The 57,671-nt window shown below is 63.0% G+C and carries 34 protein-coding genes (2 of these 34 cut by a window edge); 20 read left to right on the top strand and 14 right to left on the bottom strand.

What is annotated here, in order from left to right:
- The 4 genes from OJ996_RS15265 to OJ996_RS15250 form a co-directional block, all read left to right on the top strand.
- A protein-coding gene (locus tag OJ996_RS15265) for a hypothetical protein (RefSeq protein ID WP_264514485.1) crosses the window boundary here: on the top strand, positions 1-667 show its 3' portion. The gene continues 893 nt to the left of window position 1, outside the view; the window shows 667 of its 1,560 coding nt (coding positions 894-1,560); its start codon lies off the left edge, out of view; it ends in the stop codon at positions 665-667.
- Between the two features lie 223 nt (positions 668-890).
- A complete protein-coding gene (locus OJ996_RS15260; RefSeq protein ID WP_264514484.1) occupies positions 891-1,901 on the top strand; it encodes a hypothetical protein in 1,011 nt (336 codons plus the stop codon).
- Between the two features lie 79 nt (positions 1,902-1,980).
- Complete coding sequence (locus OJ996_RS15255; RefSeq protein ID WP_264514483.1) at positions 1,981-2,823, top strand: endonuclease/exonuclease/phosphatase family protein; 843 nt, start codon at positions 1,981-1,983, stop codon at positions 2,821-2,823.
- A gap of 65 nt (positions 2,824-2,888) precedes the next feature.
- A complete protein-coding gene (locus OJ996_RS15250) occupies positions 2,889-4,193 on the top strand; it encodes a DUF3472 domain-containing protein (protein ID WP_264514482.1) in 1,305 nt (434 codons plus the stop codon).
- A gap of 4 nt (positions 4,194-4,197) precedes the next feature.
- Here the strand turns inward: OJ996_RS15250 and OJ996_RS15245 are convergent, their stop codons facing one another.
- On the bottom strand, positions 4,198-4,833 hold the full coding sequence (locus OJ996_RS15245; protein WP_264514481.1) for an HAD family hydrolase: 636 nt from the start codon (positions 4,831-4,833) through the stop codon (positions 4,198-4,200).
- A 126-nt stretch (positions 4,834-4,959) separates the two neighbouring features.
- Between OJ996_RS15245 and OJ996_RS15240 the strand changes: the two genes are divergently transcribed.
- Positions 4,960-5,691: a suppressor of fused domain protein gene (locus OJ996_RS15240; RefSeq protein ID WP_264514480.1), complete on the top strand. Its 732-nt coding sequence runs from the start codon at positions 4,960-4,962 to the stop codon at positions 5,689-5,691.
- A gap of 154 nt (positions 5,692-5,845) precedes the next feature.
- Here the strand turns inward: OJ996_RS15240 and OJ996_RS15235 are convergent, their stop codons facing one another.
- Complete coding sequence (locus OJ996_RS15235; RefSeq protein WP_264514479.1) at positions 5,846-7,624, bottom strand: S49 family peptidase; 1,779 nt, start codon at positions 7,622-7,624, stop codon at positions 5,846-5,848.
- Between the two features lie 111 nt (positions 7,625-7,735).
- On the opposite strand from OJ996_RS15235, the gene OJ996_RS15230 reads away from it, so the two are divergent.
- The 6 genes from OJ996_RS15230 to OJ996_RS15205 all read left to right on the top strand — a co-directional run bounded on the left by OJ996_RS15230 (position 7,736) and on the right by OJ996_RS15205 (position 21,770).
- Positions 7,736-8,302 (top strand): thioredoxin family protein, encoded by a 567-nt coding sequence (locus tag OJ996_RS15230; protein WP_264514478.1) that lies wholly within the window; start codon positions 7,736-7,738, stop codon positions 8,300-8,302.
- A 195-nt stretch (positions 8,303-8,497) separates the two neighbouring features.
- Entirely contained in the window at positions 8,498-11,806 is a 3,309-nt protein-coding gene (carB, locus tag OJ996_RS15225) for a carbamoyl-phosphate synthase large subunit (protein ID WP_264514477.1), read from the top strand.
- A 119-nt stretch (positions 11,807-11,925) separates the two neighbouring features.
- The gene (locus OJ996_RS15220) at positions 11,926-13,755 is read left to right on the top strand and encodes a sulfatase family protein (protein WP_264514476.1); all 1,830 of its coding nucleotides are present in this window, start codon (positions 11,926-11,928) and stop codon (positions 13,753-13,755) included.
- A gap of 73 nt (positions 13,756-13,828) precedes the next feature.
- Entirely contained in the window at positions 13,829-15,220 is a 1,392-nt protein-coding gene (locus OJ996_RS15215; protein WP_264514475.1) for a DUF58 domain-containing protein, read from the top strand.
- A gap of 50 nt (positions 15,221-15,270) precedes the next feature.
- Positions 15,271-17,427 carry a transglutaminase-like domain-containing protein gene (locus OJ996_RS15210; RefSeq protein WP_264514474.1) on the top strand — a complete coding sequence of 719 codons (2,157 nt, stop codon included), beginning with the start codon at positions 15,271-15,273 and terminating at the stop codon, positions 17,425-17,427.
- Positions 17,428-17,705: 278 nt separating this feature from the next.
- A complete protein-coding gene (locus OJ996_RS15205) occupies positions 17,706-21,770 on the top strand; it encodes a LamG-like jellyroll fold domain-containing protein (protein ID WP_264514473.1) in 4,065 nt (1,354 codons plus the stop codon).
- A 61-nt stretch (positions 21,771-21,831) separates the two neighbouring features.
- Here the strand turns inward: OJ996_RS15205 and OJ996_RS15200 are convergent, their stop codons facing one another.
- On the bottom strand, positions 21,832-22,476 hold the full coding sequence (locus tag OJ996_RS15200; protein ID WP_264514472.1) for a hypothetical protein: 645 nt from the start codon (positions 22,474-22,476) through the stop codon (positions 21,832-21,834).
- Between the two features lie 209 nt (positions 22,477-22,685).
- On the opposite strand from OJ996_RS15200, the gene OJ996_RS15195 reads away from it, so the two are divergent.
- Positions 22,686-27,101, top strand: a complete 4,416-nt coding sequence (locus OJ996_RS15195) for a DUF7133 domain-containing protein (protein ID WP_264514471.1) — start codon at positions 22,686-22,688, stop codon at positions 27,099-27,101.
- Between the two features lie 173 nt (positions 27,102-27,274).
- Here the strand turns inward: OJ996_RS15195 and OJ996_RS15190 are convergent, their stop codons facing one another.
- On the bottom strand, positions 27,275-27,640 hold the full coding sequence (locus tag OJ996_RS15190) for a YkvA family protein (RefSeq protein WP_264514470.1): 366 nt from the start codon (positions 27,638-27,640) through the stop codon (positions 27,275-27,277).
- A gap of 46 nt (positions 27,641-27,686) precedes the next feature.
- Positions 27,687-28,430 carry a PspA/IM30 family protein gene (locus OJ996_RS15185; protein ID WP_264514469.1) on the bottom strand — a complete coding sequence of 248 codons (744 nt, stop codon included), beginning with the start codon at positions 28,428-28,430 and terminating at the stop codon, positions 27,687-27,689.
- A 135-nt stretch (positions 28,431-28,565) separates the two neighbouring features.
- Between OJ996_RS15185 and OJ996_RS15180 the strand changes: the two genes are divergently transcribed.
- The gene (locus OJ996_RS15180; protein ID WP_264514468.1) at positions 28,566-29,444 is read left to right on the top strand and encodes a uracil-DNA glycosylase; all 879 of its coding nucleotides are present in this window, start codon (positions 28,566-28,568) and stop codon (positions 29,442-29,444) included.
- Between the two features lie 14 nt (positions 29,445-29,458).
- Positions 29,459-29,938: an asparaginase domain-containing protein gene (locus OJ996_RS15175; RefSeq protein ID WP_264514467.1), complete on the top strand. Its 480-nt coding sequence runs from the start codon at positions 29,459-29,461 to the stop codon at positions 29,936-29,938.
- A gap of 1 nt (position 29,939) precedes the next feature.
- Here OJ996_RS15175 and OJ996_RS15170 read toward each other — a convergent pair whose 3' ends face one another.
- From OJ996_RS15170 to OJ996_RS15160, 3 genes are all read right to left on the bottom strand, one after another.
- Positions 29,940-32,093, bottom strand: a complete 2,154-nt coding sequence (locus OJ996_RS15170) for a PQQ-dependent sugar dehydrogenase (protein ID WP_264514466.1) — start codon at positions 32,091-32,093, stop codon at positions 29,940-29,942.
- A gap of 61 nt (positions 32,094-32,154) precedes the next feature.
- Positions 32,155-35,169: a hypothetical protein gene (locus OJ996_RS15165; RefSeq protein ID WP_264514465.1), complete on the bottom strand. Its 3,015-nt coding sequence runs from the start codon at positions 35,167-35,169 to the stop codon at positions 32,155-32,157.
- Positions 35,170-35,180: 11 nt separating this feature from the next.
- The gene (locus tag OJ996_RS15160) at positions 35,181-39,431 is read right to left on the bottom strand and encodes an alpha-amylase family glycosyl hydrolase (RefSeq protein ID WP_264514464.1); all 4,251 of its coding nucleotides are present in this window, start codon (positions 39,429-39,431) and stop codon (positions 35,181-35,183) included.
- Positions 39,432-39,687: 256 nt separating this feature from the next.
- Here OJ996_RS15160 and OJ996_RS15155 point away from each other — a divergent pair, with 256 nt between their 5' ends.
- Both OJ996_RS15155 and OJ996_RS15150 read left to right on the top strand, forming a co-directional pair.
- Complete coding sequence (locus OJ996_RS15155; protein WP_264514463.1) at positions 39,688-41,985, top strand: c-type cytochrome; 2,298 nt, start codon at positions 39,688-39,690, stop codon at positions 41,983-41,985.
- Between the two features lie 66 nt (positions 41,986-42,051).
- Positions 42,052-42,540, top strand: a complete 489-nt coding sequence (locus OJ996_RS15150) for a hypothetical protein (protein ID WP_264514462.1) — start codon at positions 42,052-42,054, stop codon at positions 42,538-42,540.
- A gap of 53 nt (positions 42,541-42,593) precedes the next feature.
- Here OJ996_RS15150 and pabB read toward each other — a convergent pair whose 3' ends face one another.
- On the bottom strand, positions 42,594-43,877 hold the full coding sequence (gene pabB, locus OJ996_RS15145) for an aminodeoxychorismate synthase component I (RefSeq protein ID WP_264514461.1): 1,284 nt from the start codon (positions 43,875-43,877) through the stop codon (positions 42,594-42,596).
- A gap of 95 nt (positions 43,878-43,972) precedes the next feature.
- On the opposite strand from pabB, the gene OJ996_RS15140 reads away from it, so the two are divergent.
- Both OJ996_RS15140 and OJ996_RS15135 read left to right on the top strand, forming a co-directional pair.
- Positions 43,973-45,136 (top strand): hypothetical protein, encoded by a 1,164-nt coding sequence (locus OJ996_RS15140; RefSeq protein ID WP_264514460.1) that lies wholly within the window; start codon positions 43,973-43,975, stop codon positions 45,134-45,136.
- Between the two features lie 3 nt (positions 45,137-45,139).
- The gene (locus OJ996_RS15135) at positions 45,140-46,633 is read left to right on the top strand and encodes an SUMF1/EgtB/PvdO family nonheme iron enzyme (RefSeq protein WP_264514459.1); all 1,494 of its coding nucleotides are present in this window, start codon (positions 45,140-45,142) and stop codon (positions 46,631-46,633) included.
- Positions 46,634-47,090: 457 nt separating this feature from the next.
- Here OJ996_RS15135 and OJ996_RS15130 read toward each other — a convergent pair whose 3' ends face one another.
- The 3 genes from OJ996_RS15130 to OJ996_RS15120 all read right to left on the bottom strand — a co-directional run bounded on the left by OJ996_RS15130 (position 47,091) and on the right by OJ996_RS15120 (position 54,348).
- Complete coding sequence (locus OJ996_RS15130; protein WP_264514458.1) at positions 47,091-48,470, bottom strand: FAD-binding oxidoreductase; 1,380 nt, start codon at positions 48,468-48,470, stop codon at positions 47,091-47,093.
- Positions 48,471-48,582: 112 nt separating this feature from the next.
- Positions 48,583-51,444, bottom strand: a complete 2,862-nt coding sequence (locus OJ996_RS15125; protein WP_264514457.1) for an aconitate hydratase — start codon at positions 51,442-51,444, stop codon at positions 48,583-48,585.
- Between the two features lie 129 nt (positions 51,445-51,573).
- On the bottom strand, positions 51,574-54,348 hold the full coding sequence (locus OJ996_RS15120; RefSeq protein WP_264514456.1) for a bifunctional aconitate hydratase 2/2-methylisocitrate dehydratase: 2,775 nt from the start codon (positions 54,346-54,348) through the stop codon (positions 51,574-51,576).
- 251 nt (positions 54,349-54,599) lie between these two features.
- Between OJ996_RS15120 and OJ996_RS15115 the strand changes: the two genes are divergently transcribed.
- The gene (locus OJ996_RS15115) at positions 54,600-54,932 is read left to right on the top strand and encodes a hypothetical protein (protein ID WP_264514455.1); all 333 of its coding nucleotides are present in this window, start codon (positions 54,600-54,602) and stop codon (positions 54,930-54,932) included.
- A 7-nt stretch (positions 54,933-54,939) separates the two neighbouring features.
- On the opposite strand, the gene OJ996_RS15110 is transcribed toward OJ996_RS15115, so the two are convergent.
- A complete protein-coding gene (locus tag OJ996_RS15110) occupies positions 54,940-55,575 on the bottom strand; it encodes a gluconate 2-dehydrogenase subunit 3 family protein (protein WP_264514454.1) in 636 nt (211 codons plus the stop codon).
- Positions 55,576-55,588: 13 nt separating this feature from the next.
- Positions 55,589-57,373 carry a GMC oxidoreductase gene (locus OJ996_RS15105; protein ID WP_264514453.1) on the bottom strand — a complete coding sequence of 595 codons (1,785 nt, stop codon included), beginning with the start codon at positions 57,371-57,373 and terminating at the stop codon, positions 55,589-55,591.
- A 186-nt stretch (positions 57,374-57,559) separates the two neighbouring features.
- Here OJ996_RS15105 and OJ996_RS15100 point away from each other — a divergent pair, with 186 nt between their 5' ends.
- Positions 57,560-57,671, top strand: partial view of a LysE family translocator gene (locus tag OJ996_RS15100; RefSeq protein WP_264514452.1) — the 5' portion only. The gene runs 512 nt beyond the window's last position; only the first 112 of its 624 coding nucleotides appear in the window; it begins with the start codon at positions 57,560-57,562; its stop codon lies beyond the right edge, outside the window.

Below are 57,671 nucleotides of genomic sequence, written 5' to 3'. Positions count from 1 at the left end.
GTTTCTCTATGGGGAGGATGGAGTGCTGACCTTGGCCAGCCGCGAGGAGTATCTGAAGTATGTGGAAACGGCGGCAATGAAGCTGGGCCAGTGGAAGGAGTATACCGCGGCGACCGATCATTTCCCGGCGAAGGGCAATTTGCTGGTCTACGCTTCTCCCCAGATTCCGACGGCGATCCGCTGGGTGCTGAGCAAGTCCGCGAAGCAGATCAACGAGGAAGGCGCGCCGATGATCATCAAGGCTGCGGAGATGCTGGAGGCGAAGCCGTGGTCGCTGTGTGTGGCCAATGAGGCGGACGGGATCTCCACGACTTCCGAGATGCCGATCGCGGCGGATGTGGACATGGCTTCGAGCCTGCCGGTGCTGACCGGCACCAGTATCCTTTTCATCGGAGCGCGGGCTTGGAAGAAGGGTTCGGACCGGGCGGCCTGCATCATGAATACCCGCAACATGCAGCAGGCGGTGCGGGGCTATCAGAACATACACAAACTGAAGCCCGGCGATCCGATTCCTTGGGAGAAGATTCACCGCGAATACGTGAAGAAGCCGGTGTGCACCGGAGGCCGCTACACCTTCGCGAAGACGATTCCGAAGGTGGGATCGCTCGCCTGCGAGTGCGATAACAAGGAGCATCACGCGGAGCCGGGAAAGACGAAGGATTGGTGAGAGTGCGGGGAGCGGCGGCTCCCCCGGCGCTACCCGAAAGCGGGAGATATGACCGATTTTGCGGTCTGTTAGGTGCTCGCCTCTTGTCTTCCGGTGGCCGGGTTGCTACCGCGGTGCGCGGTCCTTTAGCCCGTTTCATCTTCTGCGGATGAATGTCCCGAGAGTGGACATATCGCGGGGGAATCGGAGCGAGTGCGGAAGGGCCGGATGATAGCGCCGGCGAATGACGAATGAACTGCTGATTCTGATCACGGAGGCGATCGCCGTCTACTTCCTCGTGTTGTGGGCGCACTCGCTCCGGACCAAGCTGGGCTTGGCGCACTTCTACGCGCTGATCGGCAGCCTGACCGCGGTGATGGTGTGGGTGACGGATGCGGGCGTGAAGGTGGAGATCCCCGGGGTGTCCTTCATGGTGGGCTCCACGGTATTCTATACCGCACTACTGTTAGGCGTGTTCGTCGTCTATGTCTTCGACGGGCCGCGGGCGACGCGGATCGCGATCTCCACGATCATCGGGGTCTCGATCATGGTGCCGGTGATCACGATGGTGCTGCACTGGCAGCTCAAGCTTTCGAGTCCGGACACGACGAACTACTTCCCCCCGCAGAGCCTGAGGATTTACTCGGCGTCGATCTTCGCGGCGTTTGCGGACCTGATCTTCCTGGCGATCGCGTGGGAGTTTCTGGGCAAGCCGCAGCTCAATGTGCGGCTGTGGCTGCGGTCCTTCCTGACGCTGCTGGGGGTGCTGTGGTTGGATGTGGTGCTCTTCGCGACCGGGGCATTTGCCGGGACGCCGGACTACCTCCACATCATGGCGGGGACCTTCACCAGCCGGCTGGTGATCGGGGTCTTCGCGTTCCCCTTCCTCTACTGGTATCTGGCGTGGCAGAACGGGAAGAACGGGATGGAGATCGAGAACCGGCCGGTGCTGGCGATCCTGAAGGAGGTGACCAAGGTGCGGCTGGAGCTGAGCATCGCGCAGCGTGAGATCGAGCGGCGGAAGGAGGTGGAGCGGGAGAACATGAAGTTGATCGGGTCGCTGCACCAAGCGCTGGCGGAGGTGAAGAGCCTGCGGGGGATTCTGCCGACCTGTTCCTACTGCAAGAACATCCGGGACAAAGACGGGAGCTGGCACCAGCTGGAGGCCTACATCCAGCGGCATAGCGAGGCGAAGTTCAGCCACGGGGTGTGCGACGTGTGCATGGCGAAGCACCACCCGGAGATTGGGAACTGAGCGGACGGGCGCGACGGGATCGTCACATCGGGAGGCTCGGGCGGGGCCTTGGAGGGATCTTGGATCGGCGATCCGATCCATGCGCCGCCTTCTCTTTTCCGTTATCCTAGCTTGGCTTTTCCTGTGTTCTGCGGAGGGGAAGGAGTTCAAGGTGATCTCGTGGAATGTCCTGTATGGCTTCAACCACGGGAAGGAGATCGCAGCGGGGAGCGAGTGGCTGTGGAAGCAGGCGCCGGATGTGGTGGCGCTGCAGGAGCTGAACGGCTTCGACGAGGTGAAGCTCGCGGAGGCGGCGAAGGCGTGGGGGCATCCGTATAGCGCGATTTTGAAGAAGGATGGTTTCCCGGTGGGACTGACTTCAAAGACGCCGATCGAGGTGGTGGCAAAGATCCGGGAGGGGCTGTGGCATGGCTGCCTGCATGCACGGACGGCGGATACGGACTTCATGGTGATCCACCTGTGTCCGCACACGCGGGCGACGCGGGAGCAGGAGATGAAGATCCTGGCACCGCTGGCGGCGAAGCTCCTGAGCGAGAAGCGGCGGCTCTATTCACTGGGAGACTTCAACGACAAGTCGCCGCGTGACATCCGGTACGCGAATGCGCAGAGAATCCTGATCAAGCGGGCGAAGCCGACGAACCTGCTGAACGGGGTGTTCGATGCCGGGGTGGTGGCCGGCTTCATGGATGTGGGGCTGGTGGACTCGGCGGCACCGCTGCCGGCGAATTTCTCCGTGCCGACGCGGATGAAGCCGCATGCGGATACCCCGGTGGAGCAGGCGAAGTTCATGCAACGGATCGACCTGATCCTGACCGATCCGGCCACGGCGGCGTCAGTCCGGACCGTGTATGTGAGCCAGGATGAGGTGCTGGATAGCGTTTCGGATCACTACCCGGTGATTCACTCCAGCGAGCGGAACTAGAGTGAATCTGCATAGTGGGTCATTTTTAATGCAAAAAAGAGCGAATTGGTTTCGTTTCTCCGGGCATGCTGATGCTTGGAGATTGCCGCGGATGGGTGGGCTTGTGGTTTGCAGGTGTGCTGGGTTTGTCCCCGCTCTGCGGTGAAGCGGCCGTGCGGACTTGGGAGGTGCCGCTGGGGGGCAATTCTTATGTCACCAAGGGTGAGGATGGCGGGCGGGGAAGGCCTCGCTGGACGAGTCCGGAAACGGTGCGCTCGGTGTATTTCCGGGTGGACCGGGCGGCGGAGCTGAAGCTCGGTCTGAAGGCGAAGCTAGCCGAAGGGGAGTCGCGGATCCGGGTTTCGATCGATGGGAAATCCCGGGAGCTGGAGTTGAAGGGTGGGGAAGCCGGGTCGCTGGAGATCGGGAGCTTTCCGGTGAAGGAGGCGGGCTATGTGCGGATCGACCTTCAAGGGCTCAAGAAGAGCGGGGAGGTTTTCGGGGATCTGGAAGCGATCACGGTCGAGGCTCCGGATGAGGCGGTGCTGAACTACGTGAAGGACAACGAGGGGAACCGCTTTTACTGGGGGCGGCGCGGGCCATCGGTGCACCTTGGATATCCGCTGCCCCACGGCGAGCCCACGGAATGGTTTTACAACGAGGTGACGGTGCCGGAGGGGCAGGATCCGATCGGCTCCTACTTCATGTCGAACGGCTTCGGCGAAGGTTACTTCGGGTTCCAGGTGAACTCACCCACCGAGCGCCGGGTGTTGTTCTCGGTGTGGAGTCCCTTCTCGACGGATAATCCGCAGGAGATTCCGGAGGACCAGCGCATCACCCTTCTGAAGAAGGGTGATGGCGTGCATGGCGGAGAGTTCGGTGGCGAGGGCTCGGGCGGCCAGAGCTACTGGAACTATCCTTGGAAAACGGGAGAGACTTATCGCTTCCTGAACCGGGTGAAGCCGGATGGCAAGGGCTCGACCGACTACAGCGCGTGGTTCTACCTGCCGGACAAGCGGGAGTGGAAACTCATCGCGAGCTTCAAGCGGCCGAAGACCGACAAGCATCTAACAGGCGCACATTCCTTCCTCGAAAACTTCGCGGATCGCCAAGGCTATGTGAGCCGCGGCGCGCTCTACGGGAACCAGTGGGCCTGCGACGTGACGGGCAAGTGGCAGGAGATCACCGAGGCCCGCTTCACCGGGGATGACATCGCGCAGCGCGGCTACCGCCTCGATTTCGCGGGGGGATCGAAGGGGAAGGAGTTCTTCATGCGAAACGGCGGCTTCTTCGCAGAGAGCGTGAAGCTCGGGAGCAAGTTCACGCGCGAGTCCACGGCAGGGAAGAAACCGTCGATCGACTTCAAGAAGCTGGACGGGGCTGAGCTGTGAGCGCTCAGAGCGTGACGGCTTCCAGCGAAGGGATCACCGAATCTGCCAGCGAGAAATCGAGGCAGGCGGTGGTCCGGTTCGGCACGGCCCAGACGTTCAACCCGGCGGCCTTGGCGGACTTCACGCCGTTGAGCGAATCCTCGATGGCGAGGCATTCGCCGGCGGGAAGGCCGAGGCGGCGGATGGCCTCCAGCCAGAGGTCGGGGGCGGGCTTGATACGCGGGGCATCACCGCGACAGACCACGGTATCGAAGTACGGCATGAGCCGTAGTTTCTCCAGCCAGCCATCGACCCAGAAGTGGGAGGAACTGGAGACGACGGCGAGAGGGGTGCCGGCGGCTTTCAGTTTTTCGAGGAGAGCCACCACGCCGGGCATGGGGCCGGCTTGTTCGAGATCGCGGCGGATCTCGATCTGGCGGGCTTCATCGAGCTGGTGCCAATCGAAGCTACGGCCGGTGAGTTGTTCGAGGTGGGTTTTGGGCGACCAGGTATCGAAGTCCGAACCGATGCATTGCGTGTAGGTCTCCAGCGGGAGCGGGTGGCCGTTGCCTTGGAAGGTGCGGTGCCACGCCTCGTAGATCGCCCATTCGGTATCGACCAGCACGCCATCGAAATCAAAGAGCACCGCGGAGAAACGCATGCGCAGGGATGGAGCGGGAGGAGACGGCGGGCAAGGCTGAATGCATGGCGGATCCGTCCGGTGAAAAGCCGGTGAAGCGTGCGCTCAAGCTGGACGCCGCGCGGGAAGCGGAGAAGATAGGAAAGCATGGAAGAATCCGAATCCGGCCAACCGATCTACCGTTACGGCGAGCGCAAGAAGGACTTCGAGTTCGCCACGGGCGATTCGGAGAACATCGACCGCATCTCGGATCACATCGAGACTCACCTCGGGCCGATCAAGACGGTGTATCACGAGCTGATTTCGGACCTCGTGCACATCGACGTGCACATGGTGGAGCCGACTCCCCAGCGCAATTGTTACACGCTGGTGACCTCCGGGATGAGCGACCGGGCGATGGTCGTGCCGGAAGGCTGCGAGCCCTACCGCTTCGCCGAGCTGATGATCTCCCTGCCGCCGGATTGGCCGATGGGGGAGGAAGCGTGGAAGGATGAGGCCTACTACTGGCCGGTCCGGATGCTGAAGATCCTGGCGCGATTCCCGCATGAGTATGACACTTGGCTCGGGCCGATGCACACGGTCCCGAACGGGAATCCGCCCGCACCCTTCGCGAACAACACCAAGCTGTGTGGTGCCATCCTGCTGCCCGGGGTGACGGTTCCGCCGGGCTTTCACCGGCTTGAAGCGCCGGACAGGACCATCCTTTTTCATTCAGTCATTCCCCTGCACGCAGACGAGATGGAGCTGAAGCTCAAGGTGGGAGGAGAAGCCTTGTTCACGGGCTTCGACCGCCACGGGGTTTCCGAAGTCCTTAACCCTTTCCGTCCTTCCTCGCTCATCGACATCCCCCGGAAGAAATGGTGGCGGTTCGGGAGATAGGTGGCGCCGTTCGGGACGGATTGCACAGATGGAAGGGGCGCGAGACGCACCCCCTCCTTGGGGATTGAGGATAAAAAAGCACCCCTTCCGTGAGGGAAGGGGTGCGAAGAGTAGGCTGGCCAGGCGGTGCCGCGGCCCAGACTGAATGGCGGGCTTACTTCATCGGGATCGAGATCTCGGGGCCGATGAGCTGGATGGCAGAATCGGAGCAGGAGTCGATGCGATCCAGGACGTTCTTCACCGCTTCGCGCACAGGCTTGGGCAGGGTGGAGAGCTTGGCTTCACCGAGGCTGGCCATCACGGCTTCCTGCACCGGCGAGGTGCGGACGCCCATGCGGACGATCTCATCGTCGGAGGGTTTCTCGGGCTTGGCGAAGAGGCCTTCGAGGGCGCTCTTCGGTTCGGGCGAGAGCTTCGCGGAGTTCGCATCCACGCCCGCTTTCTCGGCAGCGTAGGCGATGGCTTCGCCGAGGCCGCCGAGTTCATCGACGAGGCCCAGTTCAAACGCGCGCTTGCCGGTGTAGACCCGGCCGCCGGCCATGCCTTCCAGATCGCCCTTCAGGCGCGGCCCACGGCCACCCTCGATCCGCTTCTTGAAAGTCCCGTAAACGCCGAGCATCGAGTCGCGGACCATCTTGGTCTCTTCCTCGTTGTAAGGCTTGCTCATCGACATGGCCCCGGCACGAGCACCGCGCTGGGTGGCATGGGTGGTGATGCCGACCTTTTCCATGGCACCGCCGAGGACCAGCTTCATGCCGACCACGCCGATCGATCCGGTGATCGTGCCTTCCTCCGCGAAGATGCGGTCGGCACCGGCGGAGACGTAATAGCCACCGCTGGCAGCGACCCCGCCCATGGAGACGATGAAGGGACGTTTGGTGGCCTTCCACTCGTCGGTGGCCTCCCAGAGCACCTCGCTGGCAAGGGCGGAGCCGCCGGGGGAATCGACGCGGAAGACGAGCGCCTTCGCGTTCTCATCCTTGATCAGCTTGAGGATCTCCGCGCGGACCGGCGCGATCGTCTCATTGGAGATGTCGCTATCGAGCGAGACCACCGCGACGTAATCGCTCTTCCCGGCCTTCGACTTGTCGGCCTGGAACATCAGCTTGAAGACGTCGAACATTCCGGTGATTTCCGGCCCATCGAGGTCCGGCAGGGAGTATTCGTGATCGAAGTCCGCGTCCTTGTAGGCCTCGCGCACGGCGGCGGAGAAGTCGGTGCGGTGCTTCAAGTCATCCACCAGCCCGGCCTCCTTCGCCTGCTGGGGGCTGAAGGTGCCGAGGTCGACCAATTCCTTTACCTTCTCTACCGGCACCTTGCGGCCTTCCGCCACCTTGCCGACGATCTGGTCGAAAATCCCGCCGATGAGTTCCTCCTGCTGCTGCTTCGCGAAGTCGCTCGGGCCGGTGCGGTAGTATTCCTCGCCGAAACTCTTGAAGTCGCCGATGTGGATTACGTCCGCCACGATGCCCGCCTTGTCGAGCAGGCCCTTGTAATACATCGACTCCGCGTAAAGGCCGCTGAAGGACACGTCGCCCTCGGGCATCAGCGTGAAGTGATTCGCAGCCGAGCCGAGCAGGGCGGTGGCATTGCTGAGCGAGTCGCTGTAGAGCCAGACATCCTTGCCCGCCTTGCGGATCGCGCCGAGCCGGCGGTGGATCTCCTCGATCTGCGCGAGCCCCAGCCCGGCATCATCCGCATCGAGCACCACGGCGGACACGTTCGGGTCAGCGGCGGCTTTCTCCAGGCTGCGGGTCAGGTCGAAGAGGGTCAGGGGCCGGTTTGATTCCATCCCCAGGCTGCCGAAGAGCGAGGCCTCGGGACGCCCCGACTCCGAGAGCACTCCCTCCAGATCATAGATGGCGACGGTCTTCTTCTCGTCTTCTGCGAAGAGGCTGCCCGCTAGCAGCACGGGGATCAGGGCGCGATACATGCCGCCATGCCTAGCACCGCTTGCGCCTGATGGCAACCGGCCTCGCGGGGGATGAGCGGGCCAAGTGATTAAAGCTGCTGTAAATTCGAAATCCGCGTGGTATCCTCCGGCATGCGCACCCCCTTGCTGCTACTGCCCCTGCTTGCCTTGGCCTCGTGCGATCAGGCCAAAGACCTCGTGTCGAAGGCCAAGCAGATCAAACCCCAGACCGCCGCCTCCGCCGTTTCGCCGGGGGCTGCCGATGTGCGGGACATCACCGAGGGCCAATTCGATGAGATCATCAAGACCCCGGGGAAACTAGTCATCGTGGACTACCACGCCGACTGGTGCGGCCCCTGCAAGATGCTGAGCCCCGTGCTCAAGGAGGTCGCCGGGGAGTATTCAGGCCGGACCCTTGTTGCCAAAATCAACGTGGATCACGCCAAGTCGCTCGCTCAAAAAGAAGGAGTTGGGGGTATTCCCGATGTCCGTTTCTACCGCGATGGCAAGCGGGTCGACCAATTCGTCGGCTACATCGATGCCGGGCAGGTCCGGGAGAAATTCGCCAAGCATGCGCCGGCGAGTGCGCCTGCAGGTGGCGCCGACAGCCCCGAGGGGACGCCGACCCCTGCCGAGCCCGCGATTCAGCCGATGAAAAAGGATTGGATGCCGCCCGGGATGGAGAAAAAGGGGACCTGAGGCCCATTTCCCGGCAGGCGGGCAAGCTGCATGGTGGCAGCAGGCGTTGGGAGACTTCGGGAAATGCCCCGAATTCCGGGGCTTGGGGCGTGCTGGCGAAATCACGTCAATCCAACCCTTTACATCCCCGGCGGACCCTGCGAAACACCCCGAAATTTAGCCTCCGCCCGCCCGCCAGCCAGCCTCCGTCCCGCCATGCCTAAAGATACCTCGATTCAAAAGATTCTCGTCATCGGTTCCGGTCCCATCGTCATCGGCCAAGGTTGCGAGTTCGACTATTCCGGGGTCCAAGCCTGCAAGGCGCTGCGCGAGGAAGGCTACGAGGTCGTGCTGGTGAACTCGAATCCGGCCACGATCATGACCGATCCGGAGTTCGCCCACCGGACCTACATCGAGCCGATCACGCCGGAAGTCGTCGAAAAGATCATCGCCCGGGAGAAGCCGGATGCCCTGCTGCCGACCCTCGGCGGCCAGACGGCGCTGAATACCTCGATGTCGCTCTTCAAGGCCGGCACCCTGGACAAGTACAAGGTGAAGATGATCGGCGCGAATGCCGACGCCATCGACAAGGGCGAGGACCGCCAGCGCTTCAAGGACGCGATGCTGAAGATCGGCCTGGATGTGCCGCAATCCGGCACCGCCCACACGATGGAAGAAGGCCGCGTGGTGGCCGAGCAGATCGCTGCCTACACGGGTAAGAATTTCCCGCTGATCATCCGCCCCGCCTTCACCCTCGGCGGCCAAGGTGGTGGCATCGCCTACAACCGCGAAGAGTTCGAGGAGATCGTCTTCCGCGGCCTCGACCTTTCCCCGGTTTCGGAGGTGCTCATCGAAGAGTCGCTCCTCGGCTGGAAGGAATACGAGATGGAGGTCATGCGCGACCGCGCCGACAACTGCGTGGTCATCTGTTCGATCGAGAACATCGACCCGATGGGCGTGCACACCGGTGACTCGATCACCGTCGCCCCGATCCAGACCCTCACCGACCGCGAGTACCAGATCATGCGCGATGCTTCCTTCGCCGTGATCCGTGAGATCGGCGTGGAAACGGGTGGCTCGAACATCCAGTTTGCCATCGATCCTGTCTCCGGCCGCATGATCGTCATCGAGATGAATCCGCGCGTGTCGCGTTCCTCGGCGCTGGCCTCAAAGGCCACCGGCTTCCCGATCGCCAAGATCGCCGCGAAGCTTGCCGTGGGCTACACGCTGGGTGAGCTGCCGAACGACATCACCCGCGAGACTCCGGCCTCCTTCGAGCCGACCATCGACTACGTGGTGACGAAGGTCCCGCGCTTCACTTTCGAGAAGTTCCCGACGGCCAATCAGGTCCTCACCACTTCGATGAAGTCGGTGGGCGAGGCCATGTCGATCGGCCGCACCTTCAAGGAATCGATGCAGAAGGCGCTCCGCTCGCTGGAGACCGGGCGCTGGGGCTTCGGCTTCGACAAGAAGGACATGCACGGTGCCTCGCGCGATGAGATCGAGCGCAAGCTCGCCGTGCCGAATGCCGAGCGCATCTTCTGGCTCCAGACCGCCTTCGTGACCGGCTGGACCATCGATGAGGTTTTCGAGGCGACCGCCATCGATCCCTGGTTCCTCCATCACCTCAAGGAGATCGCCGATGAGGGCAGGAACCTCGCGACGCTGGATCTCAAGGACGCGAAGCGCCTCGGCTTTTCCGACCGCCAGATCGCGATGGCCCGCGCGCATGCGCCCGCCATCCATGACGCCTCCATCCACGGCGAAAAGGATCAACCCGCTGGCGCACCGCCACGCGCCGAGCCCGAGGGCGCTGTCGTGGATGTGCCGACCGAGGACACCATCCGCGCCGAGCGGAAGGCCCGCGGCATCGTCCCGACCTACCGCCTCGTCGATACCTGCGCTGCGGAGTTCGAGGCCTACACGCCTTACTTCTACTCCACCTACGGGGACGAGAATGAAGCCCGCGAGTCGGACAAGAAGAAGATCATCATCCTCGGCGGTGGCCCGAACCGCATCGGCCAGGGCATCGAGTTCGACTACTGCTGCGTCCACGCCGCCTTTGCCCTGAAGGAGCTCGGCTACGAGACCATCATGGTGAACTCGAACCCGGAGACGGTTTCGACCGACTACGACACCTCGGACAAGCTCTTCTTCGAGCCGCTGACCTTGGAAGACGTTCTCAACATCTGCGACCAGGAGAAGCCGGATGGCGTGATCGTGCAGTTCGGCGGCCAGACCCCGCTGAATCTCGCCGCGGATCTCAAGCGCCACGGTGTGCCGATCATCGGCACCTCCCCGGAAAGCATCGAGCTGGCCGAAGACCGCAAGCACTTCTCCGCGCTGCTGGACAAGATCGGCCTGAAGCAAGCCGAGGCCGGCACCGCCGTCTCGGAAGACGAGGCCGCCGCCATCGCGAACCGTATCGGCTATCCGGTGCTGGTGCGTCCCTCCTTCGTCCTTGGCGGTCGCGCCATGATGATCGTTTACGAGGAGCCCGAGCTGCGCCGCTACATGCGCGAGGCCGTGGACGTGTCTCCGGACCGCCCGGTGCTCGTCGACCGCTTCCTGGAAGGCGCCACCGAAGTGGACGTGGATTGCATCTCGGATGGCTCCATGGCTGTCGTCGGTGCCATCATGCAGCACATCGAACAGGCCGGCATTCACTCCGGTGACTCGGCCTGCGTCATCCCCGCCTACTCGCTCTCGGAGCCGATCAAGGGCGAAATCACCCGCGCCGCGAAGGAACTCGCCCGCGAGCTGCAGGTGAAGGGCCTGATGAACATCCAGTTCGCCGTGAAGGACGAACAGCTTTACGTCATCGAGGTGAACCCGCGTGCTTCCCGCACCGTGCCCTTCGTCTCGAAGGCGACGGGCGTGCCGCTCGCGAAGTACGCCGCGCAGATCATGGTCGGCAAGACCCTGCCGGAGCTCGGCTTCACCGAGACTGTCATCCCGCCGCACTTCTCGGTGAAGGAAGCCGTCTTCCCATGGAACCGCTTCCCTGGCATCGACATCGTTCTCGGTCCGGAAATGCGCTCCACCGGCGAGGTCATGGGCATCGATCCGGATTGGGGCATGGCCTACGCGAAGAGCCAGACCAGCGCCTTCAACCCGCTGCCGACCTCCGGGAATGTCTTTCTCTCCGTCTCCGACCGCGACAAGCCGGAGGCCATGGGCATCGCCCGCGAGCTGGTGGACCTCGGCTTCCAGGTTTACGCCACCGGCGGCACCTGTGACCGCCTCCAGGCGGAGAACATTCCCTGCCACCGCCTCTACAAGCTGAACGAAGGCCGCCGCCCGCACGTCATCGACATGATGAAGAACCGGGAGATCAGCTTCATCATCAACACTCCGAGCGGCCACGCCGCCCGCGAGGACGAGGTGAAGATCCGCTCCGGCGCGGTCGCGAACAAGGTCAGCCACTGCACCAACCTGGCCGCCGCCGTGGCCTCCGTGAAAGCCATCCGCTCGCTGAAGGAGAAGGAACTCACGGTGAAGTCGATCCAAGAGTATCACGCCTGATCCTCAGGCGGCGATAGCCTCTCAAGGAGGGGGCGCATCTCGCGCCCCTTTTTTATTTCCGTGGCTCTGCTAGGTCCGGCGCTTGTCATCCGCTGGCTGGTGCGGCTCTATGCTTGCTCATGCTCTCCAAGCTCCTGAGCCTGCTTCTCCTTTCCGCCTGCTGTCTCGGTACATCGCCCGCGGCGGAACGACCGAACATCCTCTGGATCGTCAGCGAGGACACTTCGGCGTTCTGGCTTGGCTGCTATGGAAATGGCGAGGCGAGGACGCCACGGTTGGATAGGCTTGCATCGGAGGGTAGTCGCTTCACGCATGCGTATTCGAATGCCGCGGTGTGCGCGGTGGCGAGATCCACGCTGCTCAATGGCATCTACGCGCCGAGCCAGGGGACGCAGCACATGCGCAGCCGCCATCCCATTCCCGCGGAGTTCAGGCCCTACGTCTTCTACTTGCGCGGGCAGGGCTACTACTGCACGAACGCGGCGAAGACGGACTACAACTTCAAGGGCAAGGACGCGGCGATCTGGGACGAGAGTTCTAACAAGGCGCACTACCGCAATCGCAAGGAAGGTCAGCCCTTCTTCGCGATCTTCAATCTGGGGATGACCCATGAGAGCTCGCTCTTCCGGCAGAAGAAGGAGCCGGTGACGAGGTTGAAACCCGCCGAGGTCTTCGTGCCGCCCTATCTGCCGGACCTTCCCGAGGTGCGGTCGGATATCGCGCGCTATCATGAGCGCGTGACACAGCTCGATGACCGTGTCGGCGAGATTCTGGATGAGTTGGAGAATGCAGGTCTCGCGGAGGACACCATCGTGTTCTACTTCTCCGACCATGGTGGCGCGATTCCTCGCGGGAAGCGCTATCTGGAGGATAGCGGCGTGCGCGTTCCATTGTTGGTTAGAGTTCCCGGGAAATGGCGGAAGCTCAGTCCTTTCAAGGAGGCCGAGCCGGTGTCGGAACCGGTGTCCTTCGTGGACTTCGCGCCGACGCTGCTTTCGCTTGCGGGCCTTGAGAAGGCACCGCAGATGCAGGGGCGGGCTTTCCTCGGTGAACACCGGAAAGCACTGGAGAAAGGTGCCGGTGTCTTCCTCTTCGCGGATCGCTTCGATGAACTGTACGGCATGCGCCGTGGCTGGACGGAGGGGAGGTGGAAGTACATCCGCCGTTTCATGCCGCAGCAGCCCGCGGCGCCCTATAGCAATTACTCCTTCGGGCAACCCGCGTGGCAGGCATGGCGGGAGGCTTACCGGAAGGGTTCCTTGAAGCCGGAGCATGCGCGTCTCTGGGAGTCGCCGCAGCCGGTCGAGGAACTCTTCGACACCGAAGCGGATCCTTGGGAGGTGAAGAATCTGGCGGCTGATCCGGATCACGCGGCGCGTTTGACCGGGATGAGGGAAGCGCTGAAGCAGACGATGATCGCCGTGCGCGATACCGGCATCGTACCCGAGCCGATGTTTGCGGCGCTGGGGCGAGAGCAGGGGATCGTGCCCTATGTCCGGGCCGAATCCTTCGACTACGGCAAGAACGTGGATCTGGCCTTCCGTGCCGGGGAGGGGAAGGACTTGGAGCGCTTCAACGCCGGCTTGGGTTCGAAGGATCCGGTAGAGCGTTATTGGAGTTTGCTGGGCTTGCGCATCGCCAAGGTGGCCGGGAAGGCGGAGAGCCGTCTGGAGGACGAGCATTCGGCGAACCGTGTCCTGGCGGCGGAGATCCTGTGGGTGACCGGCAAGCAGGAGCAGGCGAAGGCCGCGCTGGCGAAGGAGCTGACGCGAGAGATCGATGACTATTCGTTACTCAATCTCGTGAATGTCCTCGAGCGATTGCAGATCGTGGACGGGCTACCGCCCGGAGCGATCGAGGGTCTGCGCAAGCGAGCGATCGCCGACGAGAATTCATCCGGCTACGTGCGGCGTTTCCTCAAGCGTTTCGAGCAGGGCGCGCCGGATTGAGCGAGGGCTGGTTTGGCTCACCTTTCCCCTTGGCGAAAGGCGCTTCGCATCCGAGCTTTCCGACGGACCACGAATGCCCGCCGAGCCGCCACCATCCGCCCCGCAGCCCAGTTGGCTCAGCCAATATTTCCGCGGGCACCAGTACTGGTTCTACTCCCGCGGCACGGCCTTGAACTACTTCCTCCGCCGCCGGATCCGACCGGCGGGGATCGGCCTGCTGATCGTGATCGTCGTCGCCACCGGGGCGGCCGCGGGCAGTGCGGAGCCGCCGGTGTTCCAGACCTTCTCGCTCGCCTGCGGTCTGTCGCTGGTTTCCTTGATCGCGGTGCTGTTCCGGCGGGCGAAGGTAGAGGCGCATCGTGAGATGCCCGCCCACGCCACCGCGGGCCAGCCCTTCACCTATCACGTCACCCTGCGCAATTTGCGGGGCAAGGATCTGAGGCGGATCGAGCTCAGTGAAACGCCCTCCGATCCCCGTCCGAGCGAGGAACTCTTCCTTCACAGCCGCGAGCCCGGGGAGGAGAAGCGCAATCTCTACGACCGCTGGCTGGCCTACTACCGCTGGAACTGGCTCTGCGAGATGCGGCGGCTCTTTGAAGGCGGGAGGAGCGAGACGGTCGACCGGGTGAAGGCGAATGCCGTGCTGAAGGTGCCGGTGTCGATGACTCCGCGACGACGCGGGCTGATCCGTCTGAACGATTTGCGGATTCTCCTGCCCGACCCGCTCGGGCTCTTCCAGCGTTGCCGCAAGGTGCCAGCGCCGGCGTCGAGTCTGGCAGTGCTGCCCAAGCGCTATCCGCTGCCGCGCTTCGAGCTTCCGGGGAGTGCGCGCTTCCAGCCGGGCGGCGAGGCGACCGCCCGCCATGCCGGAGCCACCGGCGAGTTCACCGGCTTGCGCGACTATCAGCCGGGCGATCCGCTGCGTCTGATCCATTGGGCGACCTGGGCCCGCACGGGGAAGCCGGTGGTGAAGGAACTGGAGGACACCTTTTTTCCGCGTCACGGGCTGATCCTCGATACCTTCCCGGCGGTCGGGGATGATACGCTCTTTGAGGAAGCGGTCTCGGTGGCCGCGTCCTTCGTGGTGGCGGTGGATGCGCGCGAATCGCTGATCGACCTGATGTTCATCGCCGGGCATGAGCGGGTGGTGACGGCGGGGCAGGGGATCGCGCGGGCGGAGACCTTGCTGGAGGTGCTTGCCGGGGTGGAGAGTTCCCCGCGCGAAGACTTCGATTCGCTGGCCAAGCTGGTGCAGCGTCATGCGGACGACCTCGCCGGATGCCTCTGTGTTTTTTCCGGCTGGTCGCCCAACCGCGCCCGCCTGCTCCAGCGTCTGAACCGCGCCGGTATCGAAACCTCCGCCGTGATCCTCTGCCGTGACAAGCCGGGGGCGATTCCGCGCTGTCACTTTGTCCGCACGGGGGATCTCGCCAATGAATTGATGAAGCTTCCTCGCCAGCTTTGATCTCCGGTTTGCACTTCCTGGCATTTGGAAGCTAGAGTCCACAAGTTCCGATGAACCGCCTGCCCACGCTCCTGATCACCGCCGCCCTGCTTTTCTGGGGCGCGATCACGGACCGTTGGTGGCCGGGGATTGCCTGCGCTTTCCTGGTTCAAGCGGCGGCATGGTCACGGCTGCGCTGGGATTTCGGCGAGCGGGCTTCGCTGATTGCATGGCGGCTTTCGGTGCTGTTCCTCGTCATCGCGATGGTGCTGGTGATGATGCAGCCGGGCCCGCGGATCACGACCATGTCGCGGGTCTTCACCTGGCTGCCGGTGGTGCTGTTGCCGCTTCTCTTCGTGCAGATCTACGGCACCTCCGCCTCGCTCTCGCTCGGCACCTTTTCGATGATGGTCCGGCGGCGGCGCGAGCATTCGGAGAAATTCGGCCTGCCGTACCGCGACGTGCGCTTCGGCTTCGATAAGGTCTACCTCTGCGCCACGCTGCTGGCCTCCGCGCTGGGGCAGAATGCGGATACCCTTTGGTTCTACCCGGGTCTGGTGATCCTTGTGGCGTGGGCGATCATCGCTCATGTGGGCAGAGGCTGGCAAGGTGCCACGATGGCGACTTCCTTCGCGCTTCTGGCGGCGGCCGCTGCAGGGATCGGGGGGCAGAAAGGGCTCACCGCACTTTATCACTACCTCACCATCGGCCGCTCCAGCCCGGGCTCGGGGAGCAGTGTGGGCGAGCGGACGACCTCCTTCGGGAATCTCGGGGAGATCAAGCAGTCGCAGGAGATCCTGTGGCGGATCCTCCCGGAAAAAGGCCCGCTGCCGCGCTTGCTGCGGGTGGCGTCCTACAATCGCTGGGATTCACCGACATGGCGGGCGGTTCTTCCGAAGGACGCCGGGAACGAGACCGCGGATTTCCAATCGCCGAACTTCCAAGATGACCCGCTCAAGCCCGGCGATGACCTGGCCGGCTATCATCTCTGCCCGCCCGATCTCATCTCGCCGGAAGCCGCTATTTCCCCGGACCTGCCGCGCTTCCGTCTCCGCGGTGAGATCGAAACCGCGGGGCAATTCGGTCTACTGCCCCTGCCTGCGGATACGGCGAGCCTCCAGGAATTCCTCGCAGCCGAATTTGAGCGCAATTCCTTCGGCACCTTCCGGGTTGAGCCTTCCCAGCCGGTCTGCGACGCCCGGGTTCTGTGGCACGAGTCCTTCGCCACCGAGAAACCTCCCTGGGTGTCGGTGATCCGGAGGCAGACCGGACCCTTGGAGATCAAGCCCGACACCGAAGTCCCGGAGCGGGAATTGCGGGTGATCCGCCAGATCGCCGGCGAGCTCAACCTCTACGAAGGCAGCGTGGAGGATAAGATAACCAAGCTGGCTCATTACTTTTATAATAACTTCCGCTACACCCGCTATAACTCGATCCCCGGCTCGCTGCACAAATGGATGGAGCGCGATAAGAAGGTGAGCGGGTATATCGGTGAAACCAGGCGCGCCACCTATCTCGGTGTATTCTTGGAAGAAACCAAAGCGGGACACTGCGAATTCTTCGCCACCGCGGCGGCTCTCTTGCTCCGCGAGGCCGGGGTGCCCACCCGTTATGTTTCGGGGTTTGCGGTCGCCGAGCGCAATCCCAAGAGCGGTGAGATGATCATCCGCGGTGTCCATGCACACGCTTGGTGCCGGGCTTGGGACGAGGAGAACCGGCGCTGGCTCGATGTCGACCTGACCCCGGCGGACTGGACCGGCCTTGAGACCCCGCGGAAAGGGGCCTTCCAAGGGTTTCAGGACTGGGCTCAGCTCTTGAAGGAGGACCTCCTCATCTGGCGCGACAAACCGGGCCACATGCTGATCATCACGATTATCCTGATCGCCCCGATCGGCATTGGCCTCGCGTTTGTGGGCCGCAGTCTCTGGCGTTCCCGGAAAGTCCTTGAAGACGAGCGGAAGAAGCACGCTCCCTCCAAGGCACCGCAAACCGCCTTGGCCTCGCTGGAGAAGCCCGCCCGCAAGATCTTGGGCGAGCGCCCGGCCGGGAAACCGCTGGGGCCTTGGCTGATGCCCTTGGCTACCCGCCTTCGCCAACCCGAAGTCCTTTCACAGGCCTTGGCCCTTCACCATCGGCTACGTTTCGATCCCGGTGAAAACAGCCCCGCGCTCACCGGCGAGCTCCAAGTTCTCGTGGCCGATATTCGGAAGCAACTTGCGTCCCGCTAGCGCACCTCAAATGGGGAGGGTGCTGCCAAGGGATTTCCCGCAAACAGGCGATTCGCTGACGATTTGTCTGACAGGCACATAAACTCAGATCTTGAAATAAAAAATGATATCCAATATGCGAGCGATTGGTTGCGTGCCCTCGGCTGCCATTCAAATCCATATTCACGATGGTTAAGTGCCATAAGTGAAAGCGTCGGGGGGCGGGCAAACCAAGTGCCAAAAAAAACCCGATGAAACCTCGAACTCCCGCCTCCTCCGGGTGGCGAAGCATCTCTCCGATGCTTCTTGCCTCCCTCCTATCGCCGCTTCTGATACCGGTCGTCCGCGCGGATTACCAATCGGAGATCCTGAGTGAAAACCCCCTCGCCTACTATCGTTTTAGCGATGGCGTCGCGGCTATCGATCTCGCGATTAACTCGGGAAGCTTGGGGGCCGCCGGAAACGGAACCTACCAGCTGCTCAATACGCGCGGGGTTCCCGGCGCGGTGGCAGGAAACACCGCCGTCGCCTTCGTCGACAACGCGAGTCCCACCGCAATCGATCACACCGGATCGATCACCATCCCTAACAATGCGGCACTGAATCCCTCCCATACCGGGACCAATGCCTTCACGGTGGAATGTTGGGTGCTGCCCAGCCGCAATACCTCGACCCTCCTTTCGCCGGTGAACTCGATGAGCTTCACCACCGGGCGTGCGGGGTTCCTGATCTATCAAAACTCCGCCACCTGGGAAATCCGGATGGGAAACAAGGCCGCGGCCAACAATGTCACCTTCCTCACCGGGGGAACTGTAACGCCCGGGCAGTGGCAACATCTGGCCATGACCTACACCGGCGGCATCAATGGCACGATGACGCTCTATGTGAACGGCGTCCAAGCCGTCACAGGTGCAGTCACCAACGGCTACGAGGCGAATGACAACGCCCCCTTCGTGATCGGTGCGACCGCGGCTCCGAACCGGACCTTCGACGGCTCGGTGGACGAGGTGGCTTTCTTCCCCTCGCTGCTTTCCCAAGCGCGCATTCAGGCGCGCGTGGCGCAGCGTAGCAGCAATCCGGCAGGGTATTCAGCGCATGTGATTGCCGATGCTCCGGTCGGTTACTGGCGTTTGGATGAAGCGGCCCGTCCGGCGGCGGATAACCTGGGGACCTTGGGCAGCGGGGCGGATGGTGCTTACAGCTCGCAAGCCCACAATGCCACCAGCGGCCCTTCGCCCGCGTCGGGCTTCGGAGGCTTGGGGGCGAATAACCCCTGCCTGAGCCTTCCGAATGCCGATGGCTTCATGACGAGCAAGCAAGCACTCTTGAACGGACGTGCGGCATTCACCGTCATGGGCTGGATCAAACGCGGTGCGACTCATACCACGCGCGGCGGCTACTTCGGGCAGAACGACCTGCTCGAGTTCGGCGATGCCGGAAATGACGTGAATGTGGAGGCTTGGATCAATGCCACCAACGGCAACATCGTACAGCCGCACGGCATGGTGGATGACCAGTGGATCTTCATCTGCCTGACCGGCGACGGGACCTCCAACCGCCTGTTCGTAAACGGCACCCAAGTGGGCAACCGCGATCAGGTTGTGGCCGACTACGGGAGCTCGGCATTCAACTTCAACGTCGGTGGGGGCGGGATCTTCAATACAACCGGCGACTTCTTCCGCGGGGAGATCGACGAGGTCGCGATCTTCGGCCACGCGGTCACGCCCGGCCGTGTGCAGCAACTCTACGCTGCAGCGTTGAGCAATACCGGCCCGGGGCTGGTGAACGACTTTCCCACAGTGACGCCGTCCGGTTCCATCATGGAAGGAGGCTCCTACACCTTGGCTGTCGATGCCACGGGTTCTCCGCCTTTCACCTATCAGTGGAAGCTCAATGGCGTGGACATTCCCGGCGCGACCGCCACCACCTACACGGTGAATCCGGCAGTGATCAACACGCCGTCCTCCGCTCCGTTCTCCTACTCGGTGGTTGTGACCAACGCCGTCGGAACAAAGAGCAGCGAGATCACGGATGTCACCGTCATTCCGACCCTGCGATGGACCGGTAGCGATCCGACCAATCCGGGCGATTGGGATTCCGGGATCTCGCAGAACTGGAAGACCTACACCGGCGGAACGGCATCGGTCTACACGGATGAATATGCGGTGTTCTTCGACGACAGCGCCGCGCTCAAAACCGTGGAGGTGATGGCGGACGTCACGCCTGCCGGCGTGAGCTTCGACAACGACACCAACTACACGATCACCGGTGCCGATTGGCTGATCGGCGGCGCCCAGGATGCGATCTTCTCCAAGAGCGGGAGTGGCACCGTGGAGATCGGAAACTTCGGCCTGGTGACCGGCAGCGTGGTGATCAACGAGGGAACGCTGCGGGTGGGGAATGGCACCTCTGGCGACATCGCTCCCATCACGACCGTCAACGTGCTCGGCGGGCAGCTGCAGCTCAACCAGGCGGCCGGGGTGAATTACCAGAGCCCCACGGTGATGGCTGTTGGATCGACCCTTTCCGTTACCGGAAGCGGGAATCTCGGGCTGGAAGGCGGCATCACGGGATCGCCAGTCAGCCAAGTCTTCTCGCGCAACGGAACCGTGGGCATCCGCGGCGCGAACTCCGCGGGCAAGACGGTGACGATCAATGCCGGCACCGTGGTCTTTGACGGGAACCAGAACAACAACCGTCTCGCGGCGAGCGCGGCCGTCACCGTAAACGCGGGAGCCACGATGGAAGTCCAGGGCGTCAATGCGATCCCTGCAGGACCGGTGAACTCACCGGATGTGACCTTGAACTCGGCCACGCTGGGGATCGTCTCCGGTGAAAGCGCCGGGACGGGACCGGGCGGACAAAGTCACGCTCATATCCGGAACCTCACCCTGAACGGTGGGCAGGTGACCCTGAGCTACTCGGGCGGAGGCAGCTCCTACAATGGGGAGAGCTTCCAACTGAATGGCAATGTCACCGTCGGCGGTTCGACCGCTTCGACCATCGGTAACGGTGTTGGAGCCACCCAAGGGAACTCGGGTATCGCCATGCTCGCGGTGAGTGCTAGCCCGGCTGGCCCGGCGGTCCACACCTTCCATGTCCCGGATGTGGTTACCGGCGTGGCAGCGGACCTCATTGTCACCACCGAGTTGGAGAACTCCGACGCGGCCAATGCCGACTCCGCCGCGAGTTCGATCCTGAAGACCGGAGCAGGCACGCTGCGGCTGGCAGGAGGGATCGATCATAGCTACCTGGGAACCCTGAATATCTCCGAGGGGACATTGGAAGCAACGGGCTCGCATGCCGGGGCGCTGACTTTGGCTTCCGGCACCAGCTTCCGTCCGGGTGCTTCCGCCGGAACCTTCACGGCCGGAGCGACGACCCTTGCGGGGACCTACTACTGCGAGATCGACGGAGCGACGTCCGACCAACTGCGGGTTAACGGCAACCTGACCGTGCAAGCGGGGGCGCAGATCGCCTTCAGCGTTCTGGGAGGTGGGGCGACAGCACCCTTCTACGAAGTGTGCAGATGCAGCGGTGATGTGATCGGCGCGCTGCCGAGCGTGTCCGGCGTTCCCGCCGGTTACACACTGACCAAGGTCTCGAATGCCTCGCTGGTGCTGGTAAAGGCGGGAGTGGTGTTCAACACCACGCTATCGACCCTCGCGACCACCAGCGGCGGCACCGAAGACTTCAACAGCAGCGGTGGCGGCTTCGCGATCGGTGCTGCGGTTTCGCCGGAGACGGACTGGATCTACACGACCGGTTCGTGGCGCAGCAACGGTCAGGCTTCGGGCTTCGGGACCGACAACACTTCGAATCTGTCCAGCCCGGTGTACATCGTCGGACCGTCGGGACCGGTCACCCTGAGCTTCTCTCACCGCTACAGTTACGAGCAAGGGCTCTTTGACGGTGGAGTGGTGGATGTCAGCGTGAACGGCGGCGCCTTCACAAGGGTGGACTTGGCTTCCTTCAGTCAGAACGGATACAACGGTACGATTCTCCCGAACTCGGGCACCACGATCCAAGGCCAACAGGCCTTCGTGGAGAATTCCCCGGGCCATCCGGGTTTCATCACCAGCGTATGCAGCTTGGGTAACCTGTCCGCAGGAGATCGGGTGCAACTGCGCTTTGTCTCGTCCTCCGACAACAACACTTCGGGGAATCTCTCGCCCCAAGGCTGGGAGATCGACTCGGTCACTGTTTCGGGATCGCGGGCCAACCTGCTGTCTCTGGCTTGGCCGGTAGGCAAGCTGGAGTATTCGGATAACCTGCAGCCGCCATGGACCACGGTGAATGGCGGAAGTCCCTTGGTGATCGACGCGAATGCGGTGCCGAGGCGTTTCTATCGAATCAAGCCCTGACAGCTCCGGATCACGACGGACGGGTGGAGACACCCGTCCGTTTTCATTTCCGGCAGGACTCTTACTTTTTGATGTCCTGGGCTTGTCCCACGCCCTTCATTTCAAGGGCGGAAGCGGTCGGACCCGGCTTGGGTGGACCTTGGGGCTCGATCACCGCGGTCGCCGGCGGGGCCGGGCTGTCATTGCGGATGGATTGGAAGAGCAGGTTATAATTGTGGCGGACGGCGGCGGGGAAATTTACCCGTCCAGGCTCCACCACCTTCTCGCGGAGCAACTTGGAGGAAAGATCGGCGGTCAGATCGGCGCCGACTTTCACGGCACCACCCACGACCGGGGTGCCGCTGGCCACGGTGCCGCCGGTGCGGATCACGTCGCTGGAGATCGTTTTACCCTGCAGGGCCAGATTCGATTGGGCGGAAACGATCGAGCCGTCCTTGCCGATCGTGATTTCCAGCACCGCGTGATCGTCGCTGGCAAGCCAGCCGCGCTGGTGGTCGATGCGGATCGAGGCGAAGACGCCGCCATCCGGGGTCGGAGTGATCTCCGGCTTGTAGGTGCGGTAGCTGGAGCCGGAGAGCTCGTAATCGCAGGCGGTTTTGCCCTTGGCGGACCAGCCGCCCAGGCTCTTGCCGAAGGCCTCGATATCGATCCCTACGTTCGCGTGGAGCGTGGTAACCAGTGAAAGCACAAGGGCGAGGCGGATCATGAGAGATTGCGGGTGCGCGGCGAGAATACCACCCGGCAGAAGGAAACCTTCAGTGAAAAATTCATGCGACCCCCTAGGTCCGAACTTGCACGCAATCCCACAAAATCCGAAAGAAACGCAGATGGAGCGGGCGTAGCGCGCCCCGGTGAAGTTCTGGGAGCCCGATCCCAAGCCTCATTTTGTCCCGTAGAACCTGTTTAAAGAAGACTATGACTTCCCACCGATGGCAAACCCGCTGCACCAGCGCGGCCCTCATCGCCTGCGCGTTTCACGCGGTGGCGGCGGAGCCGCTCGTGCAGCTTCAGAAAGGCGATCACATCGCCATCGTCGGCAGCGGCTTGGCCGACCGGCAGCAGCATCACGCTTGGCTGGAGACTTTCATCCACCGCGCCTACCCGGATCTGGACCTCACGGTGCGGAACCTGGGCTTCGCCGCGGACGAGGTGAATGTGAAGCCGCGCTCCGCCGATGTGCCGACGACCGAGTGGTTCCTCTCGATGAAGAAGGGAGACACGACCAAGCCGGGCGAGCCGAACGTGGTCTACAAGGCGGGCACGGATTTCGGTGCGGACGTGGTCTTCGCTTACTGGGGTTTCAACGAGTCCTTCCGCGGTCCGGAAGGGCTTGAGGGCTTCAAGGCGGCGCTCGGGAGTTATCTGGATGCACAGAAGGCGGCGAAGTACAATGGCCAGGCGGCGCCGAAGCTGGTGCTCTTCTCGCCGATCGCGCAGGAGAACTTGAAGAGCCCTGACTTCAGCGATGGCTCGGAGAACAATGCCAATTTGGAGCTCTACACCAAGGCGATGGCCGAGGTGGCGCAGGCAAAGGGGGTGCCCTTCGTGGATCTCTACACGCCTTCCAAGGATATCTTTGCGAAAGCCGGCTCGCCGCTCACGATCAACGGAATTCACCTGACGGAAGAGGGCGACCGCCAGCTCGCGCCGGTGCAGTTCAAGGCGATCTTCGGCAAGGAGCCGCCGGCCTTCGAGGACCCTCTGCTCGGCAAGATCCGCAGCGCGGTGCTGGATAAGAACAAGGAGTGGCACCACCGCTACCGCACCGTCGATCAGTACAACATCTTCGGCGATCGCTCGCGCATCGCCTATGAAGGCGTGACCAACGCGAGCACGCTGGGGGAAGAGCTGGCGCAGCGCGATGTGAAGACCGCGAACCGCGACAAGCGAGTGTGGGCGGTGGCGAAGGGCGGCGACCTCAAGGTCAGCGACGACAACCTGCCGAAGGTGAACTTGGTGCCGCCGAACCGGAAAGACGAGACACCCTACCTCGACCCCGAGGAAGCGATCCAGCACCTGAAGCTGCCGCCGAATTGCAAGGTGGAGCTGGTGGCCTCGGAGAAGAGCTTCCCGGATCTGATCAATCCGGTGCAGATGAACTTCGATACGAAGGGGCGGCTGTGGATCGCGGCGTGGCCGAACTATCCGGAGACCTCGCCGACCACGACGAACTTCGACAAGCTATTGGTCTTCGACCTTGATCCGAAGACGGGCAAGGCGCTGAAGTGCACCACCTTCCTGGACGGGCTGAATTGTCCGACCGGCTTCCAGTTCTACAAGGACGGCGTATTGCTGATGCAATCGCCCGATCTGTGGTATGTCAGGGACACCGATGGCGATGGCAAAGCGGACCTGAAGGAGCGTGTGCTGCATGGACTGGATGCGGCGGACTCGCACCACGAGACGAACTCGATGTGCCTAGAGCCGGGCGGTGCGGTCTACCTGAGCGACGGGGTCTTCCACCGCAGCAATGTGGAGACTTTCAACGGACCCATCCGCAACAGCGACGGTGCGATCTACCGCTACGAGCCGAACACCGGCAAGTTCATGCGCCACGCGCCCTACGGCTTCGCGAACCCGCACGGTCGTGTGTTCGATTACTGGGGTAACGACCTGATCACCGACGCGACGGGCAACGACAACTACTTCGGCCCCGCGATGAGCGGTCACCTCGATAGTGGTGCGCATCCCGGCATGCAGCGCTTCTGGGATCGTCCTTCGCGGCCCTGTCCCGGCACGGCCATTCTAACAAGCCGGCACTTCCCGGATGACTGGCAGGGCCTTTTCCTGAACACGAACGTCATCAGCATCCAAGGGATCTTCCGCGCCAAGCTCACGGATGAAGGCTCGGGAATCAAGGGCGAGACGCTCGATCACCTGATCACCACGGACATCGCGAAGAACCCGAACTTCCGTCCTTCCGGCATCACGGTGGCTCCGGATGGATCGCTGTATTTCATGGACTGGTCACAGATGCTGATCGGCCACTTGCAGCACCATCTGCGGGATCCGAACCGGGATCACCAGCACGGGCGCCTGTATCGCATCACCTATGAGGGCCGTCCCTTGATGGTGCCGAAGAAAGTCGACGGCGAACCGGTGGCCAAGCTGCTGGAGCTGCTGAAGGAGCCGGAGAACGACGTGCGGATGCGGGCAAAGATCGAACTCGGCAAGCACGACGCGAAGGAAGTCATCCGCGGGGTGAACGACTGGATCAAGGTGCTGGATCCGAAGGAGAAGGACTATGAGCACCACATGCTCGAAGCGCTGTGGGTGCACCAATGGCACAACGTGGTGGATCTCGATCTGCTCAAACGGGTGCTGAAGTCGCCGGAGCCGCGGGCCCGTGCGCAAGGCGTGCGCGTGCTCGGCTATTGGCGTGACCGTGTTCCCGGTGCGCTGGAACTGGTGAAGCTGGCGGCCGATGACGAGGCACCGCGCGTGCGCTTGGAGGCGGTCCGTGTGGCCAGCTATTTCCGCGAATGGGAGGCGGCCGATGCGGCGCTCACCGCGCTGAAGCATCCGGCGGACTACTACATCAGCTACTGCCTGAAGGAAACCATGCGGCAGCTCACGCCGTGGTGGAAGGATGCCATCGCGCAGGGCAAGGCGCTGGCGGCGGACAATCCCGCCGGGGTGGAATTCATCATGGGCTCGGTGAGCGGTGCGGAACTCGCGAAGCTGCCGAAGTCCCCGGTCACGCTGACGGCGTTGCTGACGCGTTCCGATGTTTCGCTGGCGCAGCGCGCGGAAGCCTTGGGCGAGTTGGCGAAGCTCAGGAAGAGCAGCGCGATGGAGGCGCTGCTGGCGACATTGGGCCCCTTGGCGAAGAATAACGGCGCAGCGACCACGGATCTCTGCCGACTGCTGCTCACGCAGCCCGCCTCCGACTTGAAGGATGCGCGGGACGGCTTGCAGTCTCTCACCGCCGCGACGAATGCGGAGCTGGTGCGTCGCAGTGCCTTGGCCGCGCTGATCGTGGTGGATGGCAATGTCGATGCTTCATGGAGCAATGCCGCGAAGTCTGCGGATGCCCTGACCGACTTCCTCGAAGCGCTGCCGCTGGTGCCGGATCCGGCCTTGCGTGGCTCGGCATTCGACAAGGTATTGCCGCTGCTCTCGCAACTCCCGGGGCCGGTGGCTTCCGAGATGGAGAAAGCGAAGGGTGGCAAGGCGCGCTATGTCCGCATCGAGCTGCCGCGTCGAGGCACGCTGACCTTGGCCGAGGTGCAGGTTTTCGCCGGTGGGGTGAACGTGGCGGGCAACGGTATCGCCAAGCAATCGAGCACATCCCATGGCGGGGTTCCGCAGCGGGCGATCGATGGAAAAACGGATGCCGAATACGACAGCGGCACCCAGACCCATACCAACGAGGGCGAGAACAACCCGTGGTGGGAGCTCGATCTCAAGACCGATCAGCCGGTGGAAGCGGTGACGGTGTGGAACCGGGCGGGCTTCGAGGACCGTCTCGATCGTTTCACGGTCACGGTGCTCGATTCGCAGCGGCGCGAGATCTTCAAGAAGCCGGCCAATCCCGCGCCGAAGCTGAGCAGCAAGATCGCGGTGACCAGCGATCCGCTCGGTGGCCTGCGCGGCGCCGCGGTGCGCGCGCTCGTGAGCATGGGCAAGGAGCCGGAGAAGGTCTTCGCCGGTCTGGTCGAGTTGATCAAGAAGGGCGAGCAGGTGATCCCGGCGGCGAAAGGCATGGCCCTGCTGCCGCGTGCCTCGTGGTCCGCGGACTTGGCCGATCCGGCTGCCGGCGGACTGGTGAACTGGGCCCGCAAGGTCCCGGCGGAAGACCGCACCTCGCAGGACTACATCGAGGTGGTGCAGGTGGCGAACGATCTGGCCGGTCTGATGCCGGCGGATCGTGGCGCGGTTGCCCGCAAGGTGCTGAAGGATCTGCGCGTGAATGTTTTCGTGGTGAAGGCGGTCCGCGAGCAACTGCGCTTCGATACCACGCGCATGGTGGTGGAGGCCGGCAAGCCCTTCCAGGTCATCTTCGAGAACCCGGATGCGATGCCGCACAACATCGTCTTCGTGCAGCCGGGGACCCTGCAAGCGGTGGCGGAGGCGGTGCAAGCCAGCCCGCCCGACAAGCTCGATAGCCAGGGCCGGGCCTATGTGCCGGACAAGGACTCGCGGGTGCTGGGCGCTTCCAAGCTGATCGATGCCGGTCAGAAGGAGACGCTGAGCCTGACGGCTCCGGGTAAGGAAGGCATCTACGAATTCGTCTGCACCTTCCCCGGCCACTGGGCGATCATGCAGGGCAAGCTGGTGGTGACGAAGGACGTGGACGCTTATCTCCAGGCGAATCCGGAGGCGAAGTAAGCTGCGGCATCAAGGTTTCGGATAGACCGAAGCCTCCTTCGACCACGCGTCCCATTTCCCGGACATCTCGGCAACCTTGTCAGGCATCTGCTTGGCAAGGTTGTCTTGTCTGGAGGCGAGGGCAGGCGAGGCGTGGTGACCTGCGGGGAGAAGGCCGGTGTTCCGATGCTCCCTCAGTGCGCCTTCAATCCGAAAATCTTCTCGGTCTGCGCTGCAGCCTTCACCTTGTGGACATCCTTCACGTAGATGGCCACGGTACCGAGCGCCGCGACCAGCGCCGCCCAGTCGTCGCCATAGCCTGCGCCCGGAATGATGTCCGGCACCATGTCCACAGGGAGGACGAGGTAGCCGAGAGCACCTACGATCACACCCTTCGCCCAAGCCGGCGTGTCCTTGTCGCGCAGGCAATGGTAGAGCGTGATGCTGGTGAGCACCGTCTTGCGCCCGGCCACCAAGCCATAGCGGGAAATCTTCCGCCACAGGTTCGGGGCGGAGTACCAGCGTTCGGCGCGGAAGCGGGACGGTAGTTCGGGATCCATGCGTGGAGAAGCTAAAGTGGAAAGCGGAGCCCGCCACCCGAACTTGTCATTGGCTCACAGGACCCATGGTGCCCTGTGCCGGAGGCGTCTCCTGCGCGGACTCGGTCGGCTTCAGGTCGATGCCTTCCGCGGCGGCGAAGTCGGCGAGCGCCATGTCGGCCAGAGCCTTTTGCTCGGCTTCCTTCACCACCGTGCCGCTCAGGTCCACGCTGTCGCGGGCCACGCGAGCGCGGCCTGCGGCCTTCGTGCGCTCTTCTTCCACCATTTCCTCGAGGCGATTTAGCGTGTCACCGGAGCCGCCGATGGTGCTGACCATGCCGGCCGCCATCTCGTTGAGCTCGGCCATCGCGCGCTGCACCTTCATGTCGTCGATGCCGCGGCGGAGCTGCTCGATTTTGTCACGGGCGGCCTTGATGGCCACATCGCGGGCGCGGACCAGTTCCTTGTAGCGGGCTTCGGCGCTTTCGAGCTGGGCGTTGAGTTCCGCGTGCTGCTGGTCGGTGCTCTTGTATTGCAGAGCGGTCTCGGCGGCGGCTTCGCGCTGACCGGCTTGCAGTAGCGCCTTGGTTTTGGCCTTCAGTTCGTTCTCCTGTGCGTTGAGCTTCTTGACCTGCGACATCAGGCGCTCGACCAAGCCGGCGTGGGCGGCGAGGCCTTGGTTGAATTCACCGATCTGCTTGCGCAGGTTCTCCTTTTCGACCTCGAGCAGGGCTTCGGGGTTCTTCTTTTCGATTCCTCCGATGAAGAGGCCGAGGAACCCTTTGATGAGATTGGAGATACGGCGGAACATGGGTGGGAAAAGCGTTAGTCGCGCTGTCACCATGGGTCAAATTGACCCGGCCCGGCAAGTACAAGCGGCCCGCGCTTTCGGAATCGACCGAAGGGCGGGGTTGCGCGTCCGGGCCGGGACGCTAGCATCGCCCGCGTGAGCCTTCCGGTGGATGCCCTGATCGATTTCCTGCGCGGGGAAGAAGCCCGCGGGGTGAAGACCATCCATTTGGATGACGAGGCCAAGGAACTGCTGCGGGAGCTTCATCGCCGCGGCCGGGCTACCGCTGTCCGCCCCGCCGAAAGGCAGGCCGCACCTGCCCGGGTGGCAGAGTCTGCACCACGTCCGGAGCCGGTGGCCGCCGCACCGCCACCGAGCGTGCCCGCCGTGACCGCGCCCTCGACGGGAGACGCGGCCCAGCGGATCGCGGCGCTGGCGCGGCAGGCGGAGAATTGGGATCCCGCGCGCCGTCTCGGCAGCTTGCGGGGCACCATGGTCTTCTCGACCGGGAATCCCGAGGCGGACCTGATGTTCGTCGGTGAGGCACCCGGCTACCAAGAGGAGCTGCAGCGCGAGCCCTTCGTGGGTGCCGCAGGGCAGAAGCTGAACGACATTCTCAAGGCGATGGGTCTTGATCGCCCCGCCGTCTACATCTCGAACATCGTGAAGTTCCGCCCCGCGATGCAGGGCCAGACGACGAATAACCGGAAGCCGACGGTCGAGGAGATGGCCTCCTGCATCTCTTTCGTGAAGGCGGAGGTGGAGATCGTGAAGCCGCGCTGCATCGTGGCTCTCGGTGGCACGGCGGCGGAGGGCTTGCTGGGTCTCACCGGGGCGGTGGCCGGCATGCGCGGCAAGTGGCACGAGTTCGCCGGCATCCCGGTGCGCGTGACCTATCACCCGGCCTACCTGCTCCACAACAACTCGGGCGCGCAGGACAAGCGCCGGGTGTGGGAGGACATGCTGGAGGTGATGGAGAAGCTCGGTCTGCCGATTTCCGACAAGCAGCGCTCCTTCTTCCTGCCACGGGCCTGATCCGGTTTTACCCCATGCTTCTCGTCCTCACCACCGGCGGTACGATCGACAAGGTCTACTTCGACGCTTCATCCGAATATGAAGTCGGAGAGCCCACCGTGCCGCATGTTTTCCGCGAGTCGGGCGTGACGCTTGAGTGGCGCTTGCTCCCTCTCTTTCGCAAAGACAGTTTGGAGATGCAGTCGGCAGACCGGCAGGCGATCCGTGCCGCGTGTGAAGAGGCGCCTGAGTCACGGATTCTGATCACGCACGGCACCGATACCATGGCGTTGACTGCGGAAGCGCTCCGCGGGATTCCGGGCAAGACGATCGTGCTGACGGGGGCGCTGGCTCCGGCCCGTTTCCGCGTGACGGATGCGGTCTTCAATCTCGGCCTCGCTCTCGGTGCGGTGCAATCCCTGCCGGAAGGGGTCTTCCTCGCCATGAACGGCACCGTCTTCCCCGCCGGTCAGGTTCGGAAGAACCGTGAGGCGGGGCGTTTCGAGAGCATCTGAGTCACTTCGCGAGCAGGCGCTTGCGGGCCGGGAGATAGCCGGGGGCTTCCGCGGTGATTTCCCATGCACCACCGGCATCCGCGCCAGCAGGCTTATCGCTCAGCTTCAGGGAGCCGCTGGCGTTTCCGCGAGCCTCTGCCATGCCGCTGGATAGACCGAGAATCGCCTTGAGGATCTCCGGAGCTTCGCCATCCGAGACGGCGACCTGCGGAGGCATCGGGATCTCGCCCCAGACGCCGCCGCCGCCATTCTTGAGTTTTGCCTGAAGTGTCCCGAGCGCCGCCGCGTCACCGCGATACTTCATCGCCACGTCGAGATAAGCGGGACCCACCGAGGTCTTCTCGATCTGGTGGCAGGCGAAGCACTGGCGGGCCACGACGAGCTTCTCGATATCCACGGGGAGCTGCGGGCCGCCCGCATCGTGCCCGGTGGGCGGGATGTAACGGGCGCGCACGACAAGCTTCGCGGCATCTTCCAAGCCGCTCACCTTGAAGCCGAGGTCTTCGCTGAAGCCGAGCTTCTCGGGTGTGGAGGTAAACTCCAGTTCAAGGGAGGGTGCTGCCTTCTCCTCGACGAGCGGGATGCGGGCCACCGCAACGGCACCTTTTGCATCGGTCGCGACCGCGCGAAGCTCGGAGCCGCCGCTGGTAGAAACCGCCAGGGCGGGGCCGCTACCGATTTTGCGCTCGCTGCTGCCTTCCGTGAGCCACCAATCAATGTGGGGCGTGTCTCCATCCGGATCGCTGGTGCTGGCGGCGAAGGTTTCTCCTTCGCGCTTCGCTTCGACCATGGGAGGCTTGTTGCCATCGGCGGGGCGGATGCGGCGGACCCGGCCGTCGGTGTTGAAGTACCATTCGGTGCCGTATTCCAGCAGCCATAGAGTCCCGTCGGCGGCCATCTCCAGATCCATCGGGTGCTTGAGGCCCTCCATCAAGGGCTCCAGGGATTCGAGTTTCTCGCCACGGCCCAGCTTGGCCTTCCACATCTTGTTGCGGATCCAGTCGTAGGTCAGCAGCGTATGGTCGTCCTTGCGGTCGAGCAGGTTGTATTTCTTACGGGCATCGTAGTAGAAGACCGGTCCGGCCATGGCGTTGCGGCCGCCCTCCCCCACGGTGGGGAACTCTTCGCTCTTCCCGTAGGGATACCAGATGAAGGCCGGGTTCGCGGGCGGCAGATCGACAAGTCCGGTATTGTGCTTGCTCGGGTTCTTCGGAGCCTTCGGATCGGTCATTGCTCCGACCTGTCCGTTGGAGAAATCGACGATGGCGTAGGGCTTGTTGTCCGCGATCACGAAGGGCCAGCCGAAGTTGCCGGCCTTCTTGGCTTGGTTCACCTCGTCGTGGCCGCGTGGACCCTTCGGGCCTTCCTTGCCGGCATCCGGGCCCACTTCGCCCCAATAGAGCACGTTGGTCTTGGCATCGATCGAGATGCGGTAGGGATTCCGCAGGCCCATGGTGTAGATCTCCGGGCGGGTCTTTTCTTTCCCGGGCGGGAAGAGGTTGCCCGGCGGGATCTTGTAGCCGTCCTCGGTGGGCTTGATCCGCAGTACCTTGCCGCGCAGGTCGTTGGTGTTGCCCGCGCTGCGCATGGCGTTGGCGTGATCGTGGCCTTCGCGGTCGTCGATCGGCGCGAAGCCGTCGCTCTCGAAGGGGTTGGTATTGTCGCCGGTGCTCAGGTAGAGCAATCCATCAGGACCAAAGGCCAGCGAGCCGCCGTGATGGCAGACGCGGTCGCGGCGATCTGTCTTCACATCCAGCAATACTTGCTCCGAGGCGAGGTCCAGCTTGCCGTCCTTCAGCGTGAAGCGGGACAAGCGGTTCAGGATCTCCTTCGGGTGGCTGTAGTAGATGTAAAGGCGTTGATTCTTGGCGAAGTCCGGATCGAGGGTGAGACCCAGGATGCCATCCTCGCGTGCCCAATTGCTCTCGCGGTCCTTGCTACGGAGTGCCGTCACCTCCAGCTCGCCGATCACGAAGAGCCCGCCGGTGGATGGCCGCAGACGCAGCACGCGGCCCTCGCGCTCGACGATGTAGATGTCGCCATCCGGAGCCGGAGCGAGCTCGATCGGATCCTTCAGGGTCTCGGCGAAGAAGGTGCTTTCGAGCTCCGCGGCATTCGCGGCGGCGAGCAGGGCGAGGAAGATGGCGGTTCGCATGAGTGGGGCCATCCTACGCGGAAGATGGCCCGCCTGTTATCAAAACCCGCGGCATGACGGGTCATTCCACGACCCGTACCCGATAGAATCGTTTCGTGTCCCCGGAATCGGGGACGTGGGTGAGGGTGCTACTGCTTCCTGCTGCCACCAGTGGCGTTCCGGCATTCGACCAGGTTCCACCGGTCAACTGCGTGCTGGTTTCAAGCTGATAGGTACGCCCGGGGACGCTGGAGAAATGCACCTCCACCGTTCCGCCGCTGCGCGAGATCCCACCGACCCGGAATACGGAAGTGGCGAGAAAGGGGTTCGTGCCTGCGGCTTGTTCGTCGGCGTTGGTCTCGCCATCGCCATCCGGATCGGCGCTTGCTGCCAGAAGTGCCAGCGGGCTGGTGGAGGAGGCGGGGTCCGGTCCGCCGGGATTGCTCTGGCCGGGAGCCGTGGAGGCGATGCCTGCGGCGCTGACCGCGGTGATCGTGGCGCGGTAGATTCCGCCGGGTGCGCCCGTGAAGGTGTAGGAAGTCGTCGTGGCGGGCAGGGTGACGGATGCCACCACGGTGCTGGAGTTGTCCACGATCAGCAGCTCCCAAGAGGCGATGTTATCGTCCGGACCGCCATTCGGGACCCAAGAGAAGGTCCCGCTGGTACCAATTTCATAGTAGTTCGCCAGCGGCGCTGGCGAGGGCGGCGGGGTGACATCGTAGAGCTTCAGATACTGTCCTTCGAAGGGGGCGCTGGTCCAGCCCGCCGCGGATGAGGGCACCTTGTTCAGCGAGACGAAGAAGCCGGAGGATTTGAGATTGGCACCGGTGATGCCTGCCCCCCAGAGCCAAGTGTCGTCGCGGCTGGCATCCTGGGAGGTGTAGGCGGCGGGGTTCCGGGTGTTATAGGTACGCGTATCCTTCACGCCAAGCAGCGGGGCCAGCGTCGCGGGGATCTTGAAGGTGTCGCTCTGGACGTTGTTCCGGTCCAAGTTCGCGAAGGCGAGCATCACATCGGAGAAGGCCGGAGAGGCATTCGGCGTGGCGTATTTCGCGACGGCATGGATCTGCGCGTTGTTCCCGTCGCCATCGAGGAACCAGCGGTTGGAAGAGCGCAGGGCCGGGCTGGCCGCGCGGGCTCGATTGGCTGCGGCGAAGACGGGATAGAGCTGGTCGTTTCCGTAGTCGGCGTCGTTCCACATCGGCATCATCGAGTTCCAGCGCTTGAAGTGTGGGATCTGCTTGCCGAAGTTCGTCTCGTAGTGGTTGTAGCCGTAGGTGGTGGAGATCCCCAGCTCCTGTCCGGGGAAGACCAGCGGCACGCCGTCGAGAGTGTTGGTGACCAGATAGCGAACCATCGATTGCCACGGGTCGGACATCACCTCCTCGTCATGGGAGGTGGTGTTCGCGAGCACGAGGGCCTGACCGTACGCAGTACGACGTCCCTCGTAGATGTTGCGGTAGTCCTGCTTGTTCGCGGCGGACTTGAGCGGGAAGACGATGTTCTCGTTCAAGATGTCGAACTGTCGCGCGCTGCGGTAGGTCACGTTGCCTCCATCGAGCGACTCGGACATCATGACGAAGCTCCACTTCTTCGAGCGCGCGGTGTTGATGATGTATTCCCATGCCTGTGGCGGCAGGCCTTGGCCGAAGTCGCAGCGCAGGCCATCGAAGCCACGGGCATCCCAGGCATAGCGGGTGGCGGTATCCCCGTCGGCTGCCGTCGAGTTCCTGTTCTGCCCGGCGGGCCGGGTCTTCTCCAGCCAGTGCACCGCGTAGTGGGCGAAGTACTGCCAGACGCGGCGGGTTACGTTCCATGACTGTCCGCCTTGGGTGAAGTCGCCGTTGGTCCATTCGAACTGAGAGGTGTCGAACCAATCGCCCTCCGCCGTGTGGCTGGAGCGCTCCGGCTCGACATCCACCTCGACCAGCGCGTCATAGCGGCCGAAGAAGACATCCTTTACATCGTTCCACTTGCCGAAGTCGAAGCGGTCGGGGCCCGCCGCGATCGAGCTGGCATCGAAGGCTCGCTGGGCATAGTTGCCCGCACGCGAGAAGAAGCGCGCATCCTTGTTGCGGATCTGGTCGGTCGCCGCCCATGCGGGTTCGCCGTCGCGCTGGAAGAGGTCCACGCCCTTCTGCGCCAGTTCGACATCGAAGGCGGTATGGTTGAAGGGCGCATCAAGCATGATGCCGACCTGCTTGGCATCGGCGGCGCTCACGAAGTTCTGCCATGCGGTCATCGCCGCCGCTCGGTTCACCGCCTCCGGCTGGCTGCCATTGTGGGCCGCGCTCATCAGCGCATTCACCTCGAAGAAATTCTTCACCGCATAAGGGCTGCCCGGATCGTAGGGGCTACCGGTGCCGGGATTGATCTCGCGACCGTCGATGCCGTTCGGATGGATCGGCTGGAACCACAGCCAGCTGCAGCCGAGACTGGTGAGGTAGTCGAGATCCCAGCGGTTGTTGCCATTGTGTGGCGCTCCCGGCGCGTTGTGGAGATCCTCGAGGGTTGAGCGATTGGCATAGCCGTCGCCATCGGCCTCAATGTTGAAGACGTTCACCTCATAGAGCCGCACATCGCGGGCGATGGCCGGCGCGGCTACCAGGCAGTGATCGCGCAGCCCATACCACTGCCAGTTGCCCGGACTGTCCGAAGTCTTGAAGCGGGCGGAGACGCGGTAGGCGCCGGTCTTCGCCACCGGCAGGGTGATCTCCCAGATACCGCCGCCGACATCGCTCATATTGAGCGGCGCGAAGTAATAGCCGCTCACGGGATCGGTATCGGCCGCAGAGTCGGTAACGGTGTTTCCGTTCGGAGCGACCACGCCATCGGGATAGCCGTTGCCGTCCTTGTCTGTGTTCGCGAGGTCGCGGCGATTCACGTTGGTCCACAGTTCCACGTCGGTTACGTTTCCCACGCCGGGAGCGAAGCGGAAGGTGATCGGCACGCTCGTTCCCGCGACCTCGTCGATGTAGACGTGGCTGATGGTGTATTCGGCGCTGCGGCTCGCCGGATAGCTGGGAGTGCTGACGCTCAGGGTTCCCGCCGCATGGACCAGGCCGCAGCACAGCGGAAGAATCGCGAAGGATCTCATGGGGAGTGGGTTCAAGGTGCCGCTTGGATCAAAACGCGATAGAAGCGCTTGTCGCCTCCGCTGGTGTCATCCACTTGGAATGTGCCGGGACCATCGGCGTTCGCGGTATTGAGCGGCGCGCCGGAGTCTTCCCAGTCGCTCAAGTTCTCCGAGACTTGGAGCTGATAGATCCGGCCCGGAAGGGTGGGAAAATTGAGACGGTAGCCACCGCTGATCAGGGACAAGGCGGGTGACTCCGAAGCCTCCCGATCCAGCACTTCCTGCTGGCTGACCACGGTTGCATTCCTCGTCTCCGTCTTCACCGCCTGCGGCGAGGTCGCGGTGGCAATGAGGCGATACTCACCGGCTGCAGTGATCTCCCAAGTGAAATTCCAGAAGGCGCTGGAGCCTTGAATCTCCGGTTGGATACCCGGGACCACGGGATCGAAGTCCAGCGGGGCGAGGGTGCCGCTGCCGATCACGAAATCGAGATCCACCGCAGTGGTGGTGGTGTCCGTTTCCACGCGCACGAGGTAGTCCAGCGTGCCGGGCCCGTTCTCATCGGGCAGGAGGATCTCCACCGGCCTTCCGGAAAGGTCGGTCTCAAGCGGGCGGAGGATCGCAAGACGCGGTCCGGTGCCCGCGAGCGCTGCCAGACGCCGTGTGGCACTCAGATCCACCAAGGGCTCTGGCCGATCCTGGGCGATCTCCACGCGATACAGAAAGCCGGGGCGACCGTCGTAGAGATTCGGCAGAGAGAAGGCCAGGGCATGGTAGTCCGCGGTCTCGTTGAATTGGATCGAGAGTGCACTGGCGGGAAGCACCTGCACCCCTGCAGGCCAGACGTCATCCGCGCCATAGCGCACGGTGAAGCGGGCCTTCAACTGCGCCTCGGTGAGACCGTCTGCCAAGGCCTTCGAGAAGTAGGTCTTCAGCACGTAGTTGCTGCCGATCGCCGCGCCGTCGTTTTGAGGGAAGGCCACGAACATCTTCCGGTCCGGGCCCGCGGTCTGCACCGTCCGGGTGAGGGTGGTGTAGTGGCCGGCGGTATCGCTCAGGTTGTTGTCCGCGGAGGAAGTCACTTCCTTCAGCCGGACATGAATCGTCGCATTGCCGGTCGAGGGAATGTTCACATAGGTGAAGCGGAACTCGCGGGCATGGGCCGGCTCTGTCGGGACGATGCCGGGGTTCGGCGTGACTTCGGATGCCTTCACCCATGCGCCGTTGCCGCTGTTAGCCCCGGTGGCGGAGTCATCGTTGCTCGCATCGCCGTCGTCGATCTTGTACCACACCTCGCTGGTGAAGTTGTCCGCGCGCACCACCAGTCCGTATTCGTTGCCGCCGATGCTGGCACCATCCGCGGCCGGGAACATGATCTGGCCGGTCGGCGTTGCGGCGTCATAGTAGAAGGTCTGGGTGAAGATGTTGTAGAGCGAGGCCTTGCCGTCGCGCTTCAGGAAGGCCCGGCCGCGCAGCACGTGGAAGCCTTCGGCGAGGCCGGTCTCCGTCGCGCCGTAGTCGTTGTGCGGGGAGTGGACGATGGTGCCCGCGTTGAAGCCGCTTATCTCAAAGACGGTCATCATCTTCTTTTTCTTCGATACCGAGTTGGGGCCGGAGGGATAGACGCTCGCGGCACCGTCTTTGAAGATGCCGATCTTGTATTTGAGCGTCTGTCCCGTCACAGGCTTCGGGATCGTCACGCTCGACCACCAGTCATCCGCGTCCTGTTTGTGCGAGTAGTGCATCTGCACCACCTTGGTAGTTCCCGTGCCGCTGCCGCCCGCAGCCTCGGGATTGCTGCCGTCGCTGGTGTAATAGAAGAACATGTTGAAGCCGTTGCCCACGCCGTTCGGCTTTGCCCACACCGTGATGGTGGAGGCATTTTCCGCATACTGCTTCGGCACGACGCCGCCGGGCCAGCCGCCCGCGGGCGTGCCGCCTGCATCCGCCGCGGGATCATGATAGAGGAAAGCCGCCACTTCGCCGTCTTGGGTGCTGTAGTCGTTCGCATTCGCGGGGCCGTTCGCGATCGTGAAGCCCGCGGTGCCGATCACCTTGTGAAAGGTTTCGGCACCCTGCGATCCGATCTGGTTTCGCAAGGTATCCTTGGCCGCGAATTTCTCCGCGAACTGGCGGCGCACGAAAGCCGGTTGCTCGTAGCCGAGAAACACATCGGTGGAGAGGGCAGGCGGTCGGTCGCGGTAGAGCGGGTCGTTGTTGCCGACGGGGCGGGTGCCGTTGAGGTCGATGCCGCCGTCCAGTTTCAGCAGGATGTTCTCCGCCGAGCCATCCGCCCGCACCACGAAGCGCAGGTTGCTCGCGCTGGTCACGCGCGGCACCGACATACGATAAGCATAGTCGTTGTTCACCGCGTCCGGTAGGCCGTAGGGGTTGAAAGCGGGGTCGCCATCCGTGCCGTCCTTGCGCTCGACCTCGAAGCTTCCTGCTTTCTCGCTGCCCTGATAGATGGTGATCGGAGAGCCCCCCGCATTTTTCCAGAGATCCGAATCCTCGGGCGTGCGTGGTGCGAAGACGAAGTAGCTGCCGGGATCGACCACCACCGAATTCAGGCTGGAGGCGTAGCTGTAGAAGCCGACCTGGCTGCCGTAGCCGCGGGCGTACTGGTAAAGGTATTCGTCGTTCGTGTTCGGGTTGTTCTCGGAGCCGCCGCCTCCTTGGGACGGGAAGGAAGTGCCGCCGAGGACCGCCTTGCCGGACGCGTAATTGTCGTTCACGGCGATGAGCATCGTCGCGCCCTTGCGCTCCTTCTGTGCCTGATTGCTTTCGGAGAACTCCCGGTCATCGATGCGCTCGTAGCTGACGAGATCCGCATCGCTGTAACGGCCGCGTTGCCAGCCGCGGGCGAAGTCGTTGTGAATCTTCAGCAGGTTCGGGATCCGCGCATCGCCCCACTGGCCGAGGAATGCAGTATTGGCATGGCGCGGGAAAGCACCGCCGCTCGCGCCGAGAATCCCCGCGTGGTAATTGCCATCCGTATAGATCAGCCCCAGACCCGCGCGGGTGAAGTAGAAGGCGTGTTGGAGCTCGCGGCGAGCGGCGTAATCGTTGTCATGGCTCTGGGCGTGCATGACCGCCACCGCAGGCGAGAAGCCACCTTGCCCCGGCTGGTCGTAGCCGTTCATCCCGGACGAAGGGTTGCCTAGCAGGTTGTTGTAGTTCGATCTCAGGTCGTTGTCGATCAGCCGCATTCCCGCATCGATGTAGGGACCGTAGGCGGGGGGCTGGCCGAGGTGCTCGCCGAAGAGCATGGCATCATCCCGGCTTTGTTCGGTATCGAAGAGGGAATCGCGGTGATTGCTCCAATCGGAGAACCCGCGGGTGAGATTGAACTGCTGCTGGATCTGGCCGGAGTAGCCGTAGTTTGAGGAGTCCTTGTCGCCGCCGAAGGTCGCGCCGAAGAAATCCGCTGGCGTGTGCTTCACGGCATCGAGCCGGAAGCCGTCCGCCTTGATGCGGTCCACCTGCCAGCGCGCGGCGCGGTTCAGCATGTCCTCCACGCGCTCGGTGTAGAAGGAGGCATTGGCCGTGATCAGCGCGGTGGTGATCCCGTTACCGGTGCCGAAGCCAACGTAAGCTCCCTGTCCGGCGGAGTGCTTCTGCCCGCTGGCGGTGGGGATGTAGCAGTAGTATTCCGGATTATCCGGGTGGCGGACGAAGTTCGGCTTCGTGGTCGTGTGACCTTCCCCGGTGCCGTGATTGAGATTGGTCGAGCCGGGCTCGGTCGCGATGTCGATCAGGTCGGAGAGACCGAGGTTCTGCACCTGCCAGGCGTCGTTCCAGTCGCGGGTGTTGTCCCACTTGCGGTAGTAGCCCTCGGCCGTGCGGCGCAGGTGGAAGTCCTCCGGGAGAAATCCGGGGTAAACGTTCTCCGGCACCAAGTCGTTGTACTTCGGTGTCTCGAAGGCGTTGTGATTCATCACATTGTCGAAGTAGACCCGGATCCCGAAACGATGCGCCACGCGCACCAGCTCCTGGAGCTCCGCTTCCGTTCCGTAGCGCGTCCGTACGGTCCCGCGCTGATCCTTCGAGCCCAGATCGAAGCGGTCCCAGCAATCGTATCCCACCGAGAGTCCGCCCGAGGCCTTGGTCGGCGGCGGGAGCCACAGCGAGCTATACCCGGCCTCCGCCAGTTCCGGCATCTTGCGGGTGATTTCCGCCCAAGTCGTGTTGAAATACTGCAGCATCGCCTCGCCGCGGGCGGCGGGCGTCAGGAGCATCAGGACTGCACCGGTCATGCCGGCAAGTCGGGCGGGAATCTTCATCTGGGTTTTGGGGACAGGATACCGCAAGTCGCGGTGTTTCAAAACGGTTCGCGCAGGGTCGCCGGACAAGCGGCGTGGCGCCAAAGCGGGTTCACCGGGATGATGTCATTTCCAAGCGAAGCGTTTAAGCTCTTGGTCCGAATTGCCTCATGTGTCGCAATTCTACAGGATATTTCCGTTTGAAAAATAGAACAGTGTTCACTCTTCAAACCCATGAAGCTTCCGCTCCTCTGCGTACTACTGGCGCTTTCATGTGATGCGTGACACGAATGAGGACGGGCTGGAGGATTGGCTCGATACCTTCGCGCCGGAGACTTCCGACAACTACCCGGTGGGGATGGTGGTGAAGGACGGCATGCCGCATGCGTTGCTGGCCGATGAGATTGTTCGCTTCCGGGATACCGATCACGACGGTATCCCCGACAAGCGGGAGACCGTCGCGAAAGGCTGGGATGATCCCGCCCTGCGCGATGACCCCTTGCTCATGCACCGCCGTGTCGATAGCGCCATGGCCATCGCCGCCGGGCCGGACGATGATTGGTATGTCACCATGGGCAGCGCCAATCCCGGAAATGGTTATTGGCAAAAGGCGGAGGGCGATGTGTGGGCTCCCGATGCCGTGAAGACCGGCGCACCCGCTTACTCTCCCGACAAGCGCCGCGGCTGCCTTCTCCGCATCACCAAGGATGGGAAGGTCGAGCAGCTCGCCAGCGGCCTGCGCTACATCATGTCCCTCCAGTGGGATCGCCACGGCGAACTCTTCGCCACCGACCAGGAAGGGGCCACCTGGTTGCCGAATGGCAACCCCTTCGATGAACTGCTTCATCTCCAAACCGGTCGCCACTACGGCTTTCCGCCGCGGCATCCGAAGTTGTTGCCGGATGTCGTCGATGAACCCAGCGTGTGGGACTTCGCCCCGCAGCACCAGAGCACTTGCGGTTTCCGCTTCAATGGTCCCGCGAAGGACCGCCCGCGTTTCGGTCCAGAGTTCTGGGCTCATGACGCCATCATCACCGGCGAATCCCGCGGTAAGCTCTGGCGCACTTCCTTGGCGAAGACTTCGGCAGGCTATGTCGCCAGCACGCAGCTCTTCGCCGCGCTTGGCATGCTGGTCACGGATTGCGCCATCTCTCCGCAGGGCGATCTTGTGATCTGCTGCCACTCGGGACCGCCGGATTGGGGTAAGGGCCCTTCGCACGAAGGCCGCCTGTTCAAGATCCGTCATATGGACTCGACGGTTCCGCAGCCGGTGCTGACCTGGGCATCGGATGAATGCACCACCGTCGTCGGCTTTGATCGCGCTTTGGAAGGTCCCGCTTGGGATGACCTGGCTTCCCGTATCCGCATCGAAGGAGGTCCCCAAGTCGCCGCGGGAGATCGCTTTGAAGCCATCCGTCCCGGCTACGCCGTGGTCCGCGGGCAGATGGCGCAGCCGCGCTATCGGGTGCTGGTGGAGTCCGCGTTGATCGGCGAGGATGGCCGCAGCATCGTGATCAAAACGGCACCGCGCCGAGAGGCCTTCGGCTACGCGATCACTCTCGATGCGCCACGCCACGAAGCGGGCATTCCACAAGCGCAGGCCATTGATCTTGCCCATTCTCTCAATGGCTTGGAGGCGAGTTGGAGCGGAGCAGAGGGCTCCTCATGGAAGGGTTGGTTGCCGCATCCCGATTTCTCCGTGGTCGGTGAACTTACCCGCAGCAGCGCCGTTCATGCCGATGCCATCAAGGATCTTACCCGCCCTGGGGCGCTTCACCTCCGTACCAAACTCAATCTCAGCCATCTGCTGCAACCCGCTACCCAGCCGGGCTCGAAGCTCGACTACGCGGCCGACCCGGAAGTGGTCACCATCACCGTGAAGAGTGATGCCGCCATTGCCTTGGAGGCACCTGGCCTTGAGGTCATCCGCAAGGGGCTGGGCGAGGCGTCCTTCACCAAGACCGTGGCGCAAGATCCTTGGCAGGAGCTTTCGATCCACTTGCCGACCCCGGCCTCACCATTGGAGATCACCTTCCATACCTCGATCGATCCTCGCCCGCGCGCCATGGGTGTCGGCCGTTTCTTCATGCCATTTGCTACACCCGCGGGAGAGCCTGCTGCGGTCGAGGTGACCATTCCCGAGATTGCCGGTGGCGACTGGGAGCGGGGTCGCCAGATCTTCTTTGGCAAGGCGGCATGCTTCACCTGTCACCAGTTCAATGGCGAAGGCCATGCGGTCGGTCCTGATCTCAGCAATACGATTCACCGCGACTATGCCGCCGTGTTACGCGATATTCAGGATCCCTCCGCCGCCATCAACCCCGATGCCGTTGCCTATAAAGTCGATTTGAAAGACGGAGGCTCCTTGGTGGGCGTTCGCGTGGGGGAGACTGCCAGCAGCTTGAAGTTCGCCGTCCCCGGCGGGCAGGTCATCGCGGTGGAAAAAGCGAACCTTGCTGCGAGCAGCGCGCTCGAGTTTTCACTGATGCCACCGGGGCTGACGAGCGCCTTGAGCGAGCAGGAGATCAAGGACCTGATGACCTTTCTCCTCCAAGCCCGGGAGCGCGATCACTGAGCATTTACCGAGCTTCAAGACTGCGTCCTTTCCCTTCCGGCGGGTTGCGCTATAGTGGCGCGATTCATGGACCTGCCTATCGCATTCTCCGGTCTCGTTCTCTTGATCGCATTGACGGTCTGGGGCCTGACCGTGCTTCTGGGCTGGCTCATCCGCCGCCGCTTGGTTCAGGAATACGAGCGACTCGGCGAGTCCACCTCGGAGGAGATGCTGGACGAACTGGAGACCGCCTACTCCCCGCGTCAGACGGTGCGAATCCACACCCAGGTCGAATATCTTCCCTATGTTTTCGAGCGGGTGCGCGAGATCACGGAGAATGGCTTCGACGACAAGCAGATGCTCTCCCTACTCGAGCGCATTGAAACGCACCGCCCCAACGAACGGCGGCAAGCGGTCTTCCCGATCGAAGTGAGCGGCAAACGGAGCGACCTGCACTTCCAGTGGACCCGCGATGCCAGCGACCGAATCGAACTCCGCGTCATTGCGGCTCCCAGGATCGCCCGTGCGCTGCGTGAGCAGAAGAAGAAGATTCCGAAGGCGGTGCTCGCCCGATAGCGGGAATGGCGAATTCCGAATTTGCGAATGACGAATAAGCTGCCGGGAGTTCGCTAGGCGTCGTTCGGCCGTTCTTTTGATCTCGCCACTGCCAACCGGATGCCCGCCGCCTTGTGCAGCGTTTCCTCGTATTCCTTCTCCGGATCGGAGTCGGCCACGATGCCCGCTCCCACGTGGTAGCTGAGTACGTCGCCCCCGCGCACCAAGGTGCGGATCGCGATGTTGAACTGGCTTTCGCCGTGGTAGCCTAGGTAGCCGATCGCGCCGCAGTAGATGCCCCGGGGTTCCTGTTCCAGCTCCGCGATGATCTCCATCGCGCGCTTTTTCGGTGCCCCGGTAATGCTGCCGCCCGGGAAACATTTCGCCAAGGCTTCGAGCGGGCCGATGCCTTCGCGAAGCGTGCCCGTCACCGTGGAGACGAGGTGATGCACTTGGCCGAGGGTTTCGAGCTGGAGCATTTCCGCCACGCAAACGCTGCCGAATTCGCAGACCTGGCCGAGATCGTTGCGCAGCAGGTCGGTGATCATGACCAGCTCCGCGATCTCCTTCGGGCTGGTTTGCAGTTCGTAGGCCGAGCGCCGGTCTTCATCCGGGTCGGCATGCCGCGGGCGCGTTCCTTTGATCGGCCGCGTTTCGATCCCGCGACCGGATATCCGCAGGAAGGTTTCGGGTGACGAGGAAAGCACCTCCTTGCCGTCCAGCGCAAGATACGCCGCCAGCGGGGCGGGAGAGCAGTCGCGCAGGGTCTCATAGAGGCTGAAGAGAGGGTCGCCCTGCACCGGGGCCCGGAAAGCTTGGGTCAGATTGACCTGATAAATATCCCCGGCTGCAATCCACTCGTGGATCCGGCGTACGCCCCCCGTGAATTCCTCGCGGCTCATCAGCGCTTGGAATTCTCCGATCACCGGAGCTTCCGGCGCAGGCATCCGCAGTTCGGCAGAGAGAGATCCCACCTCGTGCCAGCTCCCGCTGCGGTGGTCGAAGACGAGCATCTCCGGATAGTCCCCGAAGACGAAATCCCCCGCATATCCGACCCAGCCGCAGAGCCCGCCCAGCGGAAAACCGCGGTCGCCGAGAGGTGCCGACGAGCCCTGCTCCAGCACGGCGGCCAGCTCCGCTCGGTCGGCGGGCTTGTGGATCGAGCCCTGAAGCACCCGCTGTGGCCGGGCCGCGATCACGGAAACCGGGGCCCCGTAGCTTGCCGGCAGGTGGCCCGACGTATCGAAGAAAACCAGCCCGGAAAGGTGCGAAAGCGCTGCCGCCACCTCGACCGGAGCCATGCCTTCCAGCGGCATGGCGCTTGTTCGGGTAGCCTCCTGCTTCACGGGCGCAGGCATCGGCCGGGAGGGCCCGAAATCCAAGCCTGAAGTTCTGGATAAGCACGTATCCTCCCGCCTTGCGTCATGCCGACGGACTCCCTAGCGTCGGGGCCATGTCCGGAAACATCCGCCATTCCGAGCTGACTTTCCGCCTCTCTTGCTGGGGGCTGGGAGTGCTTGCGTTTTCCCAGATTCTCATCGGCGGCGTGGCCTTGGCCGTCCGGATGGAGAAGGCCCGCGAGGTCAGGACGGAAGAAAAGGTGGTGACCAAGTACATCACCGTGGCCGCGACTCCGGCTGCCGTGCAACCTGCGGGGCCTGTCGTTGCCAAGGCGCCGGGAGCCTCGGCTCTGCCGCCGCCGCCGGAGCCCACTCCGCTGCCCCCGGCCCGGCCGCTGGGTGCACCCCCGATCGCGGATCCCGTGGTGGAGCGCTTGGTACAGGAAGCCCGCACCGCCCGCATCGCCTCGGACGTAGCCACCGCGGTCACCAAGCTGGAGGAAGCTCGCGCCACCGCGCCGAACGATCCGAACGTGCTCTACGAACTCGGCCTGCTCTACGAAGACATGGCCGCCTATGACCGTGGATTGGCTGACCAGGCTGCCGATGCCTACCAAGCTGTCTTCCAGATGGGCATCAGCGGTGCCGGGGCGCTCTACGAGCTGGCTGCCCAGAAACTGCGCGATGGCATTGCGATGCCGGACGAGATGCGCGACAAGCTCGTGGTCGGTCGCCCGGTGATCTTCCCGGACAAGGCCTTCCAAGACGGCGAGCGCACGGTGCTCACCATCCCTGTCCAAGCGGCCCCGGGCGCCGAGATCAATCCGAAGGATCTCGCCGTGGAGGTGAATTTCTTCGACGCGATGATGAAGGACGGGAAGAAGGAGATCGTTCCCGCGGCCCAAGGACTCTGCACCACGGACTACAAGTGGGTGACCGGCGATCTCGATTTCGTGGGAGGCGAAGAACAGCTCCGCGTGACCTATCTCCTGCCGCCACAGGACAGCCAGCAGGAGCTACTCTTCGGGAAGCGCAAATACTACGGTCAGGTGGTGAAGATCTTCTACAAGAACGAGCTCATCGATACGCAGCCCTACCCGCGGCATCTGGCCTCGCACGGCTCTTCCGCTGTCCAGCCGAGCGAGGGTGAGATCCCGCAATTCGAGCAATTCGACTCGGAGATGCCTCTGCTCCCGCCGCTTGATGACAGCACTCCTCCGGTCATGCCCGACCTGAACTCGCCGGACGGAGCGATTCCCCCTTTGCCCTCACGTTGATCCATGGATGACTCCAGCTCCCGCGCCGGCACCCTGCTGGGCGACTACCGACTCTTGGCCCTGATCGGGGAAAGCCGCGTCACGCTCACTTGGCAGGCAGATCAGGTTTCGATCAACCGTTCGGTCACGCTCTTCGAGCTGAAGCCGTCCGCCTTTGATCGGCGGGAAGCGTTCTTGGGAGATATCCGCGTGAAGGCTGCCGTGGATCACCCCTTGCTGGGCTCGGTTTACGAAGCGGTATCCAACGACGAGCACTGCTACGCGACCCTTGAGCGGCTGCCGGGAACCAACCTGGAGGACCGCATGAATGCCCGGCAATCGCTGCGACCGGTTCAGGTCGCGCAGATCCTGCGACGCGTGGCGGAGGCGAACATGACCTTGGAGGGTGCAGGCATTTCCAGCGCACCGCTCGGTCCGGACGACATTTTCCTCGATGATCACGGCGTCGTTCGCATCGCGAATCTCGCCCGGGCAGGCGACCGCCCGCCGGGTCTGTCCGCGGATGACATTCTCACCTTGGGCCGCACCTTGCCGCATCTGGTGGCAGACGGGCATCCCGGGGCCTCGCGGATGATCACCCTCTTCGCCTGGATGCGGGGCGAGAACCTGGGCCGCACGATGACCTGGACGGAAGTCCGCTCCTATGCGGAGCAAATCGAACAGCAACTCACCGAGCCTGCCCCGCCGCATTCGGCCGCCCCCGCCACGGCGCGGGCCATCGGCCGCAAGTCGCCGTTGCCCATGGTGCTTGGCGTGATCGCCACAGCCTTTGTCGTCGGAATCGGGGTGATCGCGCTGAAGGGAAAAAACGGCAACGACAGCTTGTCAGGCCAGTATCCCGGCTCGGTCATCGTGCTGGGAGGTGCGCATCCCTTGGCGGATGGCGGCACGGTCCAGTTGGGAGCCTTCACGATCTCCGGGCACGAGGTGACAATCGGAGAGTATGCCGATTTCCTCGCCGCTCTCGCCAGCCTGCCGGAGGAACGGCGCGGCACCTACGACTCGCCGGATCAGCCGGATAGCAAGTACGGCCACGAGCCCGAGAACTGGACCGGAATGTATTCCGCCGCCAAGGCGGGTGGCCAATGGGAAGGCCGTGCGATGAGCCGGGACTGCCCGGTGGTGAATGTCGATTGGTGGGACGCGCTGGCCTACTGCAACTGGAAGCGCTGCCGCCTGCCGGAGCAGGAAGAGTGGTTCGCCGCCCTACGCCAGAATCTGCCGGATCCCAAGTCGCTGCGCGCAGCCGGATGGAGTTCCGTGAAGCAGATCCCTCCGACGGACCGTACGCCTTCGGGCCTGAACGGCATGGCTGGCTCGGTTTCCGAATGGACGGCCTCGAACGCGATCAATCCCGCCAATCCCTTGGGTGACAAGGGCTGGGTCGTTATCGGCGGCTCCTTCCAGAATGCTTCCTCCGGCGCTCTGGCGCGGGAGTGGGTGGATTCCCGGGATCTTCGTCGCCCGGATCTCGGATTCCGTGTGATCGAGCCTTGAGCTCGGACGCGCTCCAGACGCGATAGCGGTACAAGGGAAGGCCGCCAAGGTCCCACCCCTGGCGGCCCGAATCTTCGACCCTTTAAGTGTCCACACCCATGGACGGGGCTTCCGATTTTGTGCTGTTCACCCTTACATGAAAACTAACGCGTGGCGCAGTCTTCATGATCATAGACTCTTCAGCATCCCGGACGTTCAAAGTTTCCGAGGATTTTTTTCAAGGTCGCTGAAGCCGCGATTTCGCGGTGCTCCGGGTACAAGCAAAGGCCGCCAAGGTCCCACCCCTGGCGGCCCTAAATCATCAACCCTTTTGCGCCCACACCCATGAGCAGGGAATCCGACTTGTTGTGCTGTTCACCCTTACATGAAGACTGACGCAGTGCGTGGTCTTCATAAGAGTAGACCGTCGGCCTTCACGAACGTTCAAAAGATCCTGAAGTTTTTTTAAAGTATCTCATCAAGCGTTCGGAAGCCTCACGCTCTGCGGGTGCCGGATGCGGTCTTCGGGATCGAGCTTCTCTTTGATTTCCTGCAGCTTGGCATAGGTGGCCCCATAGTAGGCGGTGGCCCAGTCAGTGATCCGGGGATCGGGATAATTTCCATAGTGCCGGCGGATTCCCGCATCATGGAGTGCTTGGCGCACCGAGGCATGGCCCGCAGCCAACTTCGTGGGGATCGTTCCCTTCTCCCAATAGGCTTGGAGTTCACCCAGGAAAGGCAGCTCGCGATGGGCATAGGCAGAGTCCGGTCCCCGCGTGATGGCACCGCCCAGAGTATTCACTTGGAAGATCAGTCCGGGCGTCTCCCTCACCGTGGCGCAGATCCCTCCCGCTGCCGACCTCAGGTCTTCGAAGCCGCGGTAGAAACCCGCCGAGACATTATCAAAGGGAAGGGGGCCAGGGCGTCCTTCATAGCGGCCGATCGCGATGCCGAGCGGTTTGGTGACCGGCCCCTTGGAGCCAAAGCCGCTCTGAAGCAAAGCCTTCGTGGCATTCACAAAGGCCGGGCCTTCCGCCGATTTGGTGGAGGAGAGCAATACCGTTGCTTGGCTCCCGTTCAGGATCACCGCGGAGAAGCATGGCTCGGGCAGGCTTGTCGCGATCTCGAACCAGCGTTCCAACCGCCTGGCCAAGCCCGGCGTGTCGAGTCCCTTGGCGGTGAATTTCCGGCTGGCGAGAGTCTTCGGGGCGATCTGCGTTTCGAAGGTAAAGGACGTGGCGATGCCGAAGTTACCGTTCCCGCCGCCGCGGCAGGCCCAGAGCAATTCCGGCTCGTCGCGGGAGTCGCGGATCTCGCCATTCCCGTCCACCAGACGCACTTGGGTGAGATGATCGCAGGTGAGGCCGAACTCGCGGGAGAAGAGACCATAGCCGCCGCCGAGCGTAAGGCCGGCCAAGCCCACCCCGCCGCACGAACCGGCTGGGAGCAGCCGCCCGCGTTCCAGCAGCCAGGAGTAGCAATCCTTCAGTTTCAGTCCGGGCCCCGCCGTGAAGCGCTTGGTGTCTTTCTCTAACAAGCGGTTCGCCATTCCCGACAGCTCCACTAACAAACCGCCTTCGTTCAGGCTGGACCCGTGGAAAGCATGGCCGCCGCTCTTCACCGCCACCGGGAGCCCGGCATCCTTTGCATGCTTCACCGCCGCGCAGACATCGGCTTCGGTCCGACAACAAGCGATCAGCGCAGGCTTGAGCAAGACGGTTGAATTGAAAGGTCGCCGCGCGGCCTCATAGCCCGCATCACCGGGCTTCAGGTAAGAGTTTGCAGACTTCCCCTGACCCCATGCCGGCAGGGCTGCGACAGAAAGGCCGATAAAGCTCCGGCGACTGATTGAGGACATGGCGCAAGGCTTTCATGGATCGACCTGAACTCAAGTTCGTCCGTGCTTGGAGAACAAGAAGGCCGCTCCTTTGCGGGAGCGGCCTTCGGGAGTCTATCGCAACGAGGAAAGGTCAGCCCTCCAGGATCTGATCCAATACGTAGGGCAGGATGCCGCCGGCGAGGTAGTAGTCCACCTCCGCCGGGGTATCGAGACGCACCTTCAGCGGGAACTCGACGCGGGAGTGATCCGGGAGATGGGCGATGAGAAGAGCATCCTGCATCGGCTTCAGCTCGCCGCCGATGCCGGTAATGTCGAAGCGGGCTTCGGCGAGGCCTTTCACGCGGTCATAGTCATCGCTGTGGATGAAGTTCAGCGGCAGCACGCCCATGCCGATCAGGTTCGAGCGGTGGATGCGCTCGAAGGACTTGGTGACCACGGCGGAGACGCCGAGCAGGCGCGTGCCCTTGGCTGCCCAGTCGCGGCTACTACCCATGCCGTAGTCCTCGCCGCCGATGATGATCAGCTTGGTGCCATCGGCCTGATAGGCCATGGAGGCGTCGTAGATAAAGGTCGGCTTCGCACCGGCCACTGCTTCGATGGTTTGGTCCGGAGCGGAGACTTCACCTTCGCCGAAGTACTGGGTGTAGCCGCCTTCGATGCCCGGGCACATCAGGTTCTTGATGCGGACGTTGGCGAAGGTACCGCGGGTCATCACGCGATCATTGCCGCGGCGTGCGCCGTAGGAGTTGAACTCGGCCTTCTCCACGCCGTTTTCGAGCAGATACTTGCCCGCGGGCGAGGTCGCCTTGATCGAACCTGCCGGGGAGATGTGGTCGGTGGTGACGGAATCGCCGAAGATGCCGAGCGGGCGGGCGTTGAGGATATCGCCCACCACGGTCGCGCCGCCATCGAAGAAGGGCGGGGACTGAATGTAGGTCGAGGCCTCGTCCCAGCCATAGGTCGCGCCGGTGCTACCGGAGATCTCGCCCCACTTCGGGTTGGCGGAATCGAGATCACCGTAGAGCTTCTGATAGACGGCAGGTTTCAGCGCGCCCGCGAGCTGATCCTTCACTTCCTGTTGGCTCGGCCACACGTCCTTCAGGAAAACCGGGTTGCCGTCCTTGTCATTGCCGATCGGCTCGGTGCTCAGGTCGATATCGACACGACCGGCCAAGGCGTAAGCGACGACGAGCGGCGGGCTCATCAGGAAGTTCGCCTTGATCGAGCCATGCACGCGGGCCTCGAAGTTGCGGTTGCCGGAGAGCACCGAGGCACAGACAAGGTTGCCTTCGGAGATGGCACCTTCGATGGACGGATGCAGTGGCCCGGAGTTGCCGATGCAGGTAGTGCAGCCGTAGCCGACCGTCTGGAAGCCGAGTTGGTCGAGCTCCTTCTGCAGGCCGGTAGCCTCGAAGTAATCCGTAACGACGCGCGAGCCGGGGGCCAGCGAGGTCTTCACGTAAGGAGCAACCGTTAGGCCGAGCGCATTCGCTTTCTTGGCCACAAGGCCCGCGGCGATCATCACGCTCGGGTTGCTGGTATTCGTGCAGGAGGTGATCGCGGCGATGAGGATTGACCCGTGGCCAAGTTCGAGATCGACCGGACCACCTTCAAAGAGATCGGGATCGACCGCATCGGGCGTCGGGCGATTGGAAACCATTTCGACTTCATTGCGCGGGGCTCCTTCGAAGGGCTTGTGATGGCCATCGGTGGCCAGTAGCGAGTCCACGGACACCCCGGCCTTTTCGCGCATCGAAAGCTTCACGCGCTTCTCGCGTTGCTCCGCGGCGAGACCGAAGCCGCCATTCGCCACTGGGGCCGCAAAGAGCGTGTCGAAGGTCTCGCGCAGTGCGGTCACATCGATGCGGTCCTGCGGGCGCTTTGGCCCGGCCACGGAAGGAACAATGCTGGAGAGATCGAGATCGAGCAGGTCGGTGTATTCGCACTCGCCTTTGTCTGGGATGCCGAAGAGGCCTTGAGCCTTGTAGTAGTTCTCCACCGTGGCGCAGAGCTCTTCGGAGCGGCCGGTGCCGCGCAGGTAGTTGATCGTTTCGTCATCCACCGGGAAGAAGCCCATGGTCGCGCCATACTCCGGGGCCATGTTCGCGATCGTGGCGCGGTCCGGCAGCGAAAGTGCCTTGGCCCCGGGGCCATGGAATTCCACGAACTTGCCGACCACGCCGTGCTTCCGGAGCATCTGGGTGATGCGCAGAGTCAGGTCGGTCGCGGTCACGCCTTCCTTCAGCTCGCCATGGAGGTAAACACCCACCACTTCCGGGACCAAGAAGGTCACCGGCTGGCCGAGCATCCCGGCTTCCGCCTCGATGCCGCCCACGCCCCAACCGACGACACCTAAGCCGTTGATCATGGTGGTGTGGGAGTCGGTGCCGACGAGTGTATCGGGATAGTAAACGCCGTCCTTGGACAGCACGCCCTTCGCCAGGAATTCCAAGTTCACTTGGTGAACGATGCCAATGCCTGGGGGCACCACGGAGAAGGTCTCGAAGGCTTGCTGGCCCCACTTCAGGAACTCATAGCGCTCGCGGTTGCGGATGAACTCGATCGCCATGTTGCGGTCGAGTGCGAGTTGGGAACCGGCGAAGTCAACTTGGACCGAGTGGTCCACCACCAGATCCACCGGGACCAGCGGCTCGATCTTCTCGGGAGCGGCACCGCGCTTCACAGCGGCATCGCGCATGGCGGCCACGTCGACGAGCAGCGGCACTCCGGTGAAGTCCTGCAGGACGATCCGGGCGACGGTGAAGGGGATCTCGTATTCGCCCGGGGTCTTCGCGTTGTAGTTGGCTAGGTTGGCCACGTCCTTCTCGGTCACCTTCCGGCCATCCACACAGCGCAGCACCGATTCCAGCACGATCCGGATGGACACCGGGAGCTTCTTAAGATTCGGAAAGCCCTGCTCGGCGAGAGCGGGCAGGGAGTAGAATTTGCCATCGGCACCGGAGCCGGTCTTGAACGTGCGGAGCGTGTCCATAGGAAACTATCCATACAACAGCGCCCGGAAAGTTCCAGAGGCTTCCCGGACTACGCAAAGCGGCTCTTGAGCCTCAAAGACCCAAGAGCCGGTAAAGTGACTACGGGCTGTCGACCCGCGATCCCTGCATCAGGAGGCCGCCACCAACTCCTTCACCGGTGGGGCGAAGGCGGTGAGGTCGATGCCTTCCACGGCAGCCTTGTATTCGTTCAAGCTCGGCGTGCGGCCGAGGACGGCGGAGAGCACGACGACGGGAGTGGAGGAGAGGAGAGACTCGCCCTTCTTCCGCTCGGAATCTTCCACGACGCGGCCCTGGAAGAGGCGGGTCGAGGTGGCCATGACCGTGTCACCTTTCTCGGCCTTCTCCTGATTGCCCATGCAGAGGTTACAGCCGGGGCGCTCGAGATACATCATGTTCTGGTACTCGGTGCGGGCGGCGGTCTTCGGCGCGTTGTCGTCGAACTCGAAACCGGAATACTTCTCAAGGATGGCCCAGTCGCCTTCGGCCTTGAGCTCGTCGATGATGTTGTAGGTCGGCGCGGCGACCACCAGCGGCGCGTTGAACTCCACCTTGCCCTGAGCCTCCTCAAGGTTCTTGAGCATCTTGGCGACGATCTTGAGGTCGCCCTTGTGAACCATGCAGGAGCCGACGAAGCCGAGGTCCACCGACTTACTGCCTTCATAGTAGGAAAGTCCGCGGATCACGTCGTGCGTGTAGCGCTTGGAGACGTCCTCGTTGTCCACGTCCGGGTCGGCGATCATCGGCTCGTCGATGATGTCAAGATCCACGACCATTTCGGCGTGATACTTGGCATTCGCATCGGGAGCGAGCGGCGGCTTCTCACCGGAGCGAATCTCGGCAATGCGCTTGTCGGCCTTGTCGATCAGGCCTTGGAGGACCTGGCCTTCATTGTCCATGCCCTTGTCGATCATGATCTGGATGCGGTTCTTCGCGATCTCCAGGGATTCGATGAGGGTTTCGGGCTGCGAAATGCAGATGGACGCCTTGGCCTTCATCTCGGCGGTCCAGTCCGTGAAAGTGAACGCCTGATCGGCGGGCAGGGTGCCGATGTGCACCTCGATGATGCGGCCTTGGAAGACGTTCTCGCCGAACTTCTTCAGCATCTGCGCCTGGGTGGAGTGGACGACGTCGCGGAAGTCCATGTAGGGCTTGAGCGTGCCCTTGAAGGTGACCTTTACGGACTGCGGGATCGGCATGGTCGCTTCGCCGGTGGCCAGAGCCAGGGCGACGGTGCCGGAGTCCGCGCCGAAGGCGACACCCTTCGACATGCGGGTGTGGGAATCGCCGCCGATGATGATGTCCCAGTCGTCCACCGTGATGTCATTGAGCACCTTGTGGATGACGTCGGTCATGGCGTGATAGCCGTCCTTCGGGTCGCGGGCGGTGATGAGCCCGAAACGCTGCATGAAGGACATCAGCTTCGGGATATTGGCCTGCGCCTTTTTGTCCCAAACGGAAGCGGTGTGGCAGCCCGACTGGTAGGCGGCATCGACCGTCGGCGAAATGATGGTGGCGGCCATGGCCTCCAGCTCCTGCGAGGTCATCAGGCCGGTGGTGTCCTGTGAGCCGACGATGTTCACCTTCACCCGGACATCGGAGCCGGCATGCAAGGTCAGGCCGGGAGTCACGCCGACGGCGTTGCGGTTGAAGATCTTTTCGACGGCGGTGAGACCCTGTCCCGGATTTGACACTTCCTTGGCGGGAGCGAAGACGACGGGGGCTTCGATCCCCAGCGTTTCAGCCGCGAAGGTCTGGAGCTTCTTACCGAAGACGATGGCATAGGAGCCGCCTGCCTTGATGAACTCCAGCTTCTGCGGGGTGAATGCGGAAGAGACGTCGGCCAGCACCTTGCCATCACCATAGAGCTTCTTCTCCTTGGTGTTGATGGTGAGAACGGTTCCGGTTTCGACCGAGTAGGCCTGCTCCAGGATCGGTTCGCCGTTGGCGTCCTTGACCACCTTGCCTTCGGCGTCGGTCTTCTTGACCCAGTTCTTGAGATCGAGGCCGATGCCGCCGGTGACGCTGACGGTGGTGAGGAAAATCGGGGAGATGCCGTTGGTGCCCGCGACCACCGGGAAGATGTTCACGAAGGGCACGTACTTGCTGGCCTGTTTGCCGGTCCAGAGCGCGACGTTGTTGACGCCCGACATGCGCGAGGAGCCCACGCCCATGGTGCCCTTCTCCGCGATGAGCATGACGCTCTTGTCGGGGTGGAGCTTCTGCAGGGCCTTGATGGTTTCCTGCGCTTCCGCGTTGATCAGGCACTTGCCGTGGAGCTCGCGGTCGGAGCGGGAATGGGCCTGATTGCCGGGGGATAGAAGGTCGGTCGAGATGTCGCCCTCGGCGGCGATGTAGGTGACGACCTGGACTTCCTCCGGAACGTCCGGGAGCTTGGTGAAGAACTCCGCGGCGGCGTAGCTTTCCAAGATCTCCTTCGCGACCGGGTTGCCAGCCTCGTAGGCGGCCTTGAGGCGCGCGGTATCGGCGTCGTAGAGGTAGACTTGGGTCTTCAGCACCTCGGCGGCCTGCTTGGCGATTTCGGCGTCTTCGCCGAGCGCGAGATTAAGGAGGGTCTGGATGGATGCCCCGCCCTTCATGTGGGAGAGCAGTTCGAAGGCGAAGGCGGGGGAGATTTCCTCCACGACCGACTTGCCGAGAATGATTTCCTCCAAGAAGGCAGCCTTCTCGCCGGCCGCGCTGGTGGTGCCGGGGAGAGTGTTGTAGATCAGGAAATCGAGCGACTGCTTCCGGTGCTCGTTGGAGGGGTCTTTGATCTGGGCGATGATCTCGGCCAGAAGTTCGGCGCCATCGATGGGCTTGGGATGCAAACCTGCGGCTTTGCGGTCCTCAATTTCAGCCAGGTAATCCTGATAAAGGTGCATGTTCTTAAAATCGATCGATTGAAATGGGAGATCTAGCGGCGCCGGGTTTTAAATGACTGATGGCTAGGAACAAAGGTTCGCGGGGGAGGCATTCCTCCGGCTCGCGGCGCGGAGGTTAGGAGCGGGGAAAAAAATGTCAAAAAGCTTCCCCGTACCGGCAAAAAGCGGCGCACGGGACGGGATTGCTAGTTGAGCAGCGCCGGTGCCATGTCCTAACGTCTGCCATGCATCGATGGTTCGCCGCAGTGGGAATGACGTGGATTTTGGCCTCCTGTGGCGGCACGGGAATCCCGGCCAGCGGGGACATGGCAGGCGGCCCGGAGCCGGCAGAAGGCGGGATTTCCGAGGTGCCGAATCCCACGCCTGAAATGGCAGCCAAGAGCAAGACCTCAATCGACGTGCTCAAGCGCGGGAACGAGACCTACATCCTGCAGTGTGGTCAGTGCCACCACTACATGCTCCCGAAAAAGGTCGAAACCGAGGATTGGCAGGACGTGATGCCGAAAATGATCCGCCACGCCGGTCTCGCAGCGGAGGACGAAAAGGCGGTGCTCGCCTACGTGCTGGCCGTGAAGGCGATGTGATGGGCCGTCAAAGCCCCTCCAGCCCCAGCATCTTGATGATCTCTTCCGGCACGCCCGGATAGGGTCCGGCGATCGGCACGTTCCCGACGTAGCCCAAGGCCTTCCACGTCGCGGGGTGGCTGTAGTAGCCGCCGAGGGTGAGCATGCGCAGCTTCTGGAAGAAGCGTGCACCGTAGGCCAGTTCCGGAGCCGCCTTCGCGGGATCGCAGATGGTATCGAGGATCGCCGTCTGCTGGGCCTCGGCGAGGTCCTTAAACTCCCTGCCGTGCAGCTTGTAGGCGTGGGTATTGATCCAGCTCACTCCGCCGCGGATGGTGTCGTGGTCCTCCCGGTTCTCGGCGTAGGGAGCGCCGACCCATTCATTCAGGAAGTCCGGCAGGTCGATGGCGGAAGCGGCGGGTGACTCCTCGTCCGCAGGCAAGATGAGGTCCACCAGCACGGTGAGGGTCGCGAGCTCGGAGGCAACCATCGGCTTGTCCCATGGGATCGTAGGATTGTTGTAATCCGGATCGCTGAAGGGATTGTTGACGTGCTTGGAAAGCGGCTTGGGCGGCTCGGCACCGGCGGGCAGCAGGGAACCGGCGGCGCTGGCAGCCGCGACGAGCTTGAAAATGCTCCGGCGGGAAATCTGGGGTTCGTGCATCGTCGTCGTTCGGTCAGATGTTGCCCTGCTTCATTTCGTCCAGCAGGTAGTCGGCGGAGCGCCAGGCGAGCGCCAGCACGGTCAGCGTGAGATTTTTGTCGGGATTCGAGGGCAGGATCGAAGCATCCATCAGGAAGAGGTTCTTCACATCCCATGTCTGGCCGAAGGAGTTCACCACCGAGGACTTCGCGTCGGAGCCCATCATCGCGGTGCCGGCTTCGTGGATAATTTCGCCGGGTTTGTTCAGCGCTTCCTTGCCGGGCTTCGGCGTGGCCTTGCCGCCCATCGAGTTGATGATCTCGGCGAAGGTGTTCTGCATGTGGGTGGCTTGGTTGATCTCATGGTCCGACCACTTCCAGTGAAAGCGCAGGGTCGGGATGCCCCACTGGTCGACGCGGTTCGGGTCGATCTCGCAGTAGCAGTTTTCGTTGGGGATCATCTCGCCACGACCCGCAAAGCCGACGACCGCGCCATAGTAGCGCTTCGCCTCTTCCTTGAGCTTCTTGCCGTAAACGCCAGGCGCTTTCTGATCGAGGATCGCCAAGGATCCCATACCGGGCATGTAGCGGCCACCGCCCATCTCGATGTGATAGCCGCGGGCGAAGCCGAGCTTCTCCTGCGTCTTGTAGTTCCACCACGGCGTGTAGACGTGACCTCCGCCGGCACCGTCCTCATTGTAGGGTGGCAGGCTCTCCAGTTCCGGCACGTGCCCGCCCATGGAGGAGCCGACGCTATCGGTGAGGTTCTTGCCGACCTGGCCGCTGCCGTTTGCCAAACCGTTCGGGAAGAGCGCGCTCTTCGAATTCAGGAGAATGCGCGCGGTCTCGCAGGTGCTCGCGCTGAGAATCACGATGCGTGCCTTCGCGATCGCATCGGTGCGCGTGATTTTGTCGACGTAATGAACTCCCGTGGCCTTGCCGTTCGCATCCATCATCACCTCGCGCACCATGGCATCGGTGATGATGTCGAGGTTGCCGGTCTGCAGGGCTGGCGGGATCAGCACGGTGGTGCTCTGGAAATTCGCTCGGATCGAGCAACCGCGGCCACAGGTCGTTGCCCAGAAGCAGGCGGCGCGCATCGACATGTCATTGCCCACGATCCGCTGCGCCGACGGATTGTTCGGGAAAAGCTTCGCGGCTCGGGCCGGACCGTCCATCGGTTCGCTTAGGACGGCGCGGTGGATGGGGACCACGGGAATGTTCAAGCCCTTCGAGTATTTCTTGATGAGCAGTTCCGCGGCGCGCGGCTTCGGAGCCGGTTGCAAGATCCCTGGCGGGGAGTCGGGTGTGTTTTCCAGGCCCTCGGTCGAACCGTAGATGCCGACCATCAGCTCCGCCTTGTCGTAGTAGGGAGCGAGGTCGGTGTAGGAGATCGGCCAGTCGAAGCCCAAGCCATCACGCGACTTTGGTTTGAAATCATACTCGCCGAAGCGCAGCGAAATCCGCCCCCAGTGATTGGTCCGGCCACCGAGCATGCGCGGCCGCCACCACCAGAATTCCTCTTCGGTCCCGGGCTTGTCGCCATAGGGCTCCCCCGGCACCTGCCAGCCGCCGCCGACCGTGGCATCGTAGTGACCGAAGAAGCGGTCTTGGGTTCCCTTGCCACGCAGCGGAGCCTTGTCCGGCGTGTTGAACATCGGCGTTTCCTTCTGCGGATCATAGTTCCGTCCCGCTTCGATCATCAACACCTTCACGCCGTTCAGCGCGAGCAGCATGCCCATCATTCCGCCCCCGGCACCCGAGCCCACGATGATCACGTCGTATTCGCGCAGGGATTTCCGGTCGGTGAGGATGGCCATGGTGGTGGTAAACTTCAGCTACAAGAGGAGCGGGATCCGTCTATCAGATTGAAACGGCCTCTGCCGCTTCCTCACTCTTGCATAGACGTAGCGGATCCTCGTGAAGGTGTAGTCGAAATTCCTCGCGGGTTTTGTAGTCCGTGGCTGACGAGTCGTCCCGCATCCGCCTAGATCGTTTCCAACAACGTGAGCGAGCTACGGGATCTGGCCTTGTTTGCCTTCGTGATGGCCTTGGGACAATTCAGTCCCGGACCGGACATGATCCTCCTCACGCGCACCGCGCTTGCGCAAGGAATCC

Source organism: Luteolibacter rhizosphaerae (genome assembly GCF_025950095.1).
GTDB lineage: Bacteria > Verrucomicrobiota > Verrucomicrobiia > Verrucomicrobiales > Akkermansiaceae > Haloferula > Haloferula rhizosphaerae.
Note: the sequence above shows the minus strand (reverse complement) of the source record. Positions and strands in the feature narration are given on the sequence as shown.

What these genes read in the sequence shown, in the direction of transcription:
- OJ996_RS15255 (WP_264514483.1), top strand. Translation starts at nt 1,981, where the DNA reads ATGCGCCGCCTTCTCTTTTCCGTTATCCTAGCTTGGCTTTTCCTGTGT.
- OJ996_RS15150 (WP_264514462.1), top strand. Translation starts at nt 42,052, where the DNA reads ATGGACCTGCCTATCGCATTCTCCGGTCTCGTTCTCTTGATCGCATTG.
- OJ996_RS15190 (WP_264514470.1), bottom strand. Translation starts at nt 27,640, where the DNA reads ATGGATCCCGAACTACCGTCCCGCTTCCGCGCCGAACGCTGGTACTCC.
- carB (WP_264514477.1), top strand. Translation starts at nt 8,498, where the DNA reads ATGCCTAAAGATACCTCGATTCAAAAGATTCTCGTCATCGGTTCCGGT.
- OJ996_RS15110 (WP_264514454.1), bottom strand. Translation starts at nt 55,575, where the DNA reads ATGCACGAACCCCAGATTTCCCGCCGGAGCATTTTCAAGCTCGTCGCG.
- OJ996_RS15210 (WP_264514474.1), top strand. Translation starts at nt 15,271, where the DNA reads ATGAACCGCCTGCCCACGCTCCTGATCACCGCCGCCCTGCTTTTCTGG.
- OJ996_RS15165 (WP_264514465.1), bottom strand. Translation starts at nt 35,169, where the DNA reads ATGAGATCCTTCGCGATTCTTCCGCTGTGCTGCGGCCTGGTCCATGCG.
- OJ996_RS15125 (WP_264514457.1), bottom strand. Translation starts at nt 51,444, where the DNA reads ATGGACACGCTCCGCACGTTCAAGACCGGCTCCGGTGCCGATGGCAAA.
- OJ996_RS15170 (WP_264514466.1), bottom strand. Translation starts at nt 32,093, where the DNA reads ATGCGAACCGCCATCTTCCTCGCCCTGCTCGCCGCCGCGAATGCCGCG.
- OJ996_RS15185 (WP_264514469.1), bottom strand. Translation starts at nt 28,430, where the DNA reads ATGTTCCGCCGTATCTCCAATCTCATCAAAGGGTTCCTCGGCCTCTTC.
- OJ996_RS15135 (WP_264514459.1), top strand. Translation starts at nt 45,140, where the DNA reads ATGGATGACTCCAGCTCCCGCGCCGGCACCCTGCTGGGCGACTACCGA.
- OJ996_RS15240 (WP_264514480.1), top strand. Translation starts at nt 4,960, where the DNA reads ATGGAAGAATCCGAATCCGGCCAACCGATCTACCGTTACGGCGAGCGC.
- OJ996_RS15160 (WP_264514464.1), bottom strand. Translation starts at nt 39,431, where the DNA reads ATGAAGATTCCCGCCCGACTTGCCGGCATGACCGGTGCAGTCCTGATG.
- OJ996_RS15220 (WP_264514476.1), top strand. Translation starts at nt 11,926, where the DNA reads ATGCTCTCCAAGCTCCTGAGCCTGCTTCTCCTTTCCGCCTGCTGTCTC.
- pabB (WP_264514461.1), bottom strand. Translation starts at nt 43,877, where the DNA reads ATGCCTGCGCCCGTGAAGCAGGAGGCTACCCGAACAAGCGCCATGCCG.
- OJ996_RS15230 (WP_264514478.1), top strand. Translation starts at nt 7,736, where the DNA reads ATGCGCACCCCCTTGCTGCTACTGCCCCTGCTTGCCTTGGCCTCGTGC.
- OJ996_RS15115 (WP_264514455.1), top strand. Translation starts at nt 54,600, where the DNA reads ATGACGTGGATTTTGGCCTCCTGTGGCGGCACGGGAATCCCGGCCAGC.
- OJ996_RS15250 (WP_264514482.1), top strand. Translation starts at nt 2,889, where the DNA reads ATGCTGATGCTTGGAGATTGCCGCGGATGGGTGGGCTTGTGGTTTGCA.
- OJ996_RS15200 (WP_264514472.1), bottom strand. Translation starts at nt 22,476, where the DNA reads ATGATCCGCCTCGCCCTTGTGCTTTCACTGGTTACCACGCTCCACGCG.
- OJ996_RS15175 (WP_264514467.1), top strand. Translation starts at nt 29,459, where the DNA reads ATGCTTCTCGTCCTCACCACCGGCGGTACGATCGACAAGGTCTACTTC.
- OJ996_RS15130 (WP_264514458.1), bottom strand. Translation starts at nt 48,470, where the DNA reads ATGTCCTCAATCAGTCGCCGGAGCTTTATCGGCCTTTCTGTCGCAGCC.
- OJ996_RS15245 (WP_264514481.1), bottom strand. Translation starts at nt 4,833, where the DNA reads ATGCGTTTCTCCGCGGTGCTCTTTGATTTCGATGGCGTGCTGGTCGAT.
- OJ996_RS15260 (WP_264514484.1), top strand. Translation starts at nt 891, where the DNA reads ATGACGAATGAACTGCTGATTCTGATCACGGAGGCGATCGCCGTCTAC.
- OJ996_RS15215 (WP_264514475.1), top strand. Translation starts at nt 13,829, where the DNA reads ATGCCCGCCGAGCCGCCACCATCCGCCCCGCAGCCCAGTTGGCTCAGC.
- OJ996_RS15195 (WP_264514471.1), top strand. Translation starts at nt 22,686, where the DNA reads ATGACTTCCCACCGATGGCAAACCCGCTGCACCAGCGCGGCCCTCATC.
- OJ996_RS15155 (WP_264514463.1), top strand. Translation starts at nt 39,688, where the DNA reads ATGCGTGACACGAATGAGGACGGGCTGGAGGATTGGCTCGATACCTTC.
- OJ996_RS15140 (WP_264514460.1), top strand. Translation starts at nt 43,973, where the DNA reads ATGTCCGGAAACATCCGCCATTCCGAGCTGACTTTCCGCCTCTCTTGC.
- OJ996_RS15235 (WP_264514479.1), bottom strand. Translation starts at nt 7,624, where the DNA reads ATGTATCGCGCCCTGATCCCCGTGCTGCTAGCGGGCAGCCTCTTCGCA.
- OJ996_RS15105 (WP_264514453.1), bottom strand. Translation starts at nt 57,373, where the DNA reads ATGGCCATCCTCACCGACCGGAAATCCCTGCGCGAATACGACGTGATC.
- OJ996_RS15120 (WP_264514456.1), bottom strand. Translation starts at nt 54,348, where the DNA reads ATGCACCTTTATCAGGATTACCTGGCTGAAATTGAGGACCGCAAAGCC.
- OJ996_RS15205 (WP_264514473.1), top strand. Translation starts at nt 17,706, where the DNA reads ATGCTTCTTGCCTCCCTCCTATCGCCGCTTCTGATACCGGTCGTCCGC.